Source organism: Streptomyces sp. NPDC015130 (assembly GCF_043080005.1).
In the GTDB taxonomy this organism is placed as follows: domain Bacteria; phylum Actinomycetota; class Actinomycetes; order Streptomycetales; family Streptomycetaceae; genus Streptomyces.
Genome location: NZ_JBIBVC010000002.1, coordinates 112,321 through 169,459, shown reverse-complemented (window position 1 = coordinate 169,459; position 57,139 = coordinate 112,321). Strand labels below are relative to the sequence as shown.

The 57,139-nt window shown below is 72.6% G+C and carries 46 protein-coding genes, 1 tRNA gene and 1 pseudogene (2 of these 48 running past the window's edge); 26 read left to right on the top strand and 22 right to left on the bottom strand.

Going from position 1 to position 57,139, the window contains the following annotated elements:
* The 4 genes from ACF08F_RS04095 to ACF08F_RS04080 form a co-directional block, all read left to right on the top strand.
* Positions 1-436 carry the 3' portion of a PadR family transcriptional regulator gene (locus ACF08F_RS04095; RefSeq protein WP_392296930.1) on the top strand. The gene continues 155 nt to the left of window position 1, outside the view, so the window shows 436 of its 591 coding nt (coding positions 156-591); the start codon falls outside the window, past its left edge; its stop codon occupies positions 434-436.
* 162 nt (positions 437-598) lie between these two features.
* Positions 599-979, top strand: coding sequence for a VOC family protein (locus tag ACF08F_RS04090; RefSeq protein WP_392296929.1), 381 nt, complete (start codon positions 599-601; stop codon positions 977-979).
* A gap of 59 nt (positions 980-1,038) precedes the next feature.
* Positions 1,039-1,659: a TetR/AcrR family transcriptional regulator gene (locus ACF08F_RS04085; RefSeq protein ID WP_392296928.1), complete on the top strand. Its 621-nt coding sequence runs from the start codon at positions 1,039-1,041 to the stop codon at positions 1,657-1,659.
* A 210-nt stretch (positions 1,660-1,869) separates the two neighbouring features.
* Complete coding sequence (locus ACF08F_RS04080) at positions 1,870-3,555, top strand: DEAD/DEAH box helicase (protein ID WP_392296927.1); 1,686 nt, start codon at positions 1,870-1,872, stop codon at positions 3,553-3,555.
* On the opposite strand, the gene ACF08F_RS04075 is transcribed toward ACF08F_RS04080, so the two are convergent.
* The 3 genes from ACF08F_RS04075 to ACF08F_RS04065 form a co-directional block, all read right to left on the bottom strand.
* The gene (locus ACF08F_RS04075; RefSeq protein WP_392296926.1) at positions 3,480-4,385 is read right to left on the bottom strand and encodes a tyrosine-protein phosphatase; all 906 of its coding nucleotides are present in this window, start codon (positions 4,383-4,385) and stop codon (positions 3,480-3,482) included. The two genes, ACF08F_RS04080 and ACF08F_RS04075, sit on opposite strands and share 76 nt — an antisense overlap.
* A 175-nt stretch (positions 4,386-4,560) precedes the next feature.
* Complete coding sequence (locus tag ACF08F_RS04070) at positions 4,561-6,045, bottom strand: ankyrin repeat domain-containing protein (protein ID WP_392296925.1); 1,485 nt, start codon at positions 6,043-6,045, stop codon at positions 4,561-4,563.
* A gap of 56 nt (positions 6,046-6,101) precedes the next feature.
* Positions 6,102-6,986: a hypothetical protein gene (locus tag ACF08F_RS04065; RefSeq protein WP_392296924.1), complete on the bottom strand. Its 885-nt coding sequence runs from the start codon at positions 6,984-6,986 to the stop codon at positions 6,102-6,104.
* Positions 6,987-7,146: 160 nt separating this feature from the next.
* Between ACF08F_RS04065 and ACF08F_RS04060 the strand changes: the two genes are divergently transcribed.
* Entirely contained in the window at positions 7,147-7,929 is a 783-nt protein-coding gene (locus ACF08F_RS04060; protein ID WP_392296923.1) for a S1 family peptidase, read from the top strand.
* Positions 7,930-8,060: 131 nt separating this feature from the next.
* Here the strand turns inward: ACF08F_RS04060 and ACF08F_RS04055 are convergent, their stop codons facing one another.
* A complete protein-coding gene (locus tag ACF08F_RS04055; RefSeq protein WP_392296922.1) occupies positions 8,061-9,821 on the bottom strand; it encodes a beta-galactosidase family protein in 1,761 nt (586 codons plus the stop codon).
* Positions 9,822-9,903: 82 nt separating this feature from the next.
* On the opposite strand from ACF08F_RS04055, the gene ACF08F_RS04050 reads away from it, so the two are divergent.
* The 6 genes from ACF08F_RS04050 (at position 9,904) to ACF08F_RS04025 (ending at position 17,555) form a co-directional block, all read left to right on the top strand.
* A complete protein-coding gene (locus tag ACF08F_RS04050) occupies positions 9,904-10,791 on the top strand; it encodes an AraC family transcriptional regulator (RefSeq protein WP_392296921.1) in 888 nt (295 codons plus the stop codon).
* Positions 10,792-10,802: 11 nt separating this feature from the next.
* Entirely contained in the window at positions 10,803-11,126 is a 324-nt protein-coding gene (locus ACF08F_RS04045) for a chorismate mutase (RefSeq protein ID WP_392296920.1), read from the top strand.
* On the top strand, positions 11,126-12,112 hold the full coding sequence (locus ACF08F_RS04040) for an asparaginase (RefSeq protein ID WP_392296919.1): 987 nt from the start codon (positions 11,126-11,128) through the stop codon (positions 12,110-12,112). Before ACF08F_RS04045 ends, ACF08F_RS04040 begins: the two co-directional genes overlap by 1 nt.
* A gap of 57 nt (positions 12,113-12,169) precedes the next feature.
* Positions 12,170-14,656 (top strand): aminopeptidase N, encoded by a 2,487-nt coding sequence (gene pepN / locus ACF08F_RS04035; RefSeq protein ID WP_392296918.1) that lies wholly within the window; start codon positions 12,170-12,172, stop codon positions 14,654-14,656.
* A gap of 113 nt (positions 14,657-14,769) precedes the next feature.
* On the top strand, positions 14,770-16,146 hold the full coding sequence (locus tag ACF08F_RS04030) for a pyridoxal phosphate-dependent decarboxylase family protein (protein WP_392296917.1): 1,377 nt from the start codon (positions 14,770-14,772) through the stop codon (positions 16,144-16,146).
* Positions 16,143-17,555: a lysine N(6)-hydroxylase/L-ornithine N(5)-oxygenase family protein gene (locus ACF08F_RS04025; RefSeq protein WP_392296916.1), complete on the top strand. Its 1,413-nt coding sequence runs from the start codon at positions 16,143-16,145 to the stop codon at positions 17,553-17,555. Before ACF08F_RS04030 ends, ACF08F_RS04025 begins: the two co-directional genes overlap by 4 nt.
* A 29-nt stretch (positions 17,556-17,584) precedes the next feature.
* On the opposite strand, the gene ACF08F_RS04020 is transcribed toward ACF08F_RS04025, so the two are convergent.
* Positions 17,585-19,381 (bottom strand): bifunctional metallophosphatase/5'-nucleotidase, encoded by a 1,797-nt coding sequence (locus ACF08F_RS04020; protein WP_392296915.1) that lies wholly within the window; start codon positions 19,379-19,381, stop codon positions 17,585-17,587.
* Between the two features lie 161 nt (positions 19,382-19,542).
* Between ACF08F_RS04020 and ACF08F_RS04015 the strand changes: the two genes are divergently transcribed.
* Both ACF08F_RS04015 and pyk read left to right on the top strand, forming a co-directional pair.
* On the top strand, positions 19,543-20,229 hold the full coding sequence (locus ACF08F_RS04015; protein ID WP_392296914.1) for an SIMPL domain-containing protein: 687 nt from the start codon (positions 19,543-19,545) through the stop codon (positions 20,227-20,229).
* A gap of 146 nt (positions 20,230-20,375) precedes the next feature.
* Complete coding sequence (gene pyk / locus ACF08F_RS04010) at positions 20,376-21,803, top strand: pyruvate kinase (RefSeq protein ID WP_392296913.1); 1,428 nt, start codon at positions 20,376-20,378, stop codon at positions 21,801-21,803.
* Positions 21,804-21,806: 3 nt separating this feature from the next.
* Here the strand turns inward: pyk and ACF08F_RS04005 are convergent, their stop codons facing one another.
* Both ACF08F_RS04005 and ACF08F_RS04000 read right to left on the bottom strand, forming a co-directional pair.
* The gene (locus ACF08F_RS04005) at positions 21,807-22,583 is read right to left on the bottom strand and encodes a helix-turn-helix domain-containing protein (protein ID WP_392296912.1); all 777 of its coding nucleotides are present in this window, start codon (positions 22,581-22,583) and stop codon (positions 21,807-21,809) included.
* 109 nt (positions 22,584-22,692) lie between these two features.
* Positions 22,693-22,767 (bottom strand) — tRNA-Leu (locus tag ACF08F_RS04000).
* Positions 22,768-22,878: 111 nt separating this feature from the next.
* On the opposite strand from ACF08F_RS04000, the gene ACF08F_RS03995 reads away from it, so the two are divergent.
* Positions 22,879-23,532 (top strand): ANTAR domain-containing response regulator, encoded by a 654-nt coding sequence (locus tag ACF08F_RS03995; RefSeq protein WP_055646376.1) that lies wholly within the window; start codon positions 22,879-22,881, stop codon positions 23,530-23,532.
* A 102-nt stretch (positions 23,533-23,634) separates the two neighbouring features.
* On the opposite strand, the gene ACF08F_RS03990 is transcribed toward ACF08F_RS03995, so the two are convergent.
* The 7 genes from ACF08F_RS03990 to ACF08F_RS03960 all read right to left on the bottom strand — a co-directional run bounded on the left by ACF08F_RS03990 (position 23,635) and on the right by ACF08F_RS03960 (position 32,925).
* Positions 23,635-24,351, bottom strand: a complete 717-nt coding sequence (locus ACF08F_RS03990; RefSeq protein WP_358467708.1) for an ABC transporter ATP-binding protein — start codon at positions 24,349-24,351, stop codon at positions 23,635-23,637.
* Entirely contained in the window at positions 24,348-25,406 is a 1,059-nt protein-coding gene (locus tag ACF08F_RS03985; protein ID WP_392296911.1) for an ATP-binding cassette domain-containing protein, read from the bottom strand. Before ACF08F_RS03985 ends, ACF08F_RS03990 begins: the two co-directional genes overlap by 4 nt.
* 3 nt (positions 25,407-25,409) lie before the next feature.
* Positions 25,410-27,242, bottom strand: coding sequence for a branched-chain amino acid ABC transporter permease (locus tag ACF08F_RS03980; RefSeq protein ID WP_392296910.1), 1,833 nt, complete (start codon positions 27,240-27,242; stop codon positions 25,410-25,412).
* A 5-nt stretch (positions 27,243-27,247) separates the two neighbouring features.
* Positions 27,248-28,177 (bottom strand): branched-chain amino acid ABC transporter permease, encoded by a 930-nt coding sequence (locus ACF08F_RS03975; protein ID WP_386476223.1) that lies wholly within the window; start codon positions 28,175-28,177, stop codon positions 27,248-27,250.
* 120 nt (positions 28,178-28,297) lie between these two features.
* A complete protein-coding gene (locus ACF08F_RS03970; protein ID WP_392297318.1) occupies positions 28,298-29,518 on the bottom strand; it encodes a branched-chain amino acid ABC transporter substrate-binding protein in 1,221 nt (406 codons plus the stop codon).
* A gap of 585 nt (positions 29,519-30,103) precedes the next feature.
* Positions 30,104-30,589 (bottom strand): PaaI family thioesterase, encoded by a 486-nt coding sequence (locus tag ACF08F_RS03965; protein WP_392296909.1) that lies wholly within the window; start codon positions 30,587-30,589, stop codon positions 30,104-30,106.
* Between the two features lie 53 nt (positions 30,590-30,642).
* On the bottom strand, positions 30,643-32,925 hold the full coding sequence (locus tag ACF08F_RS03960) for an FdhF/YdeP family oxidoreductase (protein WP_392296908.1): 2,283 nt from the start codon (positions 32,923-32,925) through the stop codon (positions 30,643-30,645).
* Between the two features lie 185 nt (positions 32,926-33,110).
* Here ACF08F_RS03960 and polA point away from each other — a divergent pair, with 185 nt between their 5' ends.
* Together polA and ACF08F_RS03950 are read left to right on the top strand one after the other, a co-directional pair.
* Positions 33,111-35,831 carry a DNA polymerase I gene (polA, locus tag ACF08F_RS03955; RefSeq protein WP_392296907.1) on the top strand — a complete coding sequence of 907 codons (2,721 nt, stop codon included), beginning with the start codon at positions 33,111-33,113 and terminating at the stop codon, positions 35,829-35,831.
* A 164-nt stretch (positions 35,832-35,995) separates the two neighbouring features.
* Positions 35,996-36,664, top strand: a pseudogene (locus ACF08F_RS03950) (serine hydrolase); the annotation flags it as partial.
* Between the two features lie 238 nt (positions 36,665-36,902).
* Here the strand turns inward: ACF08F_RS03950 and ACF08F_RS03945 are convergent.
* A complete protein-coding gene (locus ACF08F_RS03945) occupies positions 36,903-37,778 on the bottom strand; it encodes a DUF4184 family protein (protein ID WP_392296906.1) in 876 nt (291 codons plus the stop codon).
* Positions 37,779-38,054: 276 nt separating this feature from the next.
* On the opposite strand from ACF08F_RS03945, the gene ACF08F_RS03940 reads away from it, so the two are divergent.
* The 3 genes from ACF08F_RS03940 to ACF08F_RS03930 all read left to right on the top strand — a co-directional run bounded on the left by ACF08F_RS03940 (position 38,055) and on the right by ACF08F_RS03930 (position 41,264).
* Complete coding sequence (locus tag ACF08F_RS03940) at positions 38,055-39,938, top strand: lytic transglycosylase domain-containing protein (RefSeq protein ID WP_392296905.1); 1,884 nt, start codon at positions 38,055-38,057, stop codon at positions 39,936-39,938.
* 170 nt (positions 39,939-40,108) lie between these two features.
* Positions 40,109-40,249, top strand: coding sequence for an SPW_0924 family protein (locus tag ACF08F_RS03935; RefSeq protein ID WP_107105423.1), 141 nt, complete (start codon positions 40,109-40,111; stop codon positions 40,247-40,249).
* A 10-nt stretch (positions 40,250-40,259) separates the two neighbouring features.
* Positions 40,260-41,264 carry a DUF3068 domain-containing protein gene (locus ACF08F_RS03930; protein ID WP_392296904.1) on the top strand — a complete coding sequence of 335 codons (1,005 nt, stop codon included), beginning with the start codon at positions 40,260-40,262 and terminating at the stop codon, positions 41,262-41,264.
* Here ACF08F_RS03930 and hrpB read toward each other — a convergent pair.
* A complete protein-coding gene (hrpB, locus tag ACF08F_RS03925) occupies positions 41,248-43,809 on the bottom strand; it encodes an ATP-dependent helicase HrpB (protein ID WP_392296903.1) in 2,562 nt (853 codons plus the stop codon). The two genes, ACF08F_RS03930 and hrpB, sit on opposite strands and share 17 nt — an antisense overlap.
* Positions 43,810-43,868: 59 nt before the next feature.
* Complete coding sequence (locus ACF08F_RS03920; RefSeq protein WP_392296902.1) at positions 43,869-44,717, bottom strand: class I SAM-dependent methyltransferase; 849 nt, start codon at positions 44,715-44,717, stop codon at positions 43,869-43,871.
* 357 nt (positions 44,718-45,074) lie between these two features.
* On the opposite strand from ACF08F_RS03920, the gene rpsA reads away from it, so the two are divergent.
* The 4 genes from rpsA (at position 45,075) to ACF08F_RS03900 (ending at position 48,928) form a co-directional block, all read left to right on the top strand.
* On the top strand, positions 45,075-46,586 hold the full coding sequence (rpsA, locus tag ACF08F_RS03915; protein WP_015032828.1) for a 30S ribosomal protein S1: 1,512 nt from the start codon (positions 45,075-45,077) through the stop codon (positions 46,584-46,586).
* 198 nt (positions 46,587-46,784) lie between these two features.
* Complete coding sequence (locus tag ACF08F_RS03910) at positions 46,785-47,723, top strand: PAC2 family protein (protein WP_392296901.1); 939 nt, start codon at positions 46,785-46,787, stop codon at positions 47,721-47,723.
* A 116-nt stretch (positions 47,724-47,839) separates the two neighbouring features.
* Positions 47,840-48,445: a dephospho-CoA kinase gene (gene coaE, locus ACF08F_RS03905; RefSeq protein ID WP_392296900.1), complete on the top strand. Its 606-nt coding sequence runs from the start codon at positions 47,840-47,842 to the stop codon at positions 48,443-48,445.
* A gap of 114 nt (positions 48,446-48,559) precedes the next feature.
* A complete protein-coding gene (locus ACF08F_RS03900; protein ID WP_392296899.1) occupies positions 48,560-48,928 on the top strand; it encodes a tetratricopeptide repeat protein in 369 nt (122 codons plus the stop codon).
* A 10-nt stretch (positions 48,929-48,938) separates the two neighbouring features.
* Here the strand turns inward: ACF08F_RS03900 and ACF08F_RS03895 are convergent, their stop codons facing one another.
* Entirely contained in the window at positions 48,939-49,208 is a 270-nt protein-coding gene (locus ACF08F_RS03895) for a DUF6343 family protein (RefSeq protein ID WP_392296898.1), read from the bottom strand.
* 252 nt (positions 49,209-49,460) lie between these two features.
* Positions 49,461-49,799, bottom strand: coding sequence for a hypothetical protein (locus ACF08F_RS03890; protein ID WP_392296897.1), 339 nt, complete (start codon positions 49,797-49,799; stop codon positions 49,461-49,463).
* Between the two features lie 219 nt (positions 49,800-50,018).
* Between ACF08F_RS03890 and ACF08F_RS03885 the strand changes: the two genes are divergently transcribed.
* From ACF08F_RS03885 to ACF08F_RS03875, 3 genes are all read left to right on the top strand, one after another.
* Entirely contained in the window at positions 50,019-52,913 is a 2,895-nt protein-coding gene (locus ACF08F_RS03885; RefSeq protein WP_392296896.1) for a DEAD/DEAH box helicase, read from the top strand.
* A complete protein-coding gene (locus ACF08F_RS03880; RefSeq protein WP_392296895.1) occupies positions 52,910-54,178 on the top strand; it encodes an SWIM zinc finger family protein in 1,269 nt (422 codons plus the stop codon). The genes ACF08F_RS03885 and ACF08F_RS03880 overlap by 4 nt, the downstream gene beginning before the upstream one ends.
* A 149-nt stretch (positions 54,179-54,327) precedes the next feature.
* Positions 54,328-55,128 (top strand): chaplin, encoded by an 801-nt coding sequence (locus ACF08F_RS03875; protein ID WP_392296894.1) that lies wholly within the window; start codon positions 54,328-54,330, stop codon positions 55,126-55,128.
* 177 nt (positions 55,129-55,305) lie between these two features.
* Here ACF08F_RS03875 and ACF08F_RS03870 read toward each other — a convergent pair whose 3' ends face one another.
* The 3 genes from ACF08F_RS03870 to ACF08F_RS03860 form a co-directional block, all read right to left on the bottom strand.
* Positions 55,306-55,995, bottom strand: coding sequence for a DUF2293 domain-containing protein (locus ACF08F_RS03870; RefSeq protein WP_392296893.1), 690 nt, complete (start codon positions 55,993-55,995; stop codon positions 55,306-55,308).
* Between the two features lie 13 nt (positions 55,996-56,008).
* Positions 56,009-56,467 carry a hypothetical protein gene (locus ACF08F_RS03865; protein WP_392296892.1) on the bottom strand — a complete coding sequence of 153 codons (459 nt, stop codon included), beginning with the start codon at positions 56,465-56,467 and terminating at the stop codon, positions 56,009-56,011.
* Between the two features lie 106 nt (positions 56,468-56,573).
* Positions 56,574-57,139: the final stretch of a pyridoxal phosphate-dependent aminotransferase gene (locus tag ACF08F_RS03860; protein ID WP_392296891.1), read on the bottom strand. Its footprint extends 646 nt past the window's final position; the window shows 566 of its 1,212 coding nt (coding positions 647-1,212); its start codon lies beyond the right edge, outside the window; the stop codon is at positions 56,574-56,576.

The window sequence follows — 57,139 nt, the reverse complement described above, 5'->3', positions numbered from 1 at the left end:
CTACGGCGAGCTCAAACGGCTGGAGAAGACCGGTTACGCCGTCTCCCGCCTGGTCGCGCCGGAGAGCGGCACGCGCGACAAGCGCGTCTACCGCATCACCGACGAGGGCCTCGCCGCCGTCCGCTCCTGGGCCCGCAGCGCCCCCCTCGACCCGCCCGTCCTCAAGCACGGGCCGATGCTGCGGATCTGGCTGGGGCACCTCCTCGAAACCGACCGGATGCGCGAGATCCTGTCCGGACACCGGGAGTACGCGGAGTCCATGCGGCTGCGTGCCGAGGCCGACGCCGCGGACGCCGGGACCGACGAGGCGTGGGCGTACCCCCGGCTCACCCTGACCTGGGCCGAGCGGTACTACGCGGCCGAGCGCGACCTGGCCGAGGCCATGCTCGCGGACCTCGAACGGATGCAGAAGGAACGCCCGGGGCCGTCGGCCTGAGGAGACGCGCCCGGGGCCATGAGCCGCACGGGGCTCTGCGGGTGCCACGAGCTCTGCGGCGGCCACGGGCTCCGCGGGGGAGGGGCGACAACTCGCCACCGTCGTACGGGTGCAGGGGATATCGGTTGGCCCGACCCCGGACGCCCGGGGGATCATGAAGCCATGACCTCTCTCGTACGCCACGTGACCATCGACTGTGCCGACGCCTACTCCCTGGCGAGCTTCTGGGCCGTCGCCCTGGACGCGAAGCTCGCCGACGACGACCTGCCCGGAGACCCCGAGGCCACCGTAGAGTCGCCCGGCGCGAACCTCCTCTTCATCCAGGTCCCCGAGGCCAAGGAGGTCAAGAACCGCGTCCACCTCGACCTCCAGCCGCAGGACCGCACCCGCGACGAGGAGATCGAGCGGCTGCTCTCCCTCGGCGCCACGCTGCTCGACGACCGGCGGAACGCCGACGGCACCGGCTGGGCGACCCTCGCCGACCCGGAGGGCAACGAGTTCTGCGTCGAGCGCAGCGCGGCGGAGCGCGCCGCGGCCTCCTGACGCCGGCCTCCTGAGCGGTGACGGCACCCGGCGCACCGCGCCGGGTCCAGAATGGACGGGTGCCGAACACTGCCAGCAAGAAGAAGACCCAGGTGAGCGCCGGGCCCGAGCGGCGTCGTGAGCTCCTCGACACGGCGGCCGAGGTCTTCGCCGCCCAGGGGTACAACGCCACCACCGTCCGCAAGATCGCGGACGCCGCCGGCATGCTCGCCGGCAGCCTCTACTACCACTTCGACTCCAAGGAGTCGATGCTCGACGAGATCCTCTCCAGCTTCCTGAACGAGCTGTGGCAGGGGTACGACGCCGTCCTCGGCGCCGGGCTCGGCCCCCGCGAGACCATCGAGGCCCTCGTCACCGAGTCCTTCCGGGAGATCGACCGGCACCGCGCCGCCGTCGCGATCTACCAGAAGGAGTCCCGGCACCTCACCGACCTGCCCCGCTTCCAGTACCTCGTGGAATCGCAGGAGAGGTTCGAGAAGGCCTGGCTCGGCACCCTGGAGCGGGGCGTCGCGGCCGGCGTGTTCCGCGCCGACCTCGACGTCCGGCTGACCTACCGCTTCGTGCGCGACACGGTCTGGGTCGCCGCGTCCTGGTACCGGCCCGGCGGACAGCACAGCCCCGAGGAGATCGCCCGCCAGTACCTGACGATGGTCCTGGACGGAGTCGCCGTACGGGCGTGACGGCTGTGAGGTCTCCCACGTCGGGGCGTCCGGGCCTGGCCTGATCCGTCCGGGCATCGGTCGGGCGGGGCGGGAAGGTCCTGAGGCGCACTATTGTTCCGGTAGAGACATCCGGAGTGCGTATCGCGTGTTCCGGGACAAGCAGCCGGGGCCCGCATCGCGCAGGTGCGGGCCCCGGCTGTGCCGCGAGCACCGGCCAGGAAGGCACGCATGACCCGCTCCGAACGCCCCCACAAGCGCGGCCCCCGCACCGCCCAGGCGAAGTCCACGTCACAGCCGAAGGCCTCCCGCGGTGGCCGTCGTCCCACCGCGCCCCCGCCGCCGAGCGAGTTCACCCCGCCGGAGACGGTGACGCCCGCGCTCCCCGCGGTGTCCTCCTTCGCCGACCTGGACATGCCCGAGGGCCTCCTGCGGATCCTGGGCGAGCAGGGTGTGACGGAGCCGTTCCCGATCCAGGCCGCGACCCTGCCGAACTCCCTCGCCGGGCGCGACGTCCTCGGCCGGGGCCGCACCGGCTCCGGCAAGACCCTCGCCTTCGGCCTCGCGCTCCTCGCCCGCACCGCCGGCCGCCGCGCCGAGCCGACCGCGCCCCTCGCGCTGGTCCTGGTGCCCACCCGTGAGCTCGCGCAGCAGGTCACCGACGCCCTCACCCCGTACGCCGGCTCCCTGCGCCTGCGGATCACCACGGTCGTCGGCGGCATGTCGATCTCCCGGCAGTCCTCCGCGCTGCGCCGTGGCGCCGAGGTCCTCATCGCCACGCCCGGCCGCCTCATGGACCTCATCGACCGCGGCGACTGCCGGCTCGACCAGGTGGCGATCACGGTCCTCGACGAGGCCGACCAGATGGCCGACATGGGCTTCCTGCCGCAGGTCACCAAGCTGCTCAAGCAGGTCGAGCCGGGCGGCCAGCGGCTGCTCTTCTCGGCGACGCTCGACCGGAACATCGACAAGCTCGTCAAGATGTTCCTGGACGACCCGGTCGTGCACTCGGTCGACCCCTCGGCCGGCGCGGTGACGACCATGGAGCACCACGTCCTGTACGTGATGGACGAGACCGACAAGAAGGCCGTCACGCTGAAGATCGCGGCCCGCGACGGCCGGACGATCCTCTTCCTCGACACCAAGCGGTCCGTGGACCGGCTGGTCAAGCGGCTCCTCGCCAACGGTGTGCGGGCCTCCGGCCTGCACGGCGGCCGTTCGCAGCCGCAGCGCAACCGGACCCTGGACCAGTTCAAGACCGGCCAGGTCACCACGCTCGTCGCGACGAACGTGGCGGCCCGCGGCATCCACGTCGACGACCTCGACATGGTCGTCAACGTCGACCCGCCGATGGACCACAAGGACTACCTGCACCGCGGCGGCCGCACCGCCCGCGCCGGCGAGTCCGGCAGCGTCTTCACGCTGGTCCTGCCGGAGCAGAAGCGGGACATGGGCCGGCTGATGTCGAACGCCGGGATCAGCCCGCGCACGGCGCAGGTCAAGTCCAGCGACCAGCACCTGACCGACCTCACCGGCGCCCGCGAGCCCTCCGGCGTCCCGGTCGTCATCGAGACGCCGCAGCCGACCCCGCCGCGCAAGCCGGCGGGAGCCGGCGGCAGCGGGGGCGGCCGCGGCCGTCGCCGCCGTCCCGCGTCCGCCGGCGGCGGTACGGGCACGGCCACGGCCACGTCGGCCGGGTCGGGGCGCGCCTCCGCCTCCGGTACGTCCACGGGTCGTGGTTCCGGTGCGGGGCGCGGCTCCGGCGCGGGTCGGGGCTCCGGCTCCGGCGCGGGTGCCGGGCGCGGTGCCGCCGCCGGGGCCGGAGCCGCCCGCGGCGGGCGTCAGGCGTCGAGCACGAGCCGTTCCCGTAGCGCCAGCACGTCGCGGAACTCCAGGCCGAGGCCGACGGACACGTAACGGAGCAGGCTTCCGTAAGAGACCCGGACCTGGTCGAGGGCGGTGTCGAGGTACTCCGGACGCACCTCCTGGAGCGGCACGATCAGGTCCGGGTTCTGCATGTACCCGCCCTGCCGGAGCCCCTCGCGCACCTTGGCGTCGTAGGCGGCGCGGATGGTGTTCGAGGCGAGGTAGTCGCCGCGGGCCGCCGCCGTCGGCACGCCCAGCAGGGTGAGCAGGAGGTAGCCGGTCCAGCCGGTGCGGTCCTTGCCCGAGGTGCAGTGCAGGAGCAGCGGCCCCCGGCGGCGGTCGGCGAGGTCCCGCAGGGTCTGCGCGAAGGCGGCCCGGTTCGCGGGGTCGGTGACGAAGGTCCGGTACACCTCGCTCATGAAGGCGGCGGCCCGGCCGCCGCCGAGCATCTCCTCCTGCCGCACCGGGTCGCGGGAGCCGATCGCGGCCGTCAGCCGCCCGAAGAGACCGTTGTCGGTGATGGGCCGGGCGACCGCGACGGCACCGGCCGGGACGCGGTCGGCGCCGTCGTACGAGACCTCCAGCGGGATCCGCAGGTCGACGACCGTGCCGAGACCCAGCCCGGCGAGCGTGGCGAGGTCGGCGTCGGTGAGCTTCGCGAGGTGGTCGCCCCGGTAGGCGAGCCCGTGGCGGACCCGGCCGCCGTCGTAGGTGGCGTACCCGCCGAGATCACGGACGTTGACCGCGCCCTGGAGCGGGATCTGGCGGATGGTGTTCCGGGGCGCTCGCGGATGCGCGTGGGCCTGGGCGTTCGTCGGCAGCGCCGCGAACAGGGCGGCGGCGCCGGTCGTGGTGAGCAGCGCGCGTCGGGACAGGGGCATGGCGGGACTCCCTCATGGACGTACGGACTGTCGGACGTACGACTGACGGGCGGACGGGCCCACCAAACGTTTGTTAGGCGACTGGGGAGGAAGGTAGCAGCCGCCGGGGCCGTACGGGAGGGTCCTGCTCGCGCGGGACGCACCGCGCGTGGGGGAGCGCGTCCGCCGGGAGGGCTCAGCCGCGCCGTGGAGCCGTCCATTCCAGGCGGGTCCTGACCCGGGCGTCCCGGACGTGTTCGAGCGCGGCGAGGGCGGTCTCGCGCGCCGCGCCCTCCGGGTCGCCGTCCGCCAGTACCGCCGCCAACGCGTCCACGGCGCGCGGGTCCTGACGGATCGCCAGCCCCCGGGCCGCCTCCGCCGCCGTCTCCGGATCGTCGTCGCCCAGCCGCTCCGCCAGCCCCTCCCGGACGAGCGGGGAGTCGTCGGGCAGCTCGGCGAGGGCCAGCGTCGCCCAGTCCCGCACCCGCGAGTCGCCGTCCCGGCTCAGCGCCAGGAGCACCCCGAGGGCCTCGGTGTGCCCCGCCGGCACGAGCCCGGCCAGCGCCCCCGCGACCGCCCGCCGCACCGCCGCCTCGGGGTGCCCGGCCGCCGCGAGCAGCTCCGGCACGGCCGCCGGGTCCCCGCACTCCCCGAGCGCGAGCACCGTCGACAGCAGGGGCTCCCGCGCCGCGGGCACGGCCTCCATGCCCACGGCCTCCGAGGCCAGCCGCCGCAGCACCGGCAGCGCGCTCGCCCCGAAGCCCGGCAGCGCGCCGAGCACCCGCGCGCCGAGCGCCCGGCGCAGCGGGTCGCGGTAGGCGCACCAGCCCGCCGCCGTCACGAAGGTCTCCTCGTCGGCCCGGCCGGCCAGTTCGGCCACCGCCGTCGTCCAGGCGTCGAGCTCCGGGTCCCCGCAGCGCAGCGCCCGCGCCGCGAGCTCCTCGTGCGGGGTGCGCAGCCCCATCGCCGCCTCCAGGAGCGTGGCGATCGCCGCGTGACCGGTCTGCCGCTCGTCGCCGCGGGTGGGCGCGCCGTCCTCGCGCAGCAGCTCGACGACGACCGTCACCCCGCCGTCCTCCCGGACCCGGCGGACGACCGCCTCGTACGTCTGCCCGCCGTCGTTCCCCGCGACGAGCCCCCGCCGCAGCTCGGCCGCGATGTCCGCGCCGATCCACCGCCGCGCCTCCCGCAGCGCGGCCTCCCGGGCCCCCGCCCCGTGGTCGAGGAGCGCCCGCACACAGGCGGCGGAGCCGCGCCGGGCGGCGGCGACCAGCGGCACGAAGCCGTCGGGCCCCGGCCGGTCCGGGTCGGCCCCGTGCTCCAGGAGCACCCGCGCCGTCTCGGCGTGCCCGAGCCGGAGCGCCCAGGCGAGCGCCGTGAAGCCGAACTCCTCCTCCTGGTCCGCCTCCGCGCCGGCCGCGAGCAGCGCCCGGACGACCTCGGCGTGCCCGCCGCAGGCCGCCCCGCACAGCGGCAGGTCCCCGTCCTCCTCGCCGCTGCGGCGCCCGGGATCGGCCCCGGCGGCGAGGAGCACCCGGACGATCCCGGGCTCGTCGCCGACGGCCGCGCGGTACAGCGCGGTCTCCCCGTCCTCCCGGCCCTCGGGGTCCGCCCCGCTCCGCAGGGCCCGTACGGCCCCGTCCTCGTCACCGGCCCGGATGGCGTCGAACAACGTACTCATGCGCCGACCCTGACGCGCCGTCCGCACCTGGCGCAAATCCGTTCCCCGTACGGGCGTCAGGCCGCGCACTCCAGGACCGAGCCGCACACCCCGCACCGTGCCCGCAGACTCCGTCCCGCCGGGACCCGCAGGCGCTGGAGGCAGACCGGGCAGGCGAAGGAGACGCCGGCCGCCGGGGCGCCGCCGTCGAAGGCGTACGGGGCTCCCGCCGCGGCCCCGCCCCGGCGCCGCTCCCTGCCGTACCGCCGCCGCTCCGCCCAGCCCGCCCCGGCGAGCGGCGGCTGCCGCAGCTCCCGCGCCGCCTCGGCCCGGCCGCGTACCCACGCCTCGTAGGCCACCGCGCTCGTGAACCACGGCGAGGGGTCCTCCCCGAAGACCTCGGCCCGCTTGGCGAGGACGTAGCCGAACTCCTCCGGGGTCAGATAGCCGAGCCTCTGGCTCTCGACCCCGTCCTGGCGGTACGCGTCGAGGAGCAGCCAGCCCGCGCCCAGGTAGGTGGTCACGACGTCGGTGAGGATCTCGTTCTCCCGGATGCCGGGGAAGCCGAGCCCGAGCCGGTGCAGCAGGACGTGGGTGATCTCGTGGGCGAGGGCCGCGCCGATGTCCCGGCGGCGGGTCCTGAAGCGGTCGTTGAGTTCGACGAAGTACTCGGGCCCGGCGGCGAGCTCGACGGTGGCCGCGTGCTCCATGGGGCGGAAACTCGCCACGATGCGGGCGTCGGGGAGCCGGAGGTGGTGGACCAGCGCGCGGGCCACGCGCTGGGTGCCCAGATGGAGGTCCTCGTCGTCGCCGATCTCCATGTCGGCGGCGGGCACGCTCACCGGAAACCGGTGCACACCGTCGGTGGACAGGCGCCGGTAGAGCGCGGTGAGCGACGCCCGGACCGCCGCGCGGTGCGGGAAGCCGTGGCCGACACGGTCGGCCCCCTGACGGTTCGGCATACCGGATCCCCCCTCCCGTCCACTGTACGGTCCCCTCACCGGTTCTGGCCGAAAAGGCTTTCTTGTGGCGGCAGTTGAGCGCTGTCCATAATCCGGACATGGCTTGACGGGCGCATGTCATTCCCGTCGGGCTCAACCCCCCATGGAAAAAGGAGCACGCGTGAAGAAGAACCGCCTGGTCAGCGCCCTCCAGAAACTCGCCGCCGCCGGCGCCGTCGTCCTGGCCGCCGTCAGCCTCCAGCCCACCACCGCCTCCGCCGCCCCGGCGCCCGTCGTCGGCGGCGTGCGCGCCGCCCAGGGCGAGTTCCCCTGGATGGTCAGGCTCTCGATGGGCTGCGGCGGCTCGATGCTGACCCCGCAGATCGTCCTCACCGCCGCCCACTGCGTGAGCGGCTCCGGCAACAACACGAGCATCACCGCCACCGCCGGCGTCGTGGACCTGCAGAGCAGCAGCGCGATCAAGGTCAGGTCCACCAAGGTCCTCCAGGCCCCCGGCTACAACGGCACGGGCAAGGACTGGGCCCTGATCAAGCTCGCCTCGCCGATCACCTCGGTCCCCACCCTGAAGATCGCCGAGACGACCGCGTACAACAGCGGCACGTTCACCGTGGCCGGCTGGGGCGGCACCCGTGAGGGCGGCGCGCAGCAGCGCTACCTGCGCAAGGCGAACGTCCCGTTCGTCTCGGACGCCTCCTGCCAGGCCTCGTACGGCAGCTCCCTCGTCCCCGCCGAGGAGATCTGCGCCGGGTACGACCAGGGCGGGGTCGACACCTGCCAGGGTGACTCCGGCGGCCCGATGTTCCGCAAGGACAACGCCGGTGCCTGGATCCAGGTCGGCATCGTGAGCTGGGGCGAGGGCTGTGCCCGGGCCGGCTACCCCGGCGTCTACACGGAGGTCTCGACCTTCGCCGCCGCGATCAAGTCGGCCGCGGCCACGCTGTAGCCGCGCCGCAGCGCGGACGGCAGGGAAGCCGAGGTGTACGGAGACGGTGGCCGTCCCCGTACACCTCGGTCCCGTCGGTCCGGCCGGTACGTCCCCGGTCCCGTCGGCCCACCCGTATGCCCCCGGTCCGGTCAGTCCAGCCGTACGTCCCCGGCCCCGCCCGCCAGCTCCAGGACCCACACCTCGTTGGCGCCCTCGCGCAGCACCGGGCCGGGCACGAACAGGGACTCCTGCGGGCCGGCGTTCCAGTACCGGCCCAGACAGAAGCCGTTGACCCAGACGAACCCGCGGGTCGCGCCCGGCAGGGACAGCGCCGCATCCCCGGGCCCGGTCACCTCCAGCACCGCCCGGTGCAGACCGGGGCCGTCGCTCCCGGCCGCGGCGGCCTCCCCGGTCACCTCCCGGAACGGCACCTTCGCCACCGCCGCCGCCTCGAAGGCGTCCAGCCGCAGGCCCCGGGCCCGGAAGCCGTGCAGGTACTGCCGCTCGTGCCGCACCCCACCCGCGATCCCCTTCGGCTCCGCGAGCCGCGGCCCGTAGTTGACCCGCCCCAGCGCCTCCACCCAAAGGTCCACCACGGCGGGCCCGGCGACCGGCTCCGCCAGCGCCGCGTCCTCGGCGTCGAGGACCCCCGCCAGGACCCCGTCCACGTACACCGTCGCCCGGTCCCGCAGCCCCGTCACGCCCAGCGCGTACGGCTGCCGCGGCCCCGGGACCTCGACCCGGTAGCGGACCAGGCCCCGGTCCACACCCAGCTCCTCGAAGGACGGCGGCACCGGCGCCCGCGTCTCCTCGTCGCCGAGCACCTCCAGGACCTCGTCGAGCGGCGCCCGTTCGCCGAGGACGCCCCGCACCGGGGCCGCGAGCCGCGCCGGCGGCGCGGGCACCTCGGGCAGCGGCCCCGCCGCGTACTCCGCCAGCACCTCGCGGAACCGCCAGAACTTCTCCGTCGGCCGTCCCGCCTCGTCCACCGGCGCGTCGTAGTCGTACGAGGTCACCGTCGCCCGCAGCGGCCCGTCGTGCAGCTCACCCGCCCGGTTCGCCCCCGCCCAGCCGCCGAAGTTGGTCCCGCCGTGCGCCATGTACACATTGACCGACGCCCCGCACTCCAGGATCTCCCGCAGCGCCGCCGCCGCGTCCGCCGCGTCCCGCACCGCGTGCTCCGTGCCCCAGTGGTCGAACCAGCCGCACCAGAACTCCATGCACATCAGCGGCCCCGAGGGCTGGTGGCGCCGCAGCGTCGCGAAGCCCTCCCGCGCCCCCGAGCCGAAGTTCGCCGTGGCCAGCACCCCCGGCACCGAACCACCCGTCAGCATGTGGTCCTCGGGACCGTCCGAGGTGAACAGCGGCACGCTCACCCCGCACGCCCGCAACAGCTCCGCCAGCCACAGCAGATAGCCCAGGTCGCTGCCGTAACTCCCGTACTCGTTCTCCACCTGCACCAGCACCACCGGACCGCCCCGGTCGATCTGCCGCTCCACCACCTGCGGCAGCAGCCGCCGGAACCAGCCGTCCACCGCCGCCAGGAACTCCGGGTCGAGCGTCCGCACCCGCCGCCCCAGCGGCCCCGTCAGCCAGTGCGGCAGCCCGCCGTTCTCCCACTCGGCGCAGATGTACGGACCCGGGCGGACGATCGCGCGCATCCCGGCCCGCCCCACCGCGTCCAGGAACCGGCCGAGGGCGTCCGCGTCCGCGTACCGCCCCGGCTCCGGCTCGTGCAGGTTCCAGGGGACGTACGTCTCGACGCAGTCGAGCCCCATCGCCCGCAGCATCCCGAGCCGGTGCTCCCACTGCCCCTCGTGCACCCGGAAGTAGTGCAGAGCCCCCGAGAGGAGGCGCACCGGCCGCCCGTCGAGCAGAAAGTCCTCGTCACCCACAGCGAACGTGCTCATGGCCTCACCCTCGCCCTCTGGCGGCGAGCCGGTCCATGGACAAAGATCGTCGCAGTTTGGACGTTACGGAGGGGCCCGCAGCATGTACCACACCTGGATGCGCTACTTCACGCCCAGCCCCGTCCACCACCGCCTCGGCCTCGTCTGCCTCGGCGTCGGACTCCAGCACGGCACCCTCCCCACCGTCGGACCACGCACCCTCGACCACCACGTCGCCGTCGTCGTCTCCGCCGGCAGCGGCTGGTACCGCGGCGCCGACGGCCGCCGCACCGCCGTCACCGCCCCCGCCCTGATCTGGCTCACCCCCGGCACCCCCCACCACTACGCCGCCGACCCCGGCACCGGCTGGGACGAGGCCTTCGTCGACTTCTCGGGACCCGCCACCGCCACCTACACCGAGCTCGGCTACATCGAGCCCGACCGGCCCGTCGTGCCCCTCTCCGACGCCACCCCCGCCCGCGCCGCCATCGGCCGCATCGCCAGGGCCGCCCGCCCCGGCAACCCGCTCCTGGAGGTCGAGACCGGCGCCGCCGTCCACGAGCTGCTCGTCGCCCTGCGCCGGGCCCGCGCCGACACCAACGCCGACGGCGACCCCGTCCTCGCCGCCCTCGCCCGCGACGCCTTCCAGCCCCTCTCCGTCGCCGAACACGCGGCCCGGCACGGCATGACCGCCGCCGAACTGCGCACCGCCGTCCGCCGCGCCGCCGGCTGCAGCCCCAAGGACTACCTGCTCACCGTCCGCCTCGGCCGCGCCAAGGAACTCCTCGCCGCCACCGAGCTCCCCGTCGCGGCCGTCGCCCGCCGCGTCGGCTACGACGACCCCGCCTACTTCTCCCGGCTCTTCACCCGCCGCGTCGGCACCGCCCCCATCCGCTTCCGCGAGCAGCAGGGGCGGTCCGTCCACGGCGGCTGGAGCAACCGCGTACCGGATCCCGAACACCCGCCCACCATCCTGCCGAGATCCGTCTAAGCTCGCAGATCATGAGCGACTCCACCCCGTCCCGCCCGGTCGACGACTCCGTACGGGCCGACCTGACCCGGCTCCGCGAGAGCATCGACAACATCGACGCCGCGGTCGTGTACATGCTCGCCGAGCGCTTCAAGTGCACCCAGCAGGTCGGCGTCCTCAAGGCGGAGCACAAGCTGCCGCCCGCCGACCCCGCCCGCGAGGCCCGCCAGATCGCCCGGCTGCGGGAACTGGCCGAGAGCGCGAAACTGGACCCGGCCTTCGCGGAGAAGCTCCTCAACTTCATCATCGCCGAGGTCATCCGCCACCACGAGACGATCGCGGACGGAGCACGCTGATGGCACGCGTCACGGTCTTCACGCTCGGCGGGACCATCTCCGCGCGGGGCGGAGACGCGGCCCGCATGACCGGCCAGGAGGTCCTCGCCGAGCTGGGCGCGCCCGAGGACGTCGTCCTCCGAGACTTCCGGCGCGTCCCCAGCTCCTCCCTCACCCACGAGGACCTCGCCGACCTGGCGGAGGAGGTACGCAAGACCGTCGCCGAGGGCTCCGGCGTGGTCGTCGTCCAGGGCACGGACACCCTGGAGGAGACCGCCTTCCTCCTCGACCTGCTCTGCACCACCGAGCAGCCCGTCGCCGTCACCGGCGCCATGCGCCGCCCCGACCTGCCCGGCGCCGACGGCCCCGCCAACCTCGCCGCCGCGCTCGCCGTCGCCGCCGACCCCGCCTGCCGGAACCTCGGCGTCCTCGTCGTCCTCGGCGACGAGATCCACGCCGCCCGCCTCGCCCGCAAGACCCACACGACCTCGGTCACCACCTTCGCCTCGCCCGGCGCGGGACCGATCGGCACCGTCGTCGAGGGCGAGCCCCGGATCCTGCTCCGCCCCGCCGTCCCCGCCGCGCTCTGCCCGCTGACCTTCGACCCGTCGGTACGAGTGGCCCTCCTGACGCTCTCCCAGGGCGACCGCGGCGAACTCCTCGAAGCCGTCGACGACCGCTTCCACGGCCTCGTCGTCGCCGCCTTCGGCGCCGGCCACGTCCCCGCCTGGTTCGTCGAGCCGCTCGCCGAGCTGGCCCGCCGCATCCCGGTCGTCCTGGCGTCCCGCACGGGCGGCGGAGCGACCCTCTCGCACACCTACCGCGGCCCCGGCTCCGAGTACGACCTCCTGCACCACGGACTGATCCCCGCGGGCCCCCTCGACCCCGCCAAGGCCCGGATCCTCCTCCAGGCCCTGCTCTCCAGCGGCGCGGCCGGCCCCACCGGCTACGACCGCCCCCGCCTCACGGCCGCCTTCGCCCACCTGAACGGCTCCGGACTCGCCTGATCACGAGAAACGCACCACCCCTGCCCGACGCGCGAGGCATCGGGCAGCATAGGGCCCATGTCCGTACTGACGCGCGACGAAGCGCAGACCCGTGCCCAGCTCCTCGACGTCCACCACTACCGCGTGGACCTCGACCTCACCACCGGCGACGAGACCTTCCGCTCACACAGCAGCGTCCGCTTCACGGCCCGCACCGCGGGGGACACCTTCGTCGAGCTCAAGCCCGAGACCCTGCACTCCGCCACCCTCGATGGCGAGGCCCTCGACCCCGCCGCCCTCGACGGCAACCGCCTCCCGCTCACCCTCACCGAGGGCGAGCACGAGCTCAGCGTCACCACGACCATGCGGTACTCCCGCACGGGCGAGGGCATGCACCGCTTCACGGACCCCACCGACGGCGAGTCGTACGTCTACACCCAGCTGTTCATGGAAGACGTCCAGCGCGTCTTCGCCGCCTTCGACCAGCCCGACCTGAAGGCCGTCTTCGAGCTCGGCGTCACCGCCCCCGAGGGCTGGACCGTCCTCTCCAACGGCATCACCGAGCAGCAGCCCGACGGCCGCTGGCAGGCCGCCCCCACCCCGCTGCTCTCCACCTACTTCGTCTGCGTCGCCGCCGGCCCCTGGCACTCGGTCCGCACCGAACACGCCGGGCTCCCCTTCGGCATCCACTGCCGCCGCTCCCTCGCCCCCCACCTCGACGCCGACGCCGACGAGATCCTCGCCGTCACCAAGGCCTGCTACGACCGCTTCCACGAGAAGTTCGACGAGCCGTACCCCTTCGACTCGTACGACCAGGCCTTCGTCCCCGAGTTCAACGCCGGCGCGATGGAGAACCCCGGACTCGTCACCTTCCGCGACGAGTTCGTCTTCCGCTCCGCCGTCACCGTCACCGAGCGGCAGACCCGGGCCATGGTCATCGCCCACGAGATGGCCCACATGTGGTTCGGCGACCTCGTCACCCTGCGCTGGTGGGACGACATCTGGCTGAACGAGTCCTTCGCCGAGTACATGGGCTTCCAGACCGTCAACGAGGCCTGCGCCGACCTCTTCCCCGACACCTGGGTCGACTTCGGCGTCACCCGCAAGGCCTGGGGCTACGAGGCCGACCAGCGGCCCTCCACCCACCCCGTCGCCCCGGACCCGGAAGCCGTCCCCGACACCGCCTCCGCACTCCTCAACTTCGACGGCATCTCCTACGCCAAGGGCGCCTCCGCCCTCCGCCAGCTCGTCGCCTGGCTCGGCGAGAAGGACTTCCTCGCCGGCATCAACATCCACTTCAAGCGCCACAAGTTCGGCAACGCCACCCTCGCCGACTTCATCGACAACCTCGCCGCCGCCACCGACCGCGACGTCCACGGCTGGGCCGAACAGTGGCTGCGCACCACGGGCGTCGACACCCTCACCCCGCGCCTCCACGGCGAGGGCACCCGCTGGCAGCTCACCGTCGACCGCGACGGCAGCCGCCCGCACCACATCGAGGCCGGCGTCTACGACCGGCACCCCGACGGCGAACTCACCCTCCGCGAGCGCCTCGCCCTCGACATCCCGCAGACCGCCCCCGCCGAACTGACGGGCCCGCGCCCCGCGCTCGTCACCCTCAACGACGGCGACCTCACCTACGCCAAGCTGCGCTTCGACGAGGTCTCGAAGGAGACCGTCCTGCGCGGCCTCTCCGCCGTCCCCGACGCGCTCACCCGCGCCGTGATCTGGAACGCGCTGCGGGACATGGTCCGCGACGGCGAACTCACCCCCGGCGAGTACCTGGCGACGGCCCTCGCGCACCTGCCCGAGGAGACCGAACTCTCCCTCGTCCAGGGCGTTCTGGCCTTCGCCCGCACCCAGATCGCCGACCGGTACGTCACCGAGGACGAGCGCCCCGCCGCCCTCGCGACCATCGGCGAGATCGCCCGCGCCCTGCTCCGCCGCACCGAGGACGGCGAGGCCCCGGGCCTGCGCCTCACGGCGGTCCGCACCTACGTCGACAGCGCCACCACCCCCGCGAAGATCGCCTCCTGGCTGGAGGAGGGCACCGTCCACGGCGGCCCCGAGCTCGACCCCGAGCTGCGCTGGCGGATCCTCGCCCGCCTCGCCGTCCTCGGCGCCACCGACGAGACGGTGATCGCCGCGGAGCTGGAGCGCGACCCGAGCGCCACCGGCCAGGAAGGCGCCGCCCGCTGCCGGGCCGCACTCCCGACGGCGGAGGCGAAGACGGCGGCCTGGTCGGCCCTGTTCGACACGGACGACCTCTCCAACTACCTCTTCACGGCCACGGCCCAGGGCTTCTGGCAGCCGGAGCAGGCGGAGCTCGTACGCGAGTACGTCACCCGCTTCTACGCCGACGCCACCGCCCTCGGCGCCCGCCGCGGCGCCGCCATGGCCGAGGCCGCCGGCCGCTACGCCTTCCCGTCGTACGCGATCGACGCCGAGTCCCTGGCCCTCGGCGAGTCCCACCTGACCGCCGACACCATGATCCCGGCCCTCCACCGCAAGCTCGTCGACCAGCTCGACGACCTCCGCCGAGCCCTGACCGTCCGCGGCGCCTGACGGCCCGGGCGCGGGGCGGCCACCACCGCCCCGCGCCACCCCGTGTCCCCCGTTCGGGTCACAAGGCCCGACTCCCCGGACAACACCCCGCAGGCCCCGGCACCCTGTCGTCCATGCGTGCCGAACCCCCACCCCTCGCCGGAGGCACCCCCGGCGCCGATGCCCTCCGCCCGCTCCTGCACACCGTCCTCGACGCCCTGCGCACCGGCGCCGACGAGCGGGGCGGGCCCCTGCCGGCCGGGGGCCCGGAGACCGTCGCGGCACGGATGGGGGCCCTCGGGGCCGTACTCCCCGAGACCGGCACCGGCCCCCACGAGGCACTCCGCTCCCTCGTCCGGGCCCTCGCGGCCGGCGCCGCCGACCCCGCGCACCCGCTCTGCGCCGCCCACCTCCACACCCCACCCCTCGCGCTCGCCGCCGCCGCCGACCTGGCCGCCTCCGCGCTCAACCCGTCCATGGACTCCTGGGACCAGGCCCCCGCCGCCTCCGACCTCGAAACCCGCGTCACAGCCGCCCTCGCCGCCGAGGCCTTCCCGGCCGCGCGACACCCCGACGCCCTCGTCACCACCGGCGGCACCGAGTCCAACCAGCTCGCCCTGCTCCTCGCAAGAGAACGGCACGGCCCCGTCCGAACCGTCGTCGGCGCCAACGCCCACCACTCCTTCCACCGCGCCGCCTGGCTCCTCGGCCTCCCCGCCCCCGTCACCGTCCCCACCCCGCGCGGCGTCCTCGAACCGGCCGCCCTCGCCGAAGCCCTGGCGCGCACCGAGGGCCCCGTCCTCGTCGCCGCCACCGCCGGCACCACCGACGAAGGCCTCATCGACCCGCTCCCGGAGCTCGCCGAGGCCTGCGCGGCCCACGGCGCCGAACTCCACGTCGACGCCGCCTACGGAGGCCCCGTCCTCCTCAGCCGCACCCACCGCCACCTCCTCGACGGCCTCGACCGGGCCCGTACCGTCACCGTCGACCTGCACAAACTCGGCTGGCAGCCGGCCGCAGCCGGACTCCTCGCCGTCCGCGAGGCCGCCGACCTCGCCGTCCTCGGCCACACCGCCGACTACCTCAACGCCGACGACGACACCGAAGCCGGCCTCCCCGACCTCCTCGGCCGCTCCCTGCGCACCACCCGCCGCCCCGACGTCCTCAAGACGGCCGTCACCCTCCGCGCCCTCGGCCGCTCCGGACTCGGCGCCCTCGTCGACACCTGCATGTCCCTCGCCCAGGACCTCGCCGACCTCGTGGAGAAGACCCCCGGCCTCGACCTGCGCGCCCGGCCCACCCTCACCACCGTCCTCTTCCGCCCCGCGGAGGCCGACGACGAGGCCGTCGCCGCGATCCGCCGCACCCTCCTCGCCGAGGGCCGCGCGGTCCTCGGCCGCGCCGAGGCGGACGGCCGCCTCTGGCTCAAGGCCACCCTGCTCAACCCCCACGCCACCCCCGGCGACCTGGCACAGCTCATCACCCTCGTGGAAGGCAGCGCGCACCGATGACCGGCAGCACCCCCAAGGACGACCCCGACCGCCCCCACGACCTGGTCGGCGTCGGCATCGGCCCCTTCAACCTCTCGCTCGCCGCCCTCGCACACGGCGTCCCCGGCGGCCTCGCCACCTCCTTCTACGAACAGCGGCCCGCCTTCCACTGGCACCCCGGCCTCCTCATCGAGGGCGCCACCCTCCAGGTCCCCTTCCTCGCCGACCTGGTGACCCTCGCGGACCCCGCCAGCCCCTGGACCTTCCTCAACTACCTGAAGAGCCGCGAGCGCCTCTTCCCCTTCTACTTCGCGGAGAAGTTCCACATCCAGCGCGCCGAGTACGACGCCTACTGCCGCTGGGTCAGCGAGCGGCTCCCCGGCCTCCACTTCGGCCACCAGGTCGACTCCGTCCGCTGGAACCCCGAGCGCCGCCTCTTCGAGGTCGACTTCACCCAGATCGACCCGGAGGGCGAGGCCGAGGCCCTCGGCCGCGCCTACGCCCGGAACGTGGTCCTCGGCGTCGGCACCGAGCCCTACGTCCCCGAGCCCCTGCGGCCGCTCGTCGACGCCCCCGGCGTCCCGGTCGTCCACTCCGCCGACTACCTCGCCCACCGCGAGACGCTCCTCGCCGCCGGCCACGTCACCGTCATCGGCTCCGGCCAGTCCGGCGCCGAGGTCTTCCTCGACCTGCTCCGCACCCGCCCCGCCGGCGCCGAGCGGATCCACTGGCTTGCCCGCACCGAGGCCTTCGCGCCCATGGAGTACTCCAAACTCGGCCTGGAGCACTTCACCCCCGACTACACCCGCTACTTCCACTCCCTGTCCGAGCCCGTGCGCGGCGAGCTCGTGCCCCGCCAGTGGCAGCTGCACAAGGGCATCGACGCCGACACCATCGCGGCCATCCACGACGAGCTCTACCGCCGCACCCTGCACGGCGGCTGGCCCGACGCCGTCCTCACCCCCGGCGTCCGGGTCCGCACCGCCGGCCGCGTCGCCACCACACAGGTCGAACTGCACCTGGAGCACCTCCAGCAGGGCAGCCGCTCCCGGCTCACCACCGACGCCGTCGTCCTCGCGACCGGCTACCGCGAGCGCCCCGTGGACCGGATGCTCGCCGGCCTCGACCCGTACCTGCGCCACGACGCCTCCGGACGCGCCCGCGTCGACGAGCGCTACCGGCTGGTCCTCGACCCCTCCGTCACCGGCTCCGTCTACGTACAGAACGCCGAGAAGCACACCCACGGCGTCGGCGCCCCCGACCTCGGTCTCGCCGCCTGGCGCAGCGCGACCATCCTCAACGCCGTCACCGGCAAGGAGCCGTACCCGCTCCCGCGCCGGACCGCCTTCACCAGCTTCGGCCTGGAAGCCCGAGAGGCGCCGAGCATTCCGGCCCAGGGCCAGAAGCTGACGCCTCTCGTCCAGCAATGACGATCAGAGTGACGACCGGAAAGTGACGGTCAGAAGACCGGCACACCCTCCCGGGTCAGCTTCCAGCCCACCGACGCGAACAGACCCGGGTCGACCGTCCCCTTCGCCTTCACCCACTGGATGATGGTGTTGCGGATCTCGTCCGAGTTCGCCCACAGCTGCTGGGCGTTCGCCACGTGGGGGAACGCGCCGCCGCCGCTCGCCCGGTAGTTGTTGACCGCGAGGACGAACTTCGCGGCCGGGTCGAGCGGCTTGCCCTCGAAGGAGAGACCGACGATCCGCTGCCCGGCGGGCTGCGCGATGTCGATCTCGTACGTCAGACCCGACACGGCGTCGTAGTTGTAGTCGGGCGTGCCGTCCGCGTTCGTCAGCTTCGCCGTGTCCACGGGCGCGCCCGCGGCCGTCCGCACGTAGTACTTCGCCGAGTACTCCAGGTACTCCTTCAGCTGGGCGCCCGTCATCAGCCGGGCCTCCAGGGTGTTCTCGAAGGGGTAGAGCCCGGCGGCGTCCTTGATGGAGATGGCGCCGGCCGGGATGCGGGCCGTGCGCGAGAAGCAGGAGGCCTGCGAGAGCACCGGCAGCGCGGCGTGCGCGCCACCCGCGAGGGCCGCCTTGACCGTCTCCGCCTGCACGACGTTGATCAGGTCGATGATCGGCTCGTCCTTCCACGGCGCGTCCGCCGTGCTCATGACCGCCGTGGAGGTGCCGATGACCTGGTTGACGTAGTCGACGACCTTCCGGTGCTCGTCCGCGAGCAGCCCGGTGATCTCCGGGTCCTCCGCCACCGTGTTGGAGTTGAGGACCTGCGCGGCGACCCTCTCGACGACCCAGCGGCCCTTCTCCCACACCAGGTCGAAATCGAAGGTCGTGAGGCGCTGACCCCACTTGAGCGGCTCGGACAGGACGACGTCCTTGCCGGTCTCCTTGTTCTTCACCCGGTACTCGGGGATCTCGGTGTGCGCGTGGCCGACGAGGATCGCGTCGATGCCCGGCACCTGCTCGGCGACGAGCCCGGCCGCGTTCTCGATGTGGGGGAGCTGGTCACCGTACGAGGACGTGCCGCTGGAACCGGAGTGCGCCGAGACGACGACCACGTCCGCACCCATCGAGCGCAGCTTCGGCACCCACTTCGCGGCCTGCTCCTCCAGACCGGGGAAGACCATCTTCCCGGAGACGTTCGCCTTGTCCCAGATGGCGATGCCCGGGTTGGTCAGGCCGAGCACGGCGACCTTGACGTCCCTGCCGTGCGGGGTGCACAGCCGGTGCATGCTGTACGGGGGGAAGGCCGGGCGCAGGGTCTTCGCGTCGAGCGCGTTGGCGCCGAGCAGCGGGAAGTCGCACTGCTCCTCGAACTTGCGCAGCACCGGGATGCCGTAGTTGAACTCGTGGTTGCCGAGCGCGGCGGCGTCGTAGCCGATGGCGTTCATCGCCTGGGCCATCGGGTGGACCGGTCCGCCGGCCTGGGTGATGGGGTCGACCTTGGCGTAGTAGTAGGACAGCTGGGTGCCCTGGATGGTGTCGCCGGCGTCGATGAGCAGGGTGTTGCGGCGGCCCTTGGCCGCGCGGACCTGGTCGACGAGGGTGGAGATCTTGGCGAGGCCTATGTCGTTGTGCGCCTTGTCGTCGAACTCCTTGTCCGTGAAGTAGTCCCAGTTGAAGACGTTGCCGTGCAGGTCGGTCGTGCCCATCACGGTGAACGAGTACCGCTTCGCCGGCTTGGGGCGGTGTCCGTGGGCCTCGGCGGGGGCGGCGGCACCCGCGGTGAGGGCGGCTCCGGCCCCGACGGCCACGGAGCTCTCCAGGAACGTCCGGCGGTTCAACGGCATGTGTTTCTCCTTGGTTCGACGGCGTTGCCCACGGCGCACGATCGGCACGCACAACGCGCGTAGATTCTGGCTCAGGCGGCACGTCGGCAACAGCCCTTTCGGGTTACGGAGTGGGAAAGTGTTCGGTGGACGATCGTTGCCGAACATGGAGGAGTCAGGACGTGACGCAGGAACACGCGACCTCGCAGGCCCCGCAGGTGACGGTGCGTGGCGAGGGCCGGCTGGAGGTCGACCCCGAGTTCGCCCGGATCTGGGTGACGGTCTCCGCGCGCGGTACGGACCGCGCGGCGACGCTCGCCGAGCTGACCCGGCGGAACAGCCAGGTGCTCGACCTCGTCAAGGCACAGGGGGAGACGGTCGAGAAGCTGGAGACGGGCCGGTTCTCCATCTCGCCGGAGCTCGGCAGGCGCGGGCGCGGCGAGCGGGTCCACGCCTACGTGGGCCGGGTGCGGCTGACGGCCGAGCTGACCGACTTCACCGCCCTCGGGGATCTGGTGACCCGCCTCGCCGACGTGGAGATGACGGCCGTCGACGGCCCGTGGTGGGAGCTGCGGCCGGACTCCCCGGCGTACGCGGAGGCGCGCCGGCTCGCGGTGACGGAGGCCGTCCAGCGGGCGCGGGCGTACGCGGAGGCGCTCGGCACCTCGCTCGCTTCACTCCTCGAACTCTCGGACGCCGGACTGGCCGGCGCCGGGGTCTCGCCGATGTCCCCGGCCTTCGCCGCGGCGCCCGCGGGCTTCGCCGCGGAACGGGCCGGCGAGGCGCCCCCACTGGACCTCGAACCGCAGCGCCGGACGGTCACGGCGGAGGTCGTCGCACGCTTCACGATGGCGCCGCCCGCACTCTGAGACAAGGGGCGCCAGGGCGCGAAAAACGCTCATCGGAGCACCCCGGTGCACAGATTCAAGACTTGTCAACAACCTTTCACGGAAAGGTTGTTGAGTAGTCATGCCGGACCAATTTCCTACTGATGGGTAAGGCCTAGGCTCGACTCATGCGCCGAGCGAAAATCGTTTGTACCCTTGGGCCCGCCACCGAAACATACGACCAGATCAAGGCGTTGATCGAGGCCGGAATGGACGTGGCCCGCCTCAACCTCAGCCACGGCACCTACGCCGAGCACGAGGAGCGCTACCAGCGCGTACGCAAAGCCTCCGACGAGACCGGCCGCAGCGTCGGCGTCCTCGCCGACCTTCAAGGCCCGAAGATTCGTCTCGGCCGCTTCCGCGAAGGTCCCGTACTCCTTGAACGCGGCGACGAGTTCGCCATCACCGTCGAGCCCACGGAGGGCGACCGCCACTGCTGCGGGACGACCTACCCCGGCCTCGCCGCCGACGTCACCGCCGGCGAACGCATCCTCGTCGACGACGGCCGCGTCACCCTGGAGGTCACCTCCGTCGACGGACCCCGGGTGAACACCCTGGTCATCGAGGGCGGCATGGTCTCCGACCACAAGGGCCTCAACCTCCCCGGCGTCGCCGTCTCCGTGCCCGCCCTCTCCGAGAAGGACATCGAGGACCTCCGCTGGGCCCTGCGCACCGGCGCCGACGTCATCGCCCTCTCCTTCGTCCGCAGCGCCCAGGACATCGTGGACGTCCACCGGATCATGGGCGAGGAGGGCCGCCGACTGCCCGTCATCGCCAAGATCGAGAAGCCGCAGGCCGTCGAGAACATCGAGGAGATCGTCGCCGCCTTCGACGGCATCATGGTCGCCCGCGGCGACCTGGGCGTCGAAATGCCCCTGGAGCAGGTGCCGATCGTCCAGAAGCGCGCGGTCAAGCTGGCCAAGCGCAACGCCAAGCCGGTCATCGTCGCCACCCAGATGCTCGACTCGATGATCGACAACTCCCGCCCCACGCGCGCCGAGGCGAGCGACGTGGCGAACGCGGTCATCGACGGCACCGACGCCGTCATGCTCTCCGGCGAGACCAGCGTCGGCCGCCACCCGATCGAGACGGTCCGCACCATGAGCCGGATCGTCGAGGCCGCGGAGGAGGACGTCCTCGCCAAGGGCCTCCCGCCCCTCACCGACCGGAACAAGCCCCGCACCCAGGGCGGCGCCGTCGCCCGCGCAGCCGCCGAGATGGGCGACTTCCTCGGCGCCAAGTTCCTCGTCGCCTTCACCCAGTCCGGCGACACGGTCAAGCGACTCTCCCGCTACCGCTCCCCGATCCCCCTGCTCGCCTTCACCCCGGACCCGGCCACCCGCTCCCAGCTCAACCTCACCTGGGGCGTCGAGACCTTCCTCGGCCCGCACGTCGACTCGACGGACGCGATGGTGGCCCAGGTCGAGGAGGAACTCCTGCGGATCGGCCGCTGCCGGCCGGGCGACATCGTGGTCATCACGGCGGGTTCCCCGCCGGGCGTCGCCGGTTCGACGAACCTGGTCCGGGTCCACCACATCGGGGAGCCCCTGACGTAGAGGTCAGTGCTTGGGGCCCACGTGGAGGTCCATGAGCGCGACGGAGGCTTTGCGGGCGACGGAGATGTTCTGCGCGGTGCGCGACTGGTTCGTGGGCTTCCAGTCGACGCCCACGCGGTCGAGGGCATCGGTGAAGAGTCCGATGATGTCGGCGGACGAGTTGGTGAAGAAGTAGCGGGGGTACTCGTACCGCTTCCGCTCGCCGCCGATGAGCCGGGTCGTCCAGTTCGTGATCCGGCTCCCGTCGGAGTGGATGAGTCCCCGAATGAAGTCCCAAGGGTGCGCCTTGACGATTTCCTGTTGCCACGGTTGGAGGGCGATGTGCCGTTCGTGCTTCTTGCCGGGCCCGTGCTGTGGGAAGAGGCATGTGAGGTGCTTGGAGTACACCTTGAGGTCGTGGCACCCGGGCTTCCGGGCCCAGCAGATCGAGTTCTCCGGAAACACCGCACGTAAAACGGCGTGGGCCTTTTGCTGCACGCCGGGCCAGGAGTCGTCGAGGGTGATTCGGAGGCTTGCCACACGGTGTTGTCGCGGCTGACTGATGTATCCGTCGCCAAGGTAGAGGCCGAGGAGGTGGGCGTACGCATCCGCTGGGTCAGGTGGGCCCGGCAGGAAACGGCACCGTACGCACGGCGCGAACCCCCGCGTGCGAGGTTCGAGACGCTCGTGCCAACTGCGGATGGAGGCGCGGGAGACCCCTGTCTCCTTGCTGACTGAACTGAGGCTTCTGCCTTGGGCGACGAGAGCCAGCGCCTGCTTGCGCGTGTCGATGTCGTACATGCGGCCGATCGTGGCTGCTTCGCGTCGACGGCACGGTGTAGACGATCAAGCTTCACGCGTGTGGGTGACGATCACTGACCCGTCGTCGACCTTCGGATCGAAGGAAAAGTGCCCCGGGTCGGACTCGAACCGACACTGTGTGGGTTTTGAATCCACTGCCTGCTGCCAATTGGGCTACCGGGGCCCGCAGAATCAAAGGTTTCCCCCGACCCTCCGCGCGTCCACCATACCGCAGCTAGGTAGGCTCTTGGTGAGCTGTATCCGCCTTGGAAGAGGCCCTGAGCGAGGAGCCCCCGTGACCGCCCCCGAGTCGCCCCAGCCCGCCGACGACGCCGAGCCGTCGCACGTCCCGCCGCTGACGACCCGCGTCGTCATCGCCGAGGACGAGGCGCTCATCCGCCTCGACCTCAAAGAGATGCTGGAGGAAGAGGGCTACACGGTCGTCGGTGAGGCCGGAGACGGCGCCACCGCCGTCGAGCTCGCCCGCGAGCACCGCCCCGACCTCGTCATCCTCGACGTGAAGATGCCCGTCCTGGACGGCATCTCCGCCGCCGAGAAGATCGCCGGCGAGTCCATCGCCCCGGTCCTCATGCTGACCGCCTTCTCGCAGCGCGACCTCGTCGAGCGCGCCCGGGACGCCGGCGCCATGGCGTACCTGGTCAAGCCGTTCAGCAAGAGCGACGTGGTGCCGGCCATCGAGATGGCCGTCTCCCGCTTCGCCGAGCTGCGCGCCCTGGAGAAGGAGGTCGCCGACCTCTCGCTCCGTCTGGAGACCCGCAAGCTGGTGGACCGCGCCAAGTCGATCCTGCAGACCCAGTACGGGCTGACGGAGCCGGCCGCGTTCCGCTGGATCCAGAAGACGTCCATGGACCGGCGCATGTCGATGCAGCAGGTCGCCGAGGCGGTCATCGAGGACGCCGAGGAGAAGAAGGCGGCCAAGGGGCAGTAGGCAGCCCCGGAGCCGTACTCGTCACTCGTACGCGTAAGAAAGGAAGGCCCGCCCCACGTCACTGTGGGGCGGGCCTTCCGTCTGTGGTGCGGACCGGTTCTGTCAGTCCTCGCCGAGGTACGCCTTGCGGACGGACTCGTCGTGGAGCAGGTTCTGGCCGGTGCCGGAGAGCACGACCTTGCCGATCTCCATGACGTGGCCCTGGTCCGCCAGGGCGAGCGCGGCCTGGGCGTTCTGCTCGACGAGCAGGATCGTGGTGCCCTGGGCCTTCAGCTCCGCGATCGTCGCCATGATCTTCTGCATCATGATCGGCGAGAGACCCATGGAGGGCTCGTCGAGCATGAGCAGCTTCGGCTGGGACATGAGCGCCCGGCCCATGGCGAGCATCTGCTGCTCACCGCCGGAGAGCGTGCCGGCGGCCTGCTTGCGACGCTCGCCCAGGATCGGGAAGAGGTCGTAGGCGCGCTGGACGTCCTTGGCGATGCCTGCGGCGTCCTTGCGGAGGAAGGCGCCGAGGAGGAGGTTCTCCTCGATCGTCATGCGGGGGAAGATGTGCCGACCCTCGGGGGAGTGGGCCAGTCCCAGCGAGACGATCTTGTGTGCGGGGATCTTGCGGAGGGACTTGCCCTCGAACTTGATCTGGCCGCCGACGGGCTTGAGGAGCCCGGAGAGGGTGCGCAGGGTGGTGGTCTTGCCAGCGCCGTTGGTGCCGATGAGGGTGACGACCTCACCGGCGTTGACGGAGAAGGAGATGCCCTTGACGGCCTCGATCTTCCCGTAGGCGACGCGCAGGTCCTCGACTTCGAGCAGTGCGGTCATGCGTCCTTCTCCTTGCCCGAAGCAGGGTCGTGCGGGGTGTCCTCCGAGGTCTCCGGGGCGTCGGCGGCCTCCGGGGCGTCCTCGGCGGGCTCGTCCTCGGACGTCTCGTCCTCCGACGGGGCCTCCTCGGACGGCTCGTCGTCGGACGGGGCCTCCTCGGCGGGCGCGTCCTCGGCGGGCGCGTCCTTCGCGGGGGTCTCCTCGGCGGGGGCCTCGGCCTCCGGCGTGGTCTCCGGCGCGGTCTCGGCGACGGGCTCGCCGAGGTACGCGGCGATGACGCGCTCGTCGCTCTGGACGGTGGTGCTGTCGCCCTCGATCAGCTTCTGGCCCTGGACGAGCACGGCGACCCGGTCGCAGAGGTTGAAGATGAACCGCATGTCGTGCTCGATGACGAGCACGGCGATGCCCATGTCCCGGATGGCGAAGATGAGTTCCTCGGCCGCCCGCGTCTCCTGCGGGTTCATGCCGGCGGTGGGCTCGTCGAGCAGGATCAGACCGGGGTCGCTCGCGAGGGCGCGGGCGATCTCCAGCTTGCGCTGCTCACCGTACGGGAGGTTCTTGGCGAGGTGCTGGGCCTTGTCCTGGAGACCGATGAACTCCAGGAGCTCCATGGCCCGCTCGGTCGCCTCCGCCTCGGCCTTCTTGAAGCCGGGCAGACGGAGCAGCGCGGACCAGAGGCCCTGCTTCATCCGGGTGTGACGTCCGACGAGGACGTTCTCCAGGACCGTCATGTTGTGGAAGAGACGGATGTTCTGGAAGGTGCGGGCGATGCCGGCGTCGGTGACCTTGTACGACGTGGGCGGCAGGACCGTGCCCTTGTACCGGACTTCGCCCTCGGTGGGGACGTAGAGACCGGTGAGGCAGTTGAAGAAGGTGGTCTTGCCGGCGCCGTTGGGGCCGATGAGGCCGACGATCTCGCCGCTGTTGACGGTCAGGTTCACGTCGCGCACGGCGGTGAGGCCGCCGAACCGCATGGTGACCCCGCGCGCGTCGAGTACGGTCTCGCCGGCGGTCGGCGCGGTGGTGGCGTCGGCGGTCTTCGTGGTGGTCGTCATGGTTCAGGCACCTGCCTTGACGGGCGTGGCGGGCGTCTCGTCGTGCTCGTGGAACTCCAGCTGGTTGCGCCGGTTGGCGATCATGCCCTCCGGGCGGAACCGCATGAGGAGGATCAGCGCGACGCCGAAGGCGAAGAGCTGGTACTCGCCCATGAACTGGAGCTTGTTCGGGATGAGGAAGAGCAGCGAGGCGCCGACCAGCGGACCGCTCATCGTGCCCATGCCGCCGAGGACGACGGCCGCGAGCAGGAAGGCGGAGTTGGGCGGGATCGGTCCGGCGAAGAGGTACTGCTCCGGGGTCACCGTGTAGGTCACGTGGGCCTGCACGGTGCCGGCGAGGCCGGCGAGCGAGGCGCCGAGTGCGAAGGCGATGAGCTTGACCCGGAAGCCGTTGATGCCCATGGCGAGCGCGGCGGTCTCGTCCTCGCGGATGGCGACCCAGGCGCGGCCGATACGGGAGTCGCCGCTGCGCCGGAAGACCAGCACGACGACCGCCATGATCAGCAGCATCAGGAAGAAGTAGTTCGCGAAGCGGCCGATGGTGAAGCCGGCGATGGCGTGTTCGGCGCCGAAGTCGAACCCGAAGATGTTCAGGTTCGGGATGGAGGCGATGCCGTTGGAGCCGTTGGTGATGTCCGGACCGGAGGTGCCGTCGGTGTTCATCACCGCGATGCGGAAGATCTCACCGAAGCCGAGCGTCACGATGGCGAGGTAGTCGCCGCGGAGTCGCAGGGTGGGGGCGCCGATGAGGACACCGAACACCAGGGAGGCTCCGGCGCCGACGAGGACGGCGGCCCAGAAGGGGAGGTGCACGCCGAACGGGGAGGTCGGGGCGCCCGAGACGAGGGCGGCCGCGTAGGCGCCGACGCCGAGGAAGGCGACGTAGCCGAGGTCGAGGAGACCGGCGAGGCCGACGACGATGTTCAGGCCCAGGGCGACCGTGGCGAAGATCAGGATGTAGACGCCGAGCGTCGCGTACTGGTCGTCGGTCTGGGTGAAGGGGAACAGCGCCGCCGCGATGAACGCACCCGCGATGGTGAGGTTCTGGTGCTTCTTGGTGAGCTGCGTGGCCTGCTGCATGAGGCCGGACTTGTTGATCGCGGCGAAGCCGAGGCCGGCCGTGATCAGGAAGCCGACGAACAGCTCGTCGTACTCGGTGCCGACGCCGTAGGTGAAGACGCCGAGCGCCACGGCGAGGATGCCCGTGATGATCAGGATCTCGACCGAGGAGTGCATCGGGGGGAGCTTGCGGGCGGTGCCGGTGGCGGCGAAGGCGCCCTTGAAGGCCGTCCAGCCGTTGCCGGCGCGGTGCTTGAACTGGTCCCAGCCGGTGTCCTCGGGGTCCACGGGGTGCACCGAGGGACGCTCGAAGGGGAGGGCGAGCGCGCCGAGCAGGGTGAGCAGGGTGGTGAGTGCGACGATCGCGCCGCCCGGCTCCAGGTTGACCGGACCGCCCAGCGAGATGCTGATCGCGGCGACGGTGTACCAGGTGGTGCCGAAGGTGGCGAGCGCGGCGACCTTGACGGCCGCGTCGGCGCCGGCCGGGGTCAGCCAGCGGGTGCCCTTGACGCCGTAGGAGGAGAGGGCGAAGAGGGCGGTGAGCAGACCCAGGACGAGGACCTGGAGCTGGAGGCCGGCCGGGGAGCCGTAGTACGTGAGGTCGCCGGGGAACGTGTCGGTCCAGGTCCAGGCGAGGAAGCAGCTGGCGACGGTGAGGACGGAGCCGCCCAGGACGAGGGCGCGGGCGGCCTTGGCCGGCAGGAAGCCGATCAGACCGGTCGCCTCGTCCCGCTTGGCGACCGAGGCCGCCTGGGTGTTCTCGGAGATGGTGGTCATGGTGCTCACGCCCTGTCCGCGACGCGCTCGCCCAGGAGGCCTTGTGGCCGGGCGAGGAGTACGACGATGAGGAGTACGAAGGCCCAGACGTCGGCCCAGGACTGGCCGCCGAGCTGCTCCATACCGGGGATGTGGCTGACGTACGCCGTCGCCATGGTCTCGGCGATACCGAGGACGACTCCGCCGATCATGGCTCCGTAGATGTTGCCGATTCCGCCGAGGACGGCGGCCGTGAAGGCCTTGAGTCCGAGGAGGAAGCCCATCTTGTAGTCGACGACGCCGTACTTGAGGCCGTAGGCGACCGCGCCGACGGCGGCCATCGCGGCACCGAGGGCGAAGGCGATCACGATGATCCGGTCCGTGTTGACGCCCATGAGCTTTGCGGTGTCCGGGTCCTGCGCCGTGGCCTGCATGCCGCGGCCGACACGGGTCCGCATGACGAAGAAGGCGAGGACGGCCATGCAGATCGGAGCGGCGATGAGCAGGAAGACGTCACCGGTCTGGATGGTGACGGGGCCGAGCTCGATCGGGCCGCCGGGGATCTGCGGGAAGGTCCGGGCGGACTTCGCCTCCGGGTACCACACCCACACCGCGTACTGCAGGGCGAGCGAGAGGCCGATGGCCGTGATGAGCGGGGCGAGGCGGGGGCCACCCCGTAGCGGACGGTAGGCGAACCGTTCCGCTCCGACGGCTATGGTGGTCGCGACGATCACGGCACCGATGATCATGACGGGCAGCGCGACCCACATGCTCGTGCCGCCGGGAAGGATGAGCCAGACCGTGAGCGCCCCGAAGCCGCCGGTCATGAAGATCTCGCCATGGGCGAAGTTGATGAGCTGGACGATGCCGTAGACCATCGTGTAGCCGACGGCGACGAGCCCGTACATGGATCCCAGTAGCAGGCCGTTGACCAGCTGCTGCGGCAGTTCGTTCACCGCATTGTCCTCCGAGACTTTCGACGGATGTGACACCGCGCGGGGAGCCTGGTGCGGCCCCCCGCGCGGTGAAAGTGGTGCTGAGTGGTGCTGAGTGGTGCTGCGGAGCGGGGCTGTTGATCAGCCGCCGAAGGTGTCGGACTTGACCGGCTTGAACGCGCCGCCCTCGACCTTGTAGACCGTCAGCTGCTTGTTGGTGGTGTCGCCGAACTCGTCGAAGGAGACCTTGCCGGTCACGCCCTCGAAGGAGACACCCTGCATGGCCTCGACGACCTTGGCGCGCTCGGGGGCCTTGCCGCCGTTGCCCTCGGTGGCCTTCTTGACGGCCTCGATGATCGCCCAGGTGGAGTCGTAGGCGTAACCGCCGTAGGCCTCGTAGGCCTCCTTGTAGCCCTTGGCCTTGTAGTTGGCCAGGAACTCCTTGGCGGAGTCGAGGGACTCGATCGGCGCGCCGACCGAGGTGGCGATGTCGCCGTTGGTCGCGGCCGCGCCACCGAGCTTCACGTACTCGGGGCTGTAGATCGCGTCGCCGCCGACGACGACGACCTTCGCGCCGGCCTCCTTGATCTGCTTGGCCAGCGGGCCGGCGGCCGGGTACTCGCCACCGTAGTAGACGACGTCGGCGCCGGAGCTCTTCACCTTGGTCGCGACCGCGGAGAAGTCCTTGGTGTCGGGGTTGATGTGCTCGGTGCCGAGGACCTTGCCGCCCAGCTTCTCGAACTCGCCCTTGAAGGTGCCCGCGAGGCCGGCGCCGTAGGTCTTCTTGTCGTCGATGATGAAGGCCTTGGTCTTCTTGGCCTCGTTGAAGACGTACTGCGCGGCGAACGGGCCCTGGATGGCGTCCGTGGTCGCGGTGCGGAAGTACGACGTGTAGGTGCGCTTCTTCTCGCCGGTGCTCCAGTTGATGCCCTGGCTCAGCGCCGGGTTGGTGTTGGCCGGGGAGACCTGCACCAGCTTCGCGTCGTCGAAGACCTTCTGCATCGACTCGGCGACGGAGGAGTTCAGCGGGCCGACGACGCCGAGGACGGTCTTGTCGGCGACGAACTTGGTCGCGTTCTGCTGGCCGGCGGAGGGCTGGGCCTGGTCGTCCAGGGACTCCAGCTTGAAGGTCACGCCCTTGACGTAGGCCTTCTCGTTGGCCGTCTTGACCGCGAGGTCGGCCGAGTTCTTGATACCGAGGCCCAGGGCGGACAGCTCACCCGTGAGGGGCGCGTCGAGACCGATGGTCACGGTGACATTGCCGCCGTCGTTGCCGCCCTTCGCACCGCCCTTGTCGTCGCGCGAACCACAGGCGGTGAGGGTGAGGGCTCCCGCGGTGACCGCGGTGGTGAGTATGAGCATCGAACGGTTACGCACGAAGGGTCCTTTCCCTGGCGCGGCCCCCTCGGATGAGGCGGTGCCGTGAAGCTGCGGAGCGAGGGGTGCCGTTGTCGAACGCCGGGCCGTACTGGGTTGGTACTGGGGCCGTGCCGTAGGACGCGCCCGGCGGCGCGGTGACTGGCGGTGACTCTAAGCGCAGGTGGGGAGGGTCGGGGAGGACCGAGGACAGGATGTGACTGTCTTGTTATGCCGACGGGGAAAGAGTGTGCGCGGTGGTGGGGAAAACCGGGGCATAGGGGTCGGTAATGCGGTGTTCACATAGTGAGAACACGCAGTTCCGCTAAGGGGCTTGAGCGATTCTTGGTACTGACGGTCCGCTCAGCGAACTCTCCGGATATCGGACAGTGGCAGAAACCTCAGCGGACGAATCAGCCCTTCCGTTCCGCCCGGATTTCCCCCGTTCACCTCCCGATTGAAGATCACGGAGAGTGACAATGGGTGAAATCGAAGAAGGGGACGCCGAAGGGGCGGCACCCGTGAGGGTGCCGCCCCTTCGGCGTCCGGCGACCGTCCGTCGATCGTCCGTCCTCGCCTGTCGGTCGTCCGTCAGCCGCCCGTGACGATCCCCGCGTCCTTCGCGGTGACCTCGCGCAGGAGGCAGGTCAGCCGCGCCGAGCAGACCCGCTTGTCCTGCTCGTCGGTGATGACGATCTCGTACGTGGCGGTGGACCGCCCCCGGTGCACGGGGGTCGCCACACCGGTCACGACGCCGCTGCGCACCCCTCGGTGATGGGTGCAGTTGAGGTCGACGCCGACCGCGATCTTCGAGACCCCGCCGTGCAGCATCGAACCGATCGAGCCCAGCGTCTCGGCGAGCACCGCCGAGGCGCCGCCGTGGAGGAGCCCGTACGGCTGCGTGTTGCCCTCCACCGGCATCGTGCCGACGACCCGCTCGGCCGAGGCCTCCACGATCTGCACGCCCATCCGGTTGCCGAGGTGCCCGGCGGAGAAGAGCGCGGGCAGGTCGACGCCGAGTGCCGCGTACTCGTCGATGACCTCCTGCGGGAACTTCACGTGCTGCTGTTCACCCATGGCCCGGCTCCGTTCGTCTTCGTACGGCATCGCTCGATCGCCTGAGCAAACGCTTAGGCGGACTGTGATTGTTCCAGACGGACGATCACGGACTTGCTGGCGGGTGTGTTGCTCACGTCCGCCGTGGACTCCAGCGGTACGAGGACGTTCGTCTCCGGGTAGTAGGCCGCGGCGCAGCCCCGGGACGTCGGGTAGTGCACGACCCGGAAGCCGGGTGCCCGCCGCTCGGTCCCGTCCGTCCACTCGCTCACCAGGTCCGTGTACGCCCCGTCGGCGAGCCCGAAGGCCGCCGCGTCCTCGGGATGGACCAGGACGACCCGGCGGCCGCCCTTGATGCCCCGGTAGCGGTCGTCGAGGCCGTAGATCGTGGTGTTGTACTGGTCGTGCGAGCGGAGCGTCTGGAGCAGCAGCCGGCCCTCCGGCACCCTCGGGTACTCGACGGGGGCGGCCGTGAAGTTGGCCTTGCCGGTCTTCGTGGGGAAGCGGCGCTCGTCGCGCGGGCCGTGCGGCAGCGCGAAGCCGCCCGCGTTCGCCGCGAGGCGGGCGTTGAAGTCCTCGAAACCGGGCACCACGCGCGCGATGCGGTCCCGGATCGTGGCGTAGTCCGCCTCGAACTCCTCCCAGGGGGTGGCCGAGCCGTCCCCGAGGACGGCCCGCGCCATCCGCGCCACGATCGCCGGCTCGGACAGCAGGTGCGGGCTCGCCGGCGGCAGGTTGCCGCGCGAGGCGTGCACCAGGCTCATCGAGTCCTCGACCGTCACGATCTGGCGGCCGCTCTTCTGCACGTCCTTGTCGGTGCGCCCGAGCGTGGGCAGGATCAGCGCGCGCGTGCCCGTGACCGCGTGCGAGCGGTTCAGCTTCGTCGACACGTGGACGGTCAGCCGGGCGTTGCGCATCGCCGCCTCCGTCACCTCCGTGTCCGGGGTCGCCCCCACGAAGTTGCCGCCCATCGCGAAGAACACCTTCGCCTCGCCGTCGCGCAGCGCCTCGATCGAGCGGACCACGTCGAAGCCGTGATGACGCGGCGAGACGATCCCGAACTCCTTGTCCAGGGCGTCCAGGAAGGCCGGCGCGGGACGCTCGAAGATCCCCATCGTCCGGTCGCCCTGCACGTTCGAATGGCCGCGCACCGGGCACACGCCCGCGCCAGGCCGCCCGATGTTCCCGCGCAGCAGAAGGAAGTTGACCACCTCGCGGATGGTCGGCACCGAGTGCTTGTGCTGGGTGAGCCCCATCGCCCAGCAGACGATCGTCCGCTCCGAGGCGAGCACCAGCTCCAGCGCCCGCTCGATCTCGGCGCGCGTCAGACCGGTCGCGGCGAGCGTCTCGTCCCAGTCGGCCTCCCGCGCCGCCGCGGTGAACTCCTCGTACCCGTGGGTGTGTTCCCGTACGAAGTCCTCGTCGACCGCCCCGGGCGTCTCCAGGACCAGCTTGTTGAGCAGCCGGAAGAGGGCCTGGTCGCCGCCGATCCGGATCTGGAGGAACAGGTCGGTGAGCGCGGCGCCCCTGAGCATGCCCTGCGGGGTCTGCGGGTTCTTGAACCTCTCCAGGCCCGCCTCCGGCAGCGGGTTCACCGAGACGATCCGGGCGCCCGCGGCCTTCGCCTTCTCCAGGGCCGAGAGCATCCGCGGATGGTTCGTCCCCGGGTTCTGCCCGGCCACGATGATCAGGTCCGCCCGGTGCAGGTCCTCCAGGGAGACGCTGCCCTTGCCGATGCCGATCGTCTCCGTCAGCGCCGAGCCCGAGGACTCGTGGCACATGTTGGAGCAGTCCGGGAGGTTGTTCGTGCCGAACTCGCGGGCGAAGAGCTGGAGCAGGAACGCGGCCTCGTTGCTGGTCCGACCCGAGGTGTAGAACAGCGCCTCGTCGGGGGAGCCCAGCGCCCGCAGCTCCTCGGCGATGATCCCGAAGGCCCGCTCCCAGGTCACCGGCTCGTACCGCTCGCCGCCCTCCGGCAGGAGCATGGGCTGGGTGATCCGGCCCTGCTGGCCCAGCCAGTACCCGCTGCGGGTCGCCAGGTCCGCCACCGGGTGCGCGGCGAAGAACTCCGGTGTCACCCGGCGCAGCGTCGCCTCCTCGGCGACCGCCTTCGCGCCGTTCTCGCAGAACTCCGCGACGTGCCGCTTGTCCTCCTCCGGCCACGCGCAGCCGGGACAGTCGAAGCCGTCCTTCTGGTTGACCTTGAGCAGGGTCCGCGCGGTGCGGCCCAGACCCATCTGCTCCCGCGCGATCCGCAGGGTGTGCCCGATGGCGGGCAGGCCGGCTGCGGCGTGCTGCGGCGGCGTGACCTGCGGTGCGTCCTGGACCGGGTCACCGGCCGGCGGCTTGCTGACCATCGCGCTCTCCCTTGAGCGGTAATCCTGTGGTGTACGTCTCCGATCCTGTCACGCGCCGTTGACGGGGGGAGGAACGGGCCGGTCGGCGCCGGAGAGGCGGGCCGGGCGGGGCGGCGGAGCGGGCCGGACGGGGGCGGCGGGGCGGGACGACCGGGAATGTCAGTGGGGCGTGGGAGGATCGTTCCGTGGCCGAGACAGCATCGAAGAAGACCGAGAAGACCGAAGCGGACCGCCCGCGACTCCTCCTCATGGACGGGCACTCCCTGGCGTACCGCGCGTTCTTCGCGCTGCCCGCGGAGAACTTCACCACCGCGACGGGCCAGCCGACGAACGCGATCTACGGTTTCGCCTCGATGCTGGCGAACACCCTGCGCGACGAGGCGCCCACGCACTTCGCCGTCGCGTTCGACGTGTCGCGCAAGACCTGGCGGTCCGACGAGTTCCCCGAGTACAAGGCGAACCGCTCGAAGACCCCCGACGAGTTCAAGGGGCAGGTCGAGCTCATCGGCGAGCTCCTCGACGCGATGAACGTGCCGCGTTTCGCCGTCGACGGCTTCGAGGCCGACGACGTCATCGCGACCCTCACCACCCAGGCCGAGGCCGAGGGCTTCGACGTCCGGATCTTCACCGGCGACCGGGACTCGTTCCAGCTGGTCTCCGACCGCACCACCGTGATCTACCCCACCAAGGGCGTCTCCGAGGTCACCCACTTCACTCCGGAGAAGGTCCAGGAGAAGTACGGGCTGACCCCCTCGCAGTACCCCGACTTCGCCGCCCTGCGCGGCGACCCGTCCGACAACCTCCCGGGCATCCCCGGCGTCGGCGAGAAGACCGCCGCGAAGTGGATCAACCAGTTCGGCTCCTTCGCCGAGCTCGTCGAGCGCGCCGACGAGGTCAAGGGCAAGGCCGGGCAGAACTTCCGCGACCACCTGGAGTCGGTCAAGCTCAACCGCCGTCTGACCGCGATGGTCACGGACGTCGAGCTGCCGAAGGGCGTCACGGACCTCGCCCGCGAGCCGTACGACCGCGGGGCGGTCGCCCTCGTCCTCGACACCCTGGAGATCCGCAACCCCTCGCTGCGCGAGCGGCTCCTCGCCGTCGACCCCGGCGCCGCCGAGGACACCGCCCCGGCCCCCGCCGCGGGCGTCGAGCTCGACGCCACCGTCCTCGGCGCCGGCGAGCTCGCCCCCTGGCTCGCGGAGCACGGCACCGAGCCCCTCGGCATCGCCACCGTCGACAGCTGGGCCCTCGGCACGGGGAACGTCAGCGAGATCGCCCTCGCCGCCGCCGGCGGGGCCGCCGCCTGGTTCGAGCCCAGCGCGCTCGACGAGACCGACGAGCGGGCCTGGGCCGAGTGGATCTCCGACCCGGCCCGCCCCAAGGTCATGCACAATGCCAAGGGCGCCATGCGGGTCTTCCCCGAGCACGGCTGGAGCGTCGCGGGCGTCACCATGGACACCGCCCTCGCCGCCTACCTGGTCAAGCCCGGCCGGCGGTCCTTCGCGCTCGACGCGCTCTCCGTCGAGTACCTCCACCGCGAGCTCGCCCCGGCGGCCGCCGCCGACGGCCAGCTCGCCTTCGGCGCCGACGACACCGCCGAGGCCGAGGCCCTCATGACCCAGGCGCGGGCCGTCCTCGACCTCGCCGAGGCCTTCGACGAGCGCCTCGGCGAGGTCGGCGCCCGCGAGCTCCTCCACGACGTCGAGCTGCCCACCTCCGCCCTCCTCGCCCGCCTGGAGCGGCACGGCATCGCCGCCGACCGCGACCACCTGGAGGCGATGGAGCAGCAGTTCGCCGGCGCCGTGCAGCAGGCCGTGAAGGAGGCGCACGCCTCCGTCGGCCACGAGTTCAACCTCGGCTCGCCCAAGCAGCTCCAGGAGGTCTTCTTCGGCGAGCTGAACCTGCCGAAGACCAAGAAGACCAAGACCGGGTACACGACGGACGCCGACGCGCTCGCCTGGCTGGCCGGCCAGACCGAGCACGACCTGCCCGTGATCATGCTCCGCCACCGCGAGCAGGCCCGTCTGCGCTCCACGGTCGAGGGCCTGATCAAGACGGTCGCGGCGGACGACCGCATCCACACCACCTTCAGCCAGACGGTGGCCGCGACCGGACGCCTCTCCTCCACCGACCCGAACCTGCAGAACGTGCCGGTGCGCACGGACGAGGGCCGGGCCATCCGGCACGGCTTCGTCGTCGGCGAGGGCTTCGAGGCCCTCATGACCGCGGACTACAGCCAGATCGAGCTGCGGGTCATGGCCCACCTCTCCGAGGACGAGGGCCTCATCGAGGCCTTCGCCTCCGGCGAGGACCTGCACACCACGGTCGCCTCCCAGGTCTTCGGCGTCGAGCGGTCCGCCGTCGACGCCGAGATGCGCCGCAAGATCAAGGCCATGTCGTACGGCCTGGCCTACGGCCTCTCCGCCTTCGGCCTCGCTCAGCAGCTGAACATCGACCCGGGCGAGGCCCGCGGCCTGATGGACACCTACTTCGAGCGCTTCGGCGGGGTACGGGACTATCTGCGCCGGGTCGTCGACGAGGCCCGCGCCACCGGGTACACGGAGACGATGCTCGGCCGCCGCCGCTACCTGCCCGACCTCAACAGCGACAACCGGCAGCGCCGCGAGTCCGCCGAGCGGATGGCGCTCAACGCCCCCATCCAGGGCACGGCCGCGGACATCGTCAAGGTCGCCATGCTGAACGTCGACCGCGCGCTCACCGAGGCAGGTCTCGCCTCCCGGATGCTCCTCCAGGTCCACGACGAAATCGTCCTCGAACTGGCCCCGGGCGAGCGGGACCGGGTCGAGAGCCTCGTCCGCGACCAGATGTCCGCCGCGGCGGACCTCCGGGCCCCGCTCGACGTCTCGGTGGGCGTAGGCCCGAACTGGGACTCGGCAGCCCACTGACCCACGCACCACCGAGAGCGCCGCCCACCACGGGCGGCGCTCTTGTCGTGCGCCCGGTGCGTGCCCACGGACCGGTCACGGCGGGTGTGCGCACGTCACGGTAGGTGTGCGCCAGGTGGGCCACTCCGGGCGCGCCGGACCCCCCCGCTCCCGACACTGGGGGCATGCTCACGAGCCGCCCCCGCTCCCACCTCCGCCTGGCCGCCCTCCTCGCAGCCCTCCTCGGGGCCGCCACCGCCGGGCCCGCCGAGGCACACCAGGGCCAGGCCCAGGCTCCCGCACTCTGCGCCTCCCCCCGCGACCCCGCCCTCGCCGCCCGCATGTCCCAGGACATCGCCGCCGCGCTCAGGGGCCGCGACGGCACGGTCGCGGTCGCCGTCCACGACCCCGGACGCGACCTGCGCTGCCGGCTCGGGGACACCCGGCCCTACGACTCCGCCAGCATCGCCAAGGTCCTCATCATGCAGGCCGTCCTCGGCCGCGCCGAGGAGCTGGGCCGCGCCCCCACGCGGCTGGAGGCCCAGCGGATGAAGGTCATGATCACCCGCTCCGACAACACCGCCGCCACCGACCTCTGGCAGGGACTCTCACGCGCCCGCCTGAACAGGGTGCTGCGCGAGGCCGGCGCCCAGGACACCGTCCTCGGCCACGACCGCTACTGGGGCCTCACCCGCACCACCGCCCGCGACCAGCTGGCCCTGCTCGCCGCCGTCTCCCGCCGCACCGAGGCGATGAACCTGATGGGGAAGGTCGTCGGCAGCCAGGCCTGGGGCGTCACCGCGGGCGCCCCCCGCACGGTCAAGGTCCACCTCAAGAACGGCTGGCTGCCCCGCGCCACCCACGAGTGGCGCGTCCACAGCATCGGCGTGGTGCGAGGCACGGGCACCACGGGAACCGCCTCCGGCACCACCACGACCGGCGCCGCCCCCGTCGACTACCGGCTCGCGCTCCTGAGCCACGACAACCCCACCATGAAGTACGGAGTCCGCACCCTGGAGAGGGTCGCCCTGGCCGTCCACCGCGGACTCGCCGGCAGCACGGCGGCCCGCGGCTTCACCCCCGGGCACCGGATCAGCGAGACCCCGGACGGGAGCCTTCCGTCCGACGCACCGGCTCCCGCCGCCCCGTCGCGGGAGTCGGGGGCCTTCCCAGGAGCCGTGTCCCCGTCCCGTACAGCACGAGCCCGACGGCGAGCCCCGCGCCGGCCCCGAAACAGGCCGTCGGAATGACGTCGAGGGGCGTCTCGATCCGGCCCCAGCCCCAGTGCGCCGCCCAGCGCAGCACCCGGTGCGCGACACCTGCGAGGACGCAGCCACCGATGAGGCCCACCGCGAGGAGCCGTCCCCGCCGCCCCGGGACCGGGACGCCGGCGGGCAGCTCCGCGCCCGGCCCGGTCGAGCGCAGCGCCCGGAGCACGTACCAGCCGAGGAGCCCGAGGGCCAGCGCGGAACCCCCGTACTGCGCGTAGAGGTAGACGGGGAACCCGGCCACGACGTCGCCGAGGAACGGGATCGCCCGGGTGCCCCAGCGGTCGAGGTGGGTGAAGGAGTCCCACACCACGTGGGTCGTCGAACCGAGCACCGCCGAGAGGAAGAACCAGCCCGCGAGGACCGCCGCGTGCCGGTCCCGCCAGGGCCGTCCCCGTACGAGCCCGTACACCCGCCCGCGCCACGGGGCGGGCAGCAGCGCGACGAGCGGCTCGCGCACGACCAGCCAGAGGGCCACGAGCGCCGCGGTGATCAGCACGTCGGCCGTGACGATCCCGACGGGGGAGTGGGTGACGTCGCCGAAGACCATCGCCCCGGGCACCGCCGTGGCCGCGAAGTAGGTCATGTCGGGCGCGAAGGAGCCCGCGACGAGCGCGGAGGCGACCAGCGGTCCGCGCGCGGTCCCGTCCCGCCGCAACCCGGGCAGGACGGCGGCGGCATGGCTGAGCGTGAACGGCAACGGGAGCTCCCACTCGGTTCCGGCGGCGACGGCCGGGCGGACGACGGCCGCAGTGCAAGAGGTGCCGGACCCGCAGGTCGGTTCCCGTTTCCGGCAGTTCGGCCCGTATGCGTGCGGAGGTCACCGGTCCGGCTCCGGCCGGCAGGAGGCCGAGTGGTGACGAAAGCGTGAAACACGGTCAGGCGTCAGTACCGGGCGGTACGGAGTTGGCATAAGGTCGCCGGAGGTCACACGCGGGGAGCGTGGGACGCAGTCGATGGGGAGGGGACCACAGGTATGGCAGCGCAATTGGGCCGCCGGCTGCGCAAGGGGGCCACCAGCGGTGCGGTGGTGGCCGCGGCGGTCGCGGCGCTCGCCGCCTCGCAGGCGCCGGAGATGGTTCCGCCGCCCACGGACAACGCCGGAGGCGACCGGGCCATCGGCACCGGGGAGACCACGACGCCGCCGTCGGACGGTTCCGCGACGGGTGATTCCCCGTACTTCACCGAACTGCCGCCCCTGAACACCCCGAACAAGCCGGGCGCGTCCACCAACCTGCCGGTGATCACCGGCCCCGCCGAGGCCGGCATACCCGCGTCCGTCCTCGCCGCCTACAAGCGCGCCGAGGCGTCGGTGCGCTCGACCGACCCCGACTGCAACCTGCCGTGGCAGCTCCTCGCCGGCATAGGCAAGGTCGAGTCCGGGCAGGCGCGCGGCGGCCGGGTCGACGCCAACGGCACGACCCTCTCGCCGATCCTCGGCCCCGCCCTCAACGGCGTCGGCTTCGCCAACATCTCGGACACCGACGGCGGTGCCTACGACGGCGACAAGGTCCACGACCGCGCCGTCGGCCCGATGCAGTTCATCCCGTCCACCTGGGCGACCTGGGGCCAGGACGCCAACGGTGACGGCAAGAAGGACCCCAACAACATCTACGACGCCGCGCAGGCCGCCGGTCTCTACCTCTGCGCCAACGACCGGAACCTCGCGCTCAAGGCCGACCTCGACCGCGCCGTCCTCAGCTACAACCGCTCGACGGAGTACCTGAACACGGTCCTGTCCTGGTTCGAGTACTACAAGCGGGGCACCCACCAGGTCCCGGACGGCACGGGTGTGCTGCCGGTCGACCGCAGCGACACCCGCGGCCGGGGCAACCGTCCCACGTACACCCCGCCGTACTCGCCCCTCCCGACGACGCCCGCGCCGACGACGTCCGCGCCGAAGCCGGAGTCGCCGGACCCGAAGCCGTCCGAGCCGGGAGTCTCCCCGAGGCCCACGCAGCCGACCACGGACCCGAGCAAGCCGCCCACCCCCACCACTCCGCCCACCCCCACCACTCCGCCCACGAAGCCGACCGACCCGCCGACGACGGACCCCACCGTCCCGCCCGCCGTCAAGGTCGCGCGGCTCGCGCCGGTGGCGACCGGTGCGCTGACGGCGACCACCGGGAACGCCTTCGCCAAGGCCCCCACGGTCGCGGCGCTCGACGCCGTGGGCACGCCGGTCACCGGGGTGAGCATCCGGTTCGACATCGTCGGGACCACCGACGCCCGCTTCGCCGGGGGCAGGACCACGGCCACCGTCACCACCGGGTCGAGCGGCCTTGCGGCCTCGCCCGCGCTCCGGGCGGGCGAGAAGACCGGCTCGTTCACGGTCCGGGCCACCGTCGTGAACCGCACCCTGGCCGCCGTCGAGTTCGGCGCGACGGTCACCGCCCGCCAGGCGGACACCCTCACGAGGCTCGACGGCGACGCCGCCCTGCCCGCCACCACCGGCACCGCCTTCACCCAGCAGCTCCGGGTGAAGGCCACCGTCAAGGGCGTGCTCGCCCCCGGCGTCCTCGTCACCGGATCCGTCGTCACCTCGAAGACCGCGACCGACGCGAGCACCGAGGGCCCGTACTTCAAGGGCGCCGAGGGCGCGACGGCCAGGACCAAGGTCTTCACGACCGACGCGGACGGCCTGATCACCCTCGCCGCCGGCGACCTCCTCGCGGGCGACAAGGCCGGCACGTATTTCCTCAAGCTGACGGCGCCCGGCGGCGGCACCGTCTTCGTCGAGCTCACGGTCACGGCCCCCGAGCCCACCCCCGAGCCGACGACCCCGGAGCCCACCCCCTCCACGTCCGAGTCGCCGACCGACTCGCCCGAGGCCACCTCCTCCCCTTCGCCCTCGAACTGACCGAAGGAACGCTCCCCGCGTCGCGTCTCCAGCGCCGCCCCTCCGTCCGCACCGGACACGAGGGGCGGCGCTCCGCGTTATCCGGGTGCAACGTGTTCTCATCTCGCGGTCGCGTTGCTACGGTGCCCCAGCCCTGACGCGCCATCAGATCGATCAGCGGGAGGCCGACCATGCGCGCCCTTGTCGCCGTCGCCATCGGACTCGCCCCAGTCCTCCTCTTCGTCCTCCTCGTCTCCCTGGTCGACCTGCCGCCCGACGGGCCCACCTCGCCCAAACCACTGCTGACCGCCGACCCCGGCCCGAAGAAGTAGGGGGCCGACCGTGCGCCGCCGAGCCAGCCTCGTCCTCCTCGCCCTCGCCGTCTGCTGCGCCGCGATGGCACCGACCCTGCGCTGGTACGCCTTCCCGCGCCTGGCGAAGATCCCGCCGAACCAGTACCAGGAGACCGTCCTGGAGGCCCGGCCGGCGACGCTCCTCAACTACTCCACCCTCAAGGCCGAGAAGGTCGAGAAGATCACGATCATCCAGACCCTCAAGGGCAACGTGGAGGAGTCGAAGCGGATCGAACGCGACGCCGGCCGCGACGTCGTCGTCTGGGACGCCCTCGCCTACGTCACCGGCCCCGACGGCAAGATGGTCTCCAAGGTCCCCGAGCGGTACATCTTCGACGCCCACACCCAGGACCCCGTCAACGCCACCGGCGAGTCGGTCGACGGCGACCCGGTCCGCCGCGAGGGCATCGAGTTCAAGTGGCCCTTCCTCACCGAGAAGCGGGACTACCAGTACTTCGACGCCCAGACCCGGACCTCGGCCCCCATCCACTACAAGGGCACGCGGACCTTCCGCGGCCTGGAGGTCTACTACTTCGAGCAGACCGTCCCCTGGACCAAGGTCCCCATGCCCAAGGCCATGCCGGTCAAGGGCATCACCCCGCAGGTCCTCGCCGACTCGGGCCTCACCCGCTGGTACACCACCAAGCGCATGTTCTGGGTCGAACCGGTCACCGGCGCCCCCGTCAACGGCGAGGAGATCCACCGCGAGGAGCTCCGCAACGCCAAGGCGCTGATGGGCCAGGACACCCTCACCGTCTTCGAGGGCCACGTGAAGATGCGCGGCGACTACGTCGACAGCGTCGTCGAGATGGTCGGCTCCAACCGTCTGATGGTCATGATGCTCGTCTCCTACCTCCCCTGGAGCCTCACCGTCCTCGCCCTCGTCCTCCTCGCCCTCGCCTTCTGGCTGGAGGCCCGCTCCCGCCGCCCGGCGGCACCCCCGGCACCCCCGGCGCCATCGGGCCCGCCGGGGCCCGTCACCGCTCCCGTCTGAGCCGCGCGCTGGTGTGCCGGGTCGGCTCCGCCGCGGACGGGTCCTCCGGCCACGGATGCTTCGGGTACCGGCCCCGCAGCTCCGCCCGGACGGCGCGGTAGCCCTCCCGCCAGAACGAGGCCAGGTCGGCGGTGACGGCCGCCGGCCGCCCGGCGGGGGAGAGCAGATGGACCAGGACCGGCACCCCCGCCACCCGGGGCGTCTCGGCCAGGCCGAACATCTCCTGGAGCTTCACCGCGAGCACCGGCCGCCCCTCGCCGTACTCGACCCGTATCCGCGAGCCGCTCGGCACCTCGATCCGCTCCGGCGCGAGCTCGTCCAGCCGCCCGGCCTCGCCCGTCGCCCAGGGCAGCAACCGCCGCAGGGCCTGCCCGGCGTCGATCCGCCCCAGATCGGCCCGGCGCGCGGCCCGCGACAGCTCCGGCTCCAGCCACTCCTCGGCCCGGTCGACCAGCGCCCCCTCCGCCACGTCCGGCCAGGGCTCGCCCAGCTCCCCGTGCAGGAACGCGAGCCGCTCCCGCAGCTCCGAGGCGTCCCGGCTCCACCGCAACAGCCCGAGCCCCTCCCGCCGCAGCCCGTCGAGCAGCGCCTCCCGCACGAGAGCGGGCTCCGCCCCGGCCCCCAGGGGCCGCACGGTCAGCTCGACCGCACCCAGCCGGTCCACCGAGCGCGCCACCACATCGCCGTCCTCCCAGTGGACCTCCTCGCCCGTGGCCCGCAGACGACCCGCCGCCCACCGGGCCGTGCCCTCGTCGACCACGGCCGCCAGCCGCACCCGCGCCGTCGCGTCCCGGGCCGTACGGTCCGCCACCGCCACCGCCAGCCACGGAGTCGACCGCAGCCCGGACCCCTCGGCGATCCGGGCCCCACCGCCCGACACCATCAGATAGCCGCCCTGCTCCCGGGCCCTGGCCACCCGCTCGGGAAAGGCGAGGGCCGTCACCAGCCCGGCCACGGCGTCCTCCCCGCCCGCCCGCGAGCCGGCCCCCGCCGTTCCTCCGCTCCCCGGCTCGGCCACCTCGCCGGCCGAGCGCTCCAGACGCCGGACCTCCGCCTTCCAGCGGGCCGCGTACCCGTCCCCGCCCCGGCGCGCCGACCGCCAGGCCGCCGTCAGATCGTCCCCGTACTCCCGCGGCGGCTCCTCGCTCAGCAGCGCCACCACCTCCGCCGCCCGCCGGACACCGACCTCGGCGGCGCCGTCGAGCAGGGCACGCCCCAGCCGGGGGTGGAGCCCGAGCCGAGACAGCCGCACGCCCCGCTCGGTGGCCCGGCCGTCCTCGTCCACGGCGCCCACCGCCGCCAGCACCGAACGGGCCGCCGCCATCGCCCCGGCGGGCGGCACGTCCAGCAGCGCGAGCCCCTCCGCCGTCGGATCGCCCCAGCATGCGACCCGCAGCGCGAAGTCCGCCAGATCGGCGATCCTGATCTCGGGCGAAGGGAACCGCGCCCGGCTCCCGTCCTCGGCCTCCGCCCAGCACCGGTAGACGGTCCCGAAGGCCTCACGCATCGAGCGCCCCGACCGCTGGGTGGCCGCCGCGACCGACACCGGCACCGTCGCCAGCGACCCCAGACCCCGCGCGTGGTCCGTCCGCGGCTCCCGCGCGAGCCCCGAGTCCACGACGATCCGGACCCCGGGCACCGTCAGGCTCGACTCCGCCACCGAGGTCGACAGCACCACCCGGCGCCGCCCGCCCGGCCCGGCACCCCGCAGGACCGCGTCCTGCACCTCCGCGGGCGCCCGGCCATGCAACTGGAGCACCTCCGCGTCCACCCCCGCGAGCAGCCCCGCCGTCCGCGCGATCTCCCCCGTACCGGGAAGGAAGCAGAGGACGTCCCCCTCGTGCCGCTCCATCGCCAGCCGGACGGTCGCCGCCACATGGCGCAGCAGCGCCGGGTCCACCCAGGTGCCGTGCGCGGGCCGGATCCCGGCAGGAGGCGCGGCGAACCGCACCGCGTACCCGTGCCCCTCGCCCTCGCTCCGCACGATCGGGGCGGGTCCGCTGCGGTCCACGACCGTGAGGAGCTCCGCCCACGCCTCCGCGTCGCTCGTCGCCGAGGCCGCGATCAGCTTCAGCTCCGGCCGCAGGGCCGCGCGCACGTCCACCAGGAAGGCCAGGGCCGTATCGGCGTCCAGGTGCCGCTCGTGGCACTCGTCGAGCAGCACCACGTCCACGCCCGCCAGCTCCGGGTCACGCTGGAGCCGCTGGAGAAGGAGACCCGTCGTCACCACCTCGACCCGGGTCGCGGGACCCACCCGCCGCTCCCCGCGCACCGAGAAGCCGACCGTCCCGCCGACCTCCTCGCCGAGCAGCCAGGCCATCCGCCGCGCCGCCGCGCGCACCGCCATCCGGCGCGGCTCGGCCACCAGCACCCGCCGCTTTGGTCCGTCCCCTATGAGCCCCGCGAGCGCGAGCGGCACCAGCGTCGTCTTGCCGGTGCCGGGCGGCGCGTGGAGCACCGCCGTGCCGCGCTCCGCGAGCGCGGTCAGCAGCTCGGGGACGGCATGGCGGACGGGAAGCAGGTCGAGTGCGTCGTTTCGGATCACGCACTCAGTCTCGTACGCGCCGGGAAAAGGCGAGTCCGGTTGTCCACAGGACCCCCCTATTAATAGGACTGATCCTGGCGTTCGCAGACGAAGATCGCCGTGCCCGGGATCAGGTTCCCCCGGAGCGGCGACCAGCCGCCCCACTCCTGGCTGTTCCAGGCCGGCCACTCCGGCTCGACCAGGTCCACGAGCCGGAAACCGCCGGCCACCACGTCCCGCACCCGGTCCCCGAGGGTCCGGTGGTGCTCCACGTAGACGGCCTGCCCCCGTTCGTCCTGCTCGACGTAGGGCGTGCGGTCGAAGTACGAGGCCGCCACCGACAGGCCCTCCGGCCCCGGCTCGTCCGGGAACGCCCAGCGGATCGGGTGCGTCACCGAGAAGACCCAGCGACCGCCGGGCCGCAGCACCCGGCGGACCTCGCGGAAGACCCGTACCGGATCGGCGACGAACGGCACCGCGCCGTACGCCGAGCAGACCAGGTCGAAGGAGCCGTCCCGGAACGGCAGCGCCCCGGCGTCCGCCTCGACCAGCGGCACCTCCCCGCCGATCCGCAGCGCGTGCTGGAGCTGCCGGTGCGAGAGGTCGAGGGCGACCGGCCGCGCCCCCTGCGCCGCCAGCCAGCGCGAGCACTGCGCCGCCCCCGCGCCGATCTCCAGGACGTCACGCCCCTTCAGCGAGGCGGCCGGACCGAGCAGCTCCGCCTCGGCCTCGTCGAGTCCCTCGGGTCCCCACACGAACCGGTCGTCGCCCAGGAAGGCCCCGTGCTCGCTCTGGTACTCGTCCGCGTTCCGGTCCCACCAGCCGCGGCTCGCCCGGCTGCTCTCCGCGTCCCCCGCGTCACGCCGGGTGGCCTCGGCCTCGTCCTCGGCCACGTCCGGGCCCTCGTGCTGTTCGTACTCTTGGTTCATCTCGCCCGCCGATGTAGTTTGCGCTCAGTGCCGCTGTGCGGCCGACCCCGCCGACATGGCGTGGATCCGGCGTGCCGGGCAAGAAATGGTGCCGGGTTTGCGCGGATCTGCCCCGGGTGTGCGCTTCGCGCATTGACCCTGTCCGGCCGCCCCCGTATGCTAAAGGTTGCGCTGCGGGCCTGCGCGCCTCAGACGGAGCAGGCCGCGCTCGTACCTGTTGTATGTCCCCTCGGTTTTCGAGGCACCTCCCGTTTCACGGGCAGGGGCTTCATTGGCTGTCCGGCTTCTTGGTGCGATACGGGCTCTCGGCGTAGCAGTACCTACGACTTTCTGTCCGTAACCGGAGCCCTTTCCCACATGACGAGCAGCACCGAGACCACCGCCACCAGCACCACCCCGCAGGTTGCGGTCAACGACATCGGTAACGAGGAAGCCTTCCTCGCCGCGATCGACGAGACGATCAAGTACTTCAACGACGGCGACATCGTCGACGGCGTCATCGTGAAGGTCGACCGGGACGAGGTCCTGCTCGACATCGGTTACAAGACCGAAGGCGTCATCCCGAGCCGCGAGCTCTCCATCAAGCACGACGTCGACCCGAACGAGGTCGTCAAGGTCGGCGACGAGATCGAGGCCCTGGTTCTCCAGAAGGAGGACAAGGAAGGCCGCCTGATCCTCTCGAAGAAGCGTGCCCAGTACGAGCGCGCCTGGGGCACCATCGAGAAGATCAAGGAAGAGGACGGCATCGTCACCGGTACCGTCATCGAGGTCGTCAAGGGTGGTCTCATCCTCGACATCGGCCTCCGTGGCTTCCTGCCGGCCTCCCTCGTCGAGATGCGTCGCGTCCGCGACCTCCAGCCCTACGTGGGCAAGGAGCTCGAGGCGAAGATCATCGAGCTGGACAAGAACCGCAACAACGTGGTCCTGTCCCGCCGCGCCTGGCTCGAGCAGACCCAGTCCGAGGTTCGCCAGACGTTCCTCACCACCCTGCAGAAGGGTCAGGTCCGCTCCGGCGTCGTTTCCTCGATCGTCAACTTCGGTGCCTTCGTGGACCTGGGTGGCGTCGACGGTCTCGTGCACGTCTCCGAGCTGTCCTGGAAGCACATCGACCACCCGTCCGAGGTTGTCGAGGTCGGCCAGGAGGTCACCGTCGAGGTTCTCGACGTCGACATGGACCGCGAGCGTGTCTCCCTGTCGCTGAAGGCGACGCAGGAGGACCCGTGGCAGCAGTTCGCCCGTACGCACCAGATCGGTCAGGTCGTCCCGGGTAAGGTCACCAAGCTGGTTCCGTTCGGTGCGTTCGTCCGCGTGGACGAGGGCATCGAGGGTCTGGTCCACATCTCCGAGCTGGCCGAGCGCCACGTGGAGATCCCGGAGCAGGTCGTCCAGGTCAACGACGAGATCTTCGTCAAGGTCATCGACATCGACCTCGAGCGTCGTCGCATCAGCCTCTCGCTGAAGCAGGCCAACGAGTCCTTCGGTGCCGACCCGGCCTCGGTCGAGTTCGACCCGACCCTGTACGGCATGGCCGCGTCCTACGACGACCAGGGCAACTACATCTACCCCGAGGGCTTCGACCCCGAGACCAACGACTGGCTCGAGGGCTTCGAGACCCAGCGCGAGGCCTGGGAGACCCAGTACGCCGAGGCGCAGGCTCGCTTCGAGCAGCACCAGGCTCAGGTCATCAAGTCCCGCGAGGCCGACGAGGCCGCCGCTGCCGAGGGCGCTGCCGCCCCGGCCGCCGGCAACGCCGGTGCGGGCATCTCGGGTGGTTCGTACTCCTCGGAGTCGGACGACAACTCCGGCGCCCTGGCGTCGGACGAGGCGCTCGCCGCCCTCCGCGAGAAGCTCGCCGGCGGCCAGAGCTGAACAGGCTCTCCGCTGAGCGCTAGCCGCTAGCGCATCGAGGCCCGCTTCCCTTCGGGGAGGCGGGCCTCGGTCGTTTCCCCGAAGGGAAGGCGGCTCCGACCCGGCCCACCGGACTCCTCCTCCGGAAGATCGGCCCGCACGGGAATGGTGGTGCGGCTCACGGCGTTGCCAGAGAGAACACGAGGAGGAGCGGTAATCGTGCTTGATCCCCAGGATTTGTACGAATGGGACCCGAAGGGCCTGGCCGTCGTGGACCTGGCCTTGGCACAGGAGTCGGCCGGGCTGGTCATGCTGTACCACTTCGACGGCTACATCGACGCGGGCGAGGCGGGTGAGCAGATCGTCGAGCGGCTGCTCGACACCCTGCCCCACCAGCTGGTGGCCCGTTTCGACCACGACAGGCTCGTGGACTACCGCGCCCGCCGCCCCCTGCTGACCTTCCGGCGCGACCGCTGGACCGCGTACGAGACGCCGTCCATCGAGGTCCGCCTCGTCCAGGACGCCACCGGGGCACCCTTCCTGATCCTCTCGGGCCCCGAGCCCGACGTCGAGTGGGAGCGGTTCGCCGCAGCCGTCGGGCAGATCGTCGAGCGGCTCGGCGTGCGCCTCGCGGTCAACTTCCACGGCATCCCCATGGGCGTGCCGCACACCCGCCCCGTCGGCCTCACCCCGCACGGCACCCGCACGGACCTGATGCCCGGGCACGCCAGCCCCTTCGACGAGGCCCAGGTCCCCGGCAGCGCCGAGTCCCTCGTCGAGTACCGGCTCTCGGAGTCCGGCCACGACACCCTCGGGGTCGCCGCCCACGTCCCGCACTACGTGGCCCGCTCGCCGTACCCGGACGCCGCCCTGACCGTCCTCGAGGCCGTCACGGCCGCCACCGGCCTCGTGCTCCCCGGCGTCGCCCACGCGCTGCGGACGGAGGCCCGCCGCACCCAGACCGAGATCGACCGCCAGATCGGCGAGGGCGACGAGGAGCTGGTCGCGCTCGTCCAGGGCCTTGAGCACCAGTACGACGCGGTGGCCGGCGCCGAGACCCGCGGCAGCCTGGTCGCCGAGCCGGTCGACCTGCCGTCGGCGGACGAGCTTGGCCGCGAGTTCGAGCGCTTCCTCGCCGAGCGCGAGGGCGACTCGTAGGACCTGCCCGGGGATCCGGGCCGCGCCCTGTCCGCTCCTGACGCGGCGGACAAGGCCAGGCCCCTCTCTCGGGGGCGGCGCGCCGTCCCCACCGGCCAGGCCCTAAGCTGCCGCTCATGCTGAAGGTGGGCCTGACCGGCGGGATCGGCGCCGGCAAGAGCGAAGTGTCGCGGCTGTTCGTCTCGTACGGAGCCGTGCTGATCGACGCGGACCGGATCGCCCGCGAGGTCGTCGAGCCCGGTACGCCGGGGCTCGCGGCCGTCGTGGAGGCCTTCGGGGACGGTGTCCTGACCGAGAGCGGCACGCTCGACCGGCCGAAGCTCGGCTCCATCGTGTTCGCCGACGCCGACCGCCTCGCCACCCTGAACGCCATCGTGCACCCCCTCGTCGGGGCGCGGTCGGCGGAGCTGGAGGGCCGGGCCGGTGCCGGAGACGTCGTCGTCCACGACGTGCCCCTGCTCACCGAGAACCGCCTCTCACCGCTGTACGACCTCGTCGTGGTCGTCGACGCGTCCCCCGAGACCCAGCTCGACCGGCTCGTACGCCTCCGGGGCATGGCCGAGCCCGAGGCCAGGGCCCGGATGGCCGCCCAGGCCACGCGGGCCCAGCGGCTGGAGATCGCGGACCTCGTGATCGACAACGACGGTCCGCTGGAGGCGCTGGAACCGCAGGTGCGGAAGGTCTGGGACGAGCTGGAGCGGCGGGCCGCCGCCCCGGCCTGAGCCGCGTACCCCGGTCCCGTGCGTGAGGCGCCGGGCCCGGCCGGGGCGGCGCACCGGCGGAATGCGGCCGCCTGGTTCGGTGTTCCTTCCTCTCATCGAGGGAAGGATGCCATCGTGGCCGACACGAACCCGGAAACGCACGTCATCGACTTCCGCGCCGCCGAGCACCTGCTGGCCGCGCGGGACCCTCGTGGCGCTGTGAAGCTGCTGGACTCGGTGATCGCCGCCCATCCCGAGAACACGGCCGCGCGACTGCTGCGGGCCCGGGCGTTCTTCGCCGCCGCCCAGCTGCGTCCGGCCCAGCTGGAGTTCGAGCTGGTCCTGGAGCGCGAGCCGGACAACGCGTTCGCCCACTTCGCCCTCGCCCGCACCTTCGAGCGCTCCGGGCTGACCGCCCAGGCCACCCGGCACTTCCGGCTCGCCGCCGCACTCGACCCCAAGCCGGAGTACCTCCAGGCGGCGGGGTTCGACACACGGAACTGACGGCCGCGGTTCAGCGGCCCGTGCCGCCATGGTCCGGCTCGTAGGGCGGGACGTCCCGGCCCGGCTGCCAGTGCGGGCCCTGGTGCAGATGGCGCAGGACCATCGCCAGGTCGACGGTCACCACCAGGAACAGCACTCCGCAGGCGGCCGCCCACCCCGGACGGCCCACCAGCGAGAACACGGCCGTGCCGAACGCCGCCCACAGCAGGCCCCACACACCGAGCCAGAACCGCAGCCGCAGGGGACTGCGCGCGGTGGCCGGCTCGTTCCCTGAGCGCATCACGGTCACCCCTCCGTCGGGGTCCCTGTCCACTTCCAGCATGGACCCGTGAAGGGGGAGGGGGAAGGGCCGCCGGACGGCCCCTAGGGCGTGTTGCGAAAGTCCCGCCGGCGTCTGGTACGCACGCTTGCCGCGTTGTCGGGATCGCCCCGATACATCCAGTATCGGGGCGACCCTCCGCCTTGCGATCGCACGCACCAGACGCCGTCGGGCCCGCCCTTCGGGCGGCCGGCGCTACTTTCGCAACACGCCCTAGTGGACGACGCTGTAGCTGCGCCAGGGCAGAGCGCCCGGCGCGATGTTGTTGCTGGTGCTGGTGGGGATGTAGGTGTTGATCTTGCCCCGGCAGTCGCGGGTCGGGTACATGATGATGTCGACCAGGGTCTCGTTCTCGACGCGGGTCACCCCGGACGGCGCCAGGAGGCGGTGGCAGCCGTTCACCGAGGGGCTGGTCACGGTGATCGCCAGCTCGCGCTCCGTCTCGTAGGTGATCGTGCCCACGGCGCTGCGGCCCAGGCCCGAGCAGCCGGCGACCGCGAACGTGAGCAGGACGGCTCCGGTGGCCGTCGTGAGACGCCGGCGAACGGACATGGCGAATCCTCTTCTGTCGTACGAAGGCGGCGGTCGGCAGCACCCCGGATCCACCCCTGGTGCAGGCCACCCTGCCGCCTGCCGGACCCCGTGTCATCCGCTGATGGGCCGCACGGGGGAACGCCGCCGAGGGCCGTTGTCAGACCCCACCCGTATGGTCGGAGTTCCTGGTACGAGAGTCCGTCGGAGTCCGCCGAGCAGCGGGAGGAGAGGAGAGCAGTGACGCACACCTGGACCACCGGCGCCGCCGTCTTCCTCCCGGCCGCCCTGCCGCGCGAAGGCCGCGTCGCCTTCTGGGCCCCCGACGGCGGCCCCCTGCCGGAGCTTGCCGGGCCCGGCGGCGGACCGGATTCCTCCGAGGCCGGTCCCGCCGCCCCCGAAGGCGCGGAGCGGGTCGAGCTGACCGTGGTCCGGCGGCACGGGAGCGGCGCCCGCACGCGGGTCGTGCCCGCCGTCACCCTCCCCGTCGCCGCCGCCCTGCCCCATCTCGTCGCGGCCCGCCACCACCCCGCCGCGCACCCCGCCACCGCCTGCTGGGGCGCCGCCGCGCTGCACGCCCTCCAGCTGGTCGCCCGGGGCAGGCTGCTGCCCGGTCTCACCGCCGACGACCTGGACGCCTGGCGGGCCGGCCCGCTGGACGCCGAAGACATCGCCCACCTGCGGGCCGTCGCCGCGGCCATGCCGTACGAGGCGCACGCCGTGCCCGTGTCCGGCCCAGGCCCGCTGCGGCTGCCCGAGCCCGAGGCGCTCGTGCGCGCCTTCCTCGACGCGGTCGCCGACACCCTGCCCCGTACGCCGGCCGCCGTCCACGCGGTCGGGGCACCGTTCGCCGCCCGCACCCCGCAGCACCTGCCCCGCGCGCGTGCCTGGGCGGCGGAGGCCGCCGCCGGGATGGACGCGGGGGTACGGGTCTCGCTCCGCCTCGACCTGTCGGGGTACGAACTCTTCGACATCGCCGACACCGCCGCCGGGGAGGAGAGCGGTGCCGAGCGCCGGGCCGCCGCCGCGATCCTCCAGATCCACAGCCTCGCCGACCCGACCCTCGTCATCGACGCCCTGGCCCTGTGGGAGGGGGAGGGCGAGCACTTCGGGCCGCGCGCCCGGATCGACGCGGTCCTCGCCCTGCGCCGCGCCGCCCGCGTCTGGCCCCCGCTGTCCCGGCTCCTGGAGCGGGACGTGCCCGACGTCCTCGCCGTCACCGAGGACGAGCTGTACGAACTGCTCGGCCCGGCGGCGGCCCGGCTCGCCGACGCCGGGGTCGCCCTCCACTGGCCGCGTGAACTGGCCCGCTCGCTGAGCGCCTCAGCCGTCGTCCGCCCCGCCCTCTCCGCGCCCGGCTCCGCGACCGACGGCACGTCCTTCTTCGACAGCGAGGAGCTCCTGCGGTTCAACTGGCAGCTGGCCCTCGACGGCGATCCCCTCACCGAGCGCGAGATGGACCTGCTCGCCGAGGCCCACCGGCCCGTCGTACGCCTCCGCGACCAGTGGGTCGTCGTCGACCCCGACCTCGTCCGCAAGGCCCGCAAGCGAGAACTGGGCCTGCTGGAGCCGGTCGACGCCCTCGCCGTCGCCCTCACCGGCACCGCGGAGGTGGACGGCGAGACCGTCCCCGCCGTCCCCGTCGGGGCTCTCGCCGCCCTCCGGGACCGGCTCATGGCCGGCCCCGAATCCGTGCAGGCCCCGCCCGGCCTGACCGCGACCCTCCGTGACTACCAGCTCCGCGGCCTCGCCTGGCTGGACCTGATGACCTCGCTCGGCCTCGGCGGCTGCCTCGCCGACGACATGGGCCTCGGCAAGACCGTCACGCTCATCGCCCTCCACCTGCGCCGCGCCCGCCGCGCCCCCACCCTCGTCGTCTGCCCGGCGTCGCTCCTCGGCAACTGGCAGCGGGAGATCGAGAAGTTCGCCCCCGACACCCCGGTCCGCCGCTTCCACGGCGCCGGCCGCGGACTCGACGGGGTCGACGGCGGTTTCGTCCTCACCACCTACGGCACCCTGCGCACCAGCGCTGCCCAACTCGCCGAGCGGGAGTGGGGCATGGTCGTCGCCGACGAGGCACAGCACGTCAAGAACCCGTTCTCCGCCACCGCGAAGGCGCTCCGCGAGATCCCCGCACCGGCGAGGGTCGCCCTGACCGGCACCCCCGTGGAGAACAACCTCTCCGAGCTGTGGGCGCTCCTCGACTGGACCACCCCCGGGCTCCTCGGCCCGCTCAAGGCCTTCCGCTCCCGCCACGCCCGGGCCGTGGAGAACAACGAGGAGATCGAGCACGCGGAGGCCGTCGAGCGGCTCGCCCGGCTCGTCCGGCCCTTCCTGCTGCGCCGCCGCAAGTCGGACCCCGGGATCGTCCCCGAACTGCCGCCCAAGACCGAGTCCGACCACCCCGTGTCGCTCACCAGGGAGCAGGCCTCGCTGTACGAGGCGGTCGTCCGGGAGACGATGGCGCAGATCGAGGCCGCCGAGGGCATGTTCCGTCGCGGGCTCGTCATGAAGCTGCTGACCTCCCTCAAGCAGATCTGCAACCATCCCGCGCAGTACCTCAAGGAGCAGGCGCCGCGCGGCAGCGGCACCGCCCGGCTCGCCGGCCGCTCCGGGAAGCTCGCCCTGCTCGACGAGCTCCTCGACACGATCCTCGCCGAGGACGGGTCCGTGCTCGTCTTCACCCAGTACGTGTCGATGGCCAGGCTCCTCGCCGACCACCTGGCCGCGCGCGGCATCCAGGCCCAACTGCTGCACGGCGGCACCCCGGTGGCCGAGCGCGAGCGGATGGTCGACCGCTTCCAGGCCGGCGAGGTCCCGGTCTTCCTGCTCTCCCTCAAGGCCGCCGGCACCGGCCTCAACCTCACCCGGGCCGGCCACGTCGTGCACTACGACCGCTGGTGGAACCCGGCCGTCGAGGAGCAGGCCACCGACCGGGCCTACCGGATCGGACAGACCCAGCCGGTGCAGGTCCACCGTCTCGTCGCCGAGGGCACGGTGGAGGACCGCATCGCCGAGATGCTGCTCGCCAAGCGCGCCCTGGCCGACGCGGTCCTCGGCTCGGGCGAGGCCGCCCTGACCGAACTGACCGACCGCGAGCTGGCCGACCTGGTGTCCCTGAGGAGGCACGCGTGAACCACCCGCGCTCCGCCCGCGGGGCCCTGCCCCGCCACGACGACCGCCGTCGCAGCTTCCCGCAGGTCGCGCCCCGCGAGGCGCCCGACGGCCGGTTCGCCGCCACCTGGTGGGGGAATGCCTGGGTCGAGGCGCTGGAGGGCACCGCCCTCGACCCGGCGCGCCTCGCCCGCGGGAAGGCGTACGCCGGGCGCGGCCACGTCGACGCGATCACCGTCACCCCCGGCCGGGTCGTCGCCTACGTCCACGGCAGCCGCACCCGCCCGTACCGCACCGAGATCAGGATGCGGACCCTCGGCGACGACGGCTGGGAGCGGTTCCTCGACGAGGCCACCGCCCGCCCCGATCACATCGCCGCCCTCCTCGACAAGGACGTGCCGCACGCCCTGGAGGCCGTCGCCGGCCTGCTGCCCGCACCGGGGGACCTCGTCCCCGACTGCTCCTGCCCGGACGACGGTTACCCCTGCAAGCACGCCGCCGCCCTCTGCTATCAGGCCGCGAGACTCCTCGACGAGGACCCGTTCGTCCTCTTCCTGATGCGCGGTCGCGGTGAGCAGGAGCTGCTCGCCGAGCTCACCCGGCGCAACGCCGCCCGCTCCGCCGCCGAGACGACCGCCGCCGCGCCTCCGATGCCGACGGTCCCCGCCCGCGCCGCGCTCGCCGCGACGGCCGCCGGACTCCTGCCGCTGCCCCGGCCGTTGACGCTCCCCGAGCGACCGGGCCGGCCCGCCGTCTTCCCGCCCGACCCCGAAGCCCCCGATCCCCTGTCCCTCGACCTCCTCGCGAGCGAGGCGGCCGTCCGCGCCCACACCTTCCTCGCCACCGGGCACGACCCGGTCGCCGCGCTCAGCCCCTGGCAGGACGCGGTCCGGCTGGCCGCCGCGCACCCCGGGTCCGGGCTCACCGCCTCCACCCGAGCCCTCTACCGCGATCTGGCCTACGCCCTGGACCGCACGCCCACGGACCTGGCCCGTGCCGTCGCCGCCTGGCGGCAGGGCGGAGCCGCCGGACTCGCCGTCCTGGAGGAGCCCTGGGACCCGCCGGCCGGCCCGTTCGACCGGGCCAGACCCGCGCTGCTCGCCGCCGACTTCCCCGCCTTCCGTCCCTGGCGCAACCGGCTCTCCACGGAATCCCTCCAGCTCAGGCTGGGCCGGGACGGCCTCTGGTACGGCTACGAGTCGGACGGCGGCCGCGAGGACTGGTGGCCGCGCGGCGAGCCCGACCCGGACCCGGTCGGCGCCCTCACCGACCTGCTGGGAACGTGACGGGACGGACTGTCGACACTCGAACGGCGCACCAGGGCACCCCACTCGAAGGAGTGAATCACGCCAACGGCCGGATCCGGCACCCGTGTTTGTCGCGTTGATTCCGGTACGGGCACTTGCCCGTGTACACCTCCGGAAGGCAGGAAGCCATGCGGCAGATTCGCCGAAGTGGTCTGGCGACACTGATGGTCACGGGTGGGGCGCTCGCGCTCTCGGCGGGCGCCGCCCATGCCGACGCCGGCGCGCAGGGCGCCGCGGTCGGTTCGCCCGGAGTGGTCTCCGGCAACACGGTCCAGCTGCCCGTCCACGTGCCGGTCAACGTCTGCGGCAACACGGTCAACGTCATCGGGCTGCTCAACCCGGCGGCAGGCAACAGCTGTGCCAACAAGTCGGCCGCGCCCGAGCCGGGCGGCTACGGCGAGGAGGACGGCGGCGGCCGGTCGCACAAGGACCTGCCCGGCACCCCGCGCGGCGGCGAGCAGGGCGGCGGCTCCCACGGGGGCGGCTCCTCCAACGGCGGTGGCGCCACCGCCGAGACCCACACCGAGGGTTCCCCCGGCATCCTCTCCGGCAACGGCATCCAGCTGCCGATCGACCTCCCGGTGAACGTCACCGGGAACTCGGTCAACGTCGTCGGCATCGGCAACCCGGCCGTCGGCAACACCTCGGTCAACGGCCCGGCCAAGCCGGTCCAGCCGATCGAGAAGCCGACCCCGCGCCCGCAGACGCCCGTCAAGAACGTGCCGGTTCCGAGCACCGAGGTGATCGAGACGCCTGCCCCCGCGCCCGTACCGGCCCCGGCCCACGCGCCGCAGACCGAGTCCGAGTCGGTCGCGCTGGCCGCCACGGGTTCGGACACCGTCGGCTTCGCCGCGGCGGGCAGCGCCGCACTGCTGCTCGGCGGCGCCCTGATGTACCGCCGCGCCCGCCGCGCCGGGGACCAGGCCTGACGGACCGCGTCCCGCGCCGAGGACCAGGCCTGACGGTCCGCTTCCCCGCACGGGGACCAGACCTGACGGTCCGCTCCCTGCACCGGCACCAGGCCTGACGGTCCCCTCCGCGCGCCGGGGACGGGACACCACGTCCTTCCTTCGCGGCCCGGCCGACGCGCGCTGACCCCCGAGCAGTCAGCCGCGTCCCAGGCCGCGCGTGTCCTCGGCGCCGCCGCGCCAGGCCCGGAGGACCGTCTCGATGGCGGGAGCGACCCTCGTCCGGGCCTGGTGCCGGGGGACACCCCGCATCAGCAGGCTGTCGTACGGCGTGTCGACATGCCGTACGGAGGCGCGTACGGCGGCGGTGACGGCGCCCCGGTCGAGCGACCGGCCCGCGGCCGTGCGCCCCACGCGCCCGCTGCCCTTCGCAGAGGCGTGCTCGGAGATCTCCGTGGCCCGGTCCGCAGGGCAGGACGGGAACAGCCGGAGGATCTCGGCCCGCAGGGTCGCGGTGATCTCCGCGTCGACCGCCGCCCGGCGTGCCGCGTCCCGGGCCCGCCGCCTGGCGCGCGCCTCCGCGTCCGCCAGGCAGGCCGCCTCCGCCCGTGCCAGCGCCGCCTCTTCGACGAGCAGGCCCTGGCGCTCGTACCGTGTGCGGCGCCTGTTGTGCCGTACCACCACCGCCCAGAGGGCGCTGCCCTCCCTCGCGCGTCGGGTGAGCGCCGTGTCCCCCCGCCGCAGGAAGACCAGGTGGCCGAGATCCGCGCAGTCCAGGCAGATCAGCGCGTTGAACTCGACGACCATCCGCTCCAGGGGGCCCTGGAGGCACTCCGAGCAGCGGCGCCGCCGCAGCGGCTCCACGACGACGGGCGCGACGAGGTCCACGTCCGGTCCCCTCTCAGCGGACGCCGGGCGCGGCGGCGGCGATGAACGCGGCGAGGGACTCCTTCGCCTTCTCCGAGCGGCGGGCCCGGTCCGCCTCGTCGACCGCGTCGTGCATGCAGTGGGACTCCACGAAGGCCGCCTCGGCGAGCCGCCGGGTCTCCGGGTCGTCGCAGACCAGCTGGACGCGGAAGAGGGCCTGTCGGGCGGCGGTGCGCTGCCGGTAGGAGGCGTGGCGGGACTCCTCCGCCTCCTTCGAGCCGGGCTTCATGGCCGCGCGGAACCAGCGGTCGTTCTGGCTGTGCCGGTACTCGACGACCGCGCCCGCGAAGGCGCTGTACGTCTCGATCCGCTCCTGGCGCAGCTGCTCGTTCCGGGCGAGCGCGGCTGTCCGCTCGGTGGTCCGTCCCTGGAACCAGTGCGTGGCGATCACGCCCAGCAGTGTTCCCATCACGGCTATCAGCGCCACATCCATGACCGGCCGGCCTCCCCGTTCCCCCGGCCGAAGTCCTCGGCCGATTCGCTCGTCCGTGCCCGAAGATCTTCGGACCCTCAGATCATGACAGCCGGGGGGCGGGACGTCACTGGCGGTAGCTGCTCAGGAAGCGGCCGATGCGGCTGATGGCGGCGTCGAGGTCGTCGGCGTACGGCAGGGTAAGGATGCGGAAGTGGTCCGGGCGCGGCCAGTTGAAGCCCGTGCCCTGGACGACCTGGATCTTCTCCCGCAGCAGCAGGTCGAGGACGAACTTCTCGTCGTCGTGGATCCTGTGCACGGCGGGGTCGAGGCGCGGGAAGGCGTACAGCGCGCCCTTCGGCTTCACGCAGGAGACGCCGGGGATCTCGTTGAGCTTCTCCCAGGCCCGGTCGCGCTGTTCGCGCAGTCGGCCGCCCGGTGCGGTGAGCTCGTGGATCGACTGCCGGCCGCCGAGCGCGGCCTGGATGGCGTACTGGGCGGGGGCGTTGGGGCAGAGCCGCATGGAGGCCAGCATGGTGAGGCCCTCCAGGTAGTTCCTGGCGTGCTGCTTCGGACCGCTGACGACCAGCCAGCCGGAGCGGAAGCCCGCCACCCGGTAGGTCTTGGAGAGCCCGCCGAAGGTGAGGACGACCAGGTCGGGTGCGAGCGAGGCGGCCGGGTGGTGGACGGCCT

What these genes read in the sequence shown, in the direction of transcription:
- ACF08F_RS04050 (WP_392296921.1), top strand. Translation starts at nt 9,904, where the DNA reads ATGTACCACACCTGGATGCGCTACTTCACGCCCAGCCCCGTCCACCAC.
- ACF08F_RS03980 (WP_392296910.1), bottom strand. Translation starts at nt 27,242, where the DNA reads ATGACCACCATCTCCGAGAACACCCAGGCGGCCTCGGTCGCCAAGCGG.
- ACF08F_RS03895 (WP_392296898.1), bottom strand. Translation starts at nt 49,208, where the DNA reads ATGCGCTCAGGGAACGAGCCGGCCACCGCGCGCAGTCCCCTGCGGCTG.
- ACF08F_RS03990 (WP_358467708.1), bottom strand. Translation starts at nt 24,351, where the DNA reads ATGACCGCACTGCTCGAAGTCGAGGACCTGCGCGTCGCCTACGGGAAG.
- ACF08F_RS03965 (WP_392296909.1), bottom strand. Translation starts at nt 30,589, where the DNA reads ATGGGTGAACAGCAGCACGTGAAGTTCCCGCAGGAGGTCATCGACGAG.
- ACF08F_RS04030 (WP_392296917.1), top strand. Translation starts at nt 14,770, where the DNA reads ATGCGTGCCGAACCCCCACCCCTCGCCGGAGGCACCCCCGGCGCCGAT.
- ACF08F_RS03935 (WP_107105423.1), top strand. Translation starts at nt 40,109, where the DNA reads ATGCGCGCCCTTGTCGCCGTCGCCATCGGACTCGCCCCAGTCCTCCTC.
- ACF08F_RS03940 (WP_392296905.1), top strand. Translation starts at nt 38,055, where the DNA reads ATGGCAGCGCAATTGGGCCGCCGGCTGCGCAAGGGGGCCACCAGCGGT.
- ACF08F_RS04020 (WP_392296915.1), bottom strand. Translation starts at nt 19,381, where the DNA reads ATGCCGTTGAACCGCCGGACGTTCCTGGAGAGCTCCGTGGCCGTCGGG.
- ACF08F_RS03890 (WP_392296897.1), bottom strand. Translation starts at nt 49,799, where the DNA reads ATGTCCGTTCGCCGGCGTCTCACGACGGCCACCGGAGCCGTCCTGCTC.
- ACF08F_RS03865 (WP_392296892.1), bottom strand. Translation starts at nt 56,467, where the DNA reads ATGGATGTGGCGCTGATAGCCGTGATGGGAACACTGCTGGGCGTGATC.
- pepN (WP_392296918.1), top strand. Translation starts at nt 12,170, where the DNA reads ATGTCCGTACTGACGCGCGACGAAGCGCAGACCCGTGCCCAGCTCCTC.
- ACF08F_RS04045 (WP_392296920.1), top strand. Translation starts at nt 10,803, where the DNA reads ATGAGCGACTCCACCCCGTCCCGCCCGGTCGACGACTCCGTACGGGCC.
- ACF08F_RS04040 (WP_392296919.1), top strand. Translation starts at nt 11,126, where the DNA reads ATGGCACGCGTCACGGTCTTCACGCTCGGCGGGACCATCTCCGCGCGG.
- ACF08F_RS04005 (WP_392296912.1), bottom strand. Translation starts at nt 22,583, where the DNA reads ATGTACGACATCGACACGCGCAAGCAGGCGCTGGCTCTCGTCGCCCAA.
- ACF08F_RS04055 (WP_392296922.1), bottom strand. Translation starts at nt 9,821, where the DNA reads ATGAGCACGTTCGCTGTGGGTGACGAGGACTTTCTGCTCGACGGGCGG.
- ACF08F_RS03875 (WP_392296894.1), top strand. Translation starts at nt 54,328, where the DNA reads ATGCGGCAGATTCGCCGAAGTGGTCTGGCGACACTGATGGTCACGGGT.
- ACF08F_RS03970 (WP_392297318.1), bottom strand. Translation starts at nt 29,518, where the DNA reads ATGCTCATACTCACCACCGCGGTCACCGCGGGAGCCCTCACCCTCACC.
- ACF08F_RS04025 (WP_392296916.1), top strand. Translation starts at nt 16,143, where the DNA reads ATGACCGGCAGCACCCCCAAGGACGACCCCGACCGCCCCCACGACCTG.
- rpsA (WP_015032828.1), top strand. Translation starts at nt 45,075, where the DNA reads ATGACGAGCAGCACCGAGACCACCGCCACCAGCACCACCCCGCAGGTT.
- ACF08F_RS04080 (WP_392296927.1), top strand. Translation starts at nt 1,870, where the DNA reads ATGACCCGCTCCGAACGCCCCCACAAGCGCGGCCCCCGCACCGCCCAG.
- ACF08F_RS03985 (WP_392296911.1), bottom strand. Translation starts at nt 25,406, where the DNA reads ATGACGACCACCACGAAGACCGCCGACGCCACCACCGCGCCGACCGCC.
- coaE (WP_392296900.1), top strand. Translation starts at nt 47,840, where the DNA reads ATGCTGAAGGTGGGCCTGACCGGCGGGATCGGCGCCGGCAAGAGCGAA.
- pyk (WP_392296913.1), top strand. Translation starts at nt 20,376, where the DNA reads ATGCGCCGAGCGAAAATCGTTTGTACCCTTGGGCCCGCCACCGAAACA.
- ACF08F_RS04065 (WP_392296924.1), bottom strand. Translation starts at nt 6,986, where the DNA reads ATGCCGAACCGTCAGGGGGCCGACCGTGTCGGCCACGGCTTCCCGCAC.
- ACF08F_RS04090 (WP_392296929.1), top strand. Translation starts at nt 599, where the DNA reads ATGACCTCTCTCGTACGCCACGTGACCATCGACTGTGCCGACGCCTAC.
- ACF08F_RS03920 (WP_392296902.1), bottom strand. Translation starts at nt 44,717, where the DNA reads ATGAACCAAGAGTACGAACAGCACGAGGGCCCGGACGTGGCCGAGGAC.
- ACF08F_RS04075 (WP_392296926.1), bottom strand. Translation starts at nt 4,385, where the DNA reads ATGCCCCTGTCCCGACGCGCGCTGCTCACCACGACCGGCGCCGCCGCC.
- ACF08F_RS03960 (WP_392296908.1), bottom strand. Translation starts at nt 32,925, where the DNA reads ATGGTCAGCAAGCCGCCGGCCGGTGACCCGGTCCAGGACGCACCGCAG.
- ACF08F_RS04070 (WP_392296925.1), bottom strand. Translation starts at nt 6,045, where the DNA reads ATGAGTACGTTGTTCGACGCCATCCGGGCCGGTGACGAGGACGGGGCC.